50 protein-coding genes (1 of these 50 cut by a window edge) are annotated in these 57,671 nt (G+C 67.1%); 17 read left to right on the top strand and 33 right to left on the bottom strand.

The window, feature by feature from the left end:
• Window positions 1-92: 92 nt before the first annotated feature.
• The 4 genes from QRN63_RS17470 to QRN63_RS17485 are packed head-to-tail and all read left to right on the top strand — an operon-like array spanning window position 93 to window position 5,442.
• On the top strand, window positions 93-1,934 hold the full coding sequence (locus QRN63_RS17470) for a dynamin family protein (protein WP_285032006.1): 1,842 nt from the start codon (window positions 93-95) through the stop codon (window positions 1,932-1,934).
• On the top strand, window positions 1,931-3,445 hold the full coding sequence (locus QRN63_RS17475) for a dynamin family protein (RefSeq protein WP_285032008.1): 1,515 nt from the start codon (window positions 1,931-1,933) through the stop codon (window positions 3,443-3,445). Before QRN63_RS17470 ends, QRN63_RS17475 begins: the two co-directional genes overlap by 4 nt.
• A 51-nt stretch (window positions 3,446-3,496) precedes the next feature.
• Window positions 3,497-4,201, top strand: coding sequence for an Abi-alpha family protein (locus QRN63_RS17480; RefSeq protein ID WP_285032009.1), 705 nt, complete (start codon window positions 3,497-3,499; stop codon window positions 4,199-4,201).
• Window positions 4,201-5,442, top strand: coding sequence for a DUF445 domain-containing protein (locus tag QRN63_RS17485; protein ID WP_285032011.1), 1,242 nt, complete (start codon window positions 4,201-4,203; stop codon window positions 5,440-5,442). Before QRN63_RS17480 ends, QRN63_RS17485 begins: the two co-directional genes overlap by 1 nt.
• On the opposite strand, the gene QRN63_RS17490 is transcribed toward QRN63_RS17485, so the two are convergent.
• Genes QRN63_RS17490 through QRN63_RS17500 form a run of 3 tightly spaced genes read right to left on the bottom strand, consistent with a single transcriptional unit; the run spans window position 5,439 to window position 7,307 of the window.
• Complete coding sequence (locus QRN63_RS17490; RefSeq protein WP_285032013.1) at window positions 5,439-5,828, bottom strand: hypothetical protein; 390 nt, start codon at window positions 5,826-5,828, stop codon at window positions 5,439-5,441. The two genes, QRN63_RS17485 and QRN63_RS17490, sit on opposite strands and share 4 nt — an antisense overlap.
• A 6-nt stretch (window positions 5,829-5,834) precedes the next feature.
• Window positions 5,835-6,764 carry an LLM class F420-dependent oxidoreductase gene (locus tag QRN63_RS17495; RefSeq protein WP_285032015.1) on the bottom strand — a complete coding sequence of 310 codons (930 nt, stop codon included), beginning with the start codon at window positions 6,762-6,764 and terminating at the stop codon, window positions 5,835-5,837.
• Between the two features lie 18 nt (window positions 6,765-6,782).
• Window positions 6,783-7,307 carry a hypothetical protein gene (locus QRN63_RS17500; RefSeq protein ID WP_285032017.1) on the bottom strand — a complete coding sequence of 175 codons (525 nt, stop codon included), beginning with the start codon at window positions 7,305-7,307 and terminating at the stop codon, window positions 6,783-6,785.
• Between the two features lie 122 nt (window positions 7,308-7,429).
• Here QRN63_RS17500 and QRN63_RS17505 point away from each other — a divergent pair, with 122 nt between their 5' ends.
• Together QRN63_RS17505 and QRN63_RS17510 are read left to right on the top strand one after the other, a co-directional pair.
• Window positions 7,430-8,479 (top strand): sulfate ABC transporter substrate-binding protein, encoded by a 1,050-nt coding sequence (locus QRN63_RS17505; protein WP_285032018.1) that lies wholly within the window; start codon window positions 7,430-7,432, stop codon window positions 8,477-8,479.
• Complete coding sequence (locus tag QRN63_RS17510; protein ID WP_285032020.1) at window positions 8,476-10,233, top strand: SulP family inorganic anion transporter; 1,758 nt, start codon at window positions 8,476-8,478, stop codon at window positions 10,231-10,233. The genes QRN63_RS17505 and QRN63_RS17510 overlap by 4 nt, the downstream gene beginning before the upstream one ends.
• A 5-nt stretch (window positions 10,234-10,238) precedes the next feature.
• Here the strand turns inward: QRN63_RS17510 and QRN63_RS17515 are convergent, their stop codons facing one another.
• From QRN63_RS17515 to QRN63_RS17535, 5 genes are read right to left on the bottom strand one after another with little or no spacing between them, the layout of a single operon-like run.
• Window positions 10,239-10,535, bottom strand: a complete 297-nt coding sequence (locus tag QRN63_RS17515) for a hypothetical protein (protein ID WP_020103971.1) — start codon at window positions 10,533-10,535, stop codon at window positions 10,239-10,241.
• Window positions 10,536-10,554: 19 nt separating this feature from the next.
• Window positions 10,555-10,821: a hypothetical protein gene (locus QRN63_RS17520; protein ID WP_267324565.1), complete on the bottom strand. Its 267-nt coding sequence runs from the start codon at window positions 10,819-10,821 to the stop codon at window positions 10,555-10,557.
• A 33-nt stretch (window positions 10,822-10,854) separates the two neighbouring features.
• Window positions 10,855-13,701, bottom strand: coding sequence for an AMP-binding protein (locus tag QRN63_RS17525; protein ID WP_285032025.1), 2,847 nt, complete (start codon window positions 13,699-13,701; stop codon window positions 10,855-10,857).
• Window positions 13,702-13,754: 53 nt separating this feature from the next.
• On the bottom strand, window positions 13,755-14,732 hold the full coding sequence (locus QRN63_RS17530; protein ID WP_285032027.1) for an alpha/beta hydrolase: 978 nt from the start codon (window positions 14,730-14,732) through the stop codon (window positions 13,755-13,757).
• A 14-nt stretch (window positions 14,733-14,746) separates the two neighbouring features.
• Window positions 14,747-16,222, bottom strand: a complete 1,476-nt coding sequence (locus tag QRN63_RS17535; protein ID WP_285032029.1) for a flavin-containing monooxygenase — start codon at window positions 16,220-16,222, stop codon at window positions 14,747-14,749.
• A 632-nt stretch (window positions 16,223-16,854) separates the two neighbouring features.
• On the opposite strand from QRN63_RS17535, the gene QRN63_RS17540 reads away from it, so the two are divergent.
• The 4 genes from QRN63_RS17540 to QRN63_RS17555 are packed head-to-tail and all read left to right on the top strand — an operon-like array spanning window position 16,855 to window position 19,429.
• Entirely contained in the window at window positions 16,855-17,568 is a 714-nt protein-coding gene (locus QRN63_RS17540; protein ID WP_285032030.1) for an AfsR/SARP family transcriptional regulator, read from the top strand.
• Window positions 17,569-17,586: 18 nt separating this feature from the next.
• Window positions 17,587-17,844 carry a hypothetical protein gene (locus tag QRN63_RS17545; RefSeq protein WP_267315950.1) on the top strand — a complete coding sequence of 86 codons (258 nt, stop codon included), beginning with the start codon at window positions 17,587-17,589 and terminating at the stop codon, window positions 17,842-17,844.
• The gene (locus tag QRN63_RS17550; protein WP_267315949.1) at window positions 17,837-18,214 is read left to right on the top strand and encodes a DUF4280 domain-containing protein; all 378 of its coding nucleotides are present in this window, start codon (window positions 17,837-17,839) and stop codon (window positions 18,212-18,214) included. Before QRN63_RS17545 ends, QRN63_RS17550 begins: the two co-directional genes overlap by 8 nt.
• A 15-nt stretch (window positions 18,215-18,229) precedes the next feature.
• Window positions 18,230-19,429: an eCIS core domain-containing protein gene (locus tag QRN63_RS17555; protein ID WP_285032033.1), complete on the top strand. Its 1,200-nt coding sequence runs from the start codon at window positions 18,230-18,232 to the stop codon at window positions 19,427-19,429.
• On the opposite strand, the gene QRN63_RS17560 is transcribed toward QRN63_RS17555, so the two are convergent.
• The 18 genes from QRN63_RS17560 to QRN63_RS17645 all read right to left on the bottom strand — a co-directional run bounded on the left by QRN63_RS17560 (window position 19,426) and on the right by QRN63_RS17645 (window position 43,731).
• Window positions 19,426-22,698, bottom strand: coding sequence for a DUF6519 domain-containing protein (locus tag QRN63_RS17560; protein ID WP_285032034.1), 3,273 nt, complete (start codon window positions 22,696-22,698; stop codon window positions 19,426-19,428). The two genes, QRN63_RS17555 and QRN63_RS17560, sit on opposite strands and share 4 nt — an antisense overlap.
• Before the next feature lie 36 nt (window positions 22,699-22,734).
• Complete coding sequence (locus QRN63_RS17565) at window positions 22,735-25,164, bottom strand: hypothetical protein (protein ID WP_285032035.1); 2,430 nt, start codon at window positions 25,162-25,164, stop codon at window positions 22,735-22,737.
• A complete protein-coding gene (locus QRN63_RS17570) occupies window positions 25,157-27,814 on the bottom strand; it encodes a baseplate J/gp47 family protein (protein ID WP_285032037.1) in 2,658 nt (885 codons plus the stop codon). The genes QRN63_RS17565 and QRN63_RS17570 overlap by 8 nt, the downstream gene beginning before the upstream one ends.
• Window positions 27,811-30,270 carry a baseplate J/gp47 family protein gene (locus tag QRN63_RS17575; protein WP_285032039.1) on the bottom strand — a complete coding sequence of 820 codons (2,460 nt, stop codon included), beginning with the start codon at window positions 30,268-30,270 and terminating at the stop codon, window positions 27,811-27,813. The genes QRN63_RS17570 and QRN63_RS17575 overlap by 4 nt, the downstream gene beginning before the upstream one ends.
• Window positions 30,267-30,671, bottom strand: a complete 405-nt coding sequence (locus tag QRN63_RS17580; protein WP_267315943.1) for a GPW/gp25 family protein — start codon at window positions 30,669-30,671, stop codon at window positions 30,267-30,269. Before QRN63_RS17580 ends, QRN63_RS17575 begins: the two co-directional genes overlap by 4 nt.
• Window positions 30,668-31,189: a phage baseplate assembly protein V gene (locus tag QRN63_RS17585; RefSeq protein WP_285032040.1), complete on the bottom strand. Its 522-nt coding sequence runs from the start codon at window positions 31,187-31,189 to the stop codon at window positions 30,668-30,670. Before QRN63_RS17585 ends, QRN63_RS17580 begins: the two co-directional genes overlap by 4 nt.
• Window positions 31,186-32,292, bottom strand: a complete 1,107-nt coding sequence (locus QRN63_RS17590; RefSeq protein ID WP_285032041.1) for a contractile injection system protein, VgrG/Pvc8 family — start codon at window positions 32,290-32,292, stop codon at window positions 31,186-31,188. The genes QRN63_RS17585 and QRN63_RS17590 overlap by 4 nt, the downstream gene beginning before the upstream one ends.
• Complete coding sequence (locus QRN63_RS17595) at window positions 32,289-32,576, bottom strand: hypothetical protein (protein WP_267315940.1); 288 nt, start codon at window positions 32,574-32,576, stop codon at window positions 32,289-32,291. Before QRN63_RS17595 ends, QRN63_RS17590 begins: the two co-directional genes overlap by 4 nt.
• Before the next feature lie 13 nt (window positions 32,577-32,589).
• Window positions 32,590-33,324, bottom strand: a complete 735-nt coding sequence (locus tag QRN63_RS17600) for a hypothetical protein (RefSeq protein ID WP_267315939.1) — start codon at window positions 33,322-33,324, stop codon at window positions 32,590-32,592.
• A complete protein-coding gene (locus tag QRN63_RS17605) occupies window positions 33,321-33,590 on the bottom strand; it encodes a hypothetical protein (RefSeq protein ID WP_285032043.1) in 270 nt (89 codons plus the stop codon). Before QRN63_RS17605 ends, QRN63_RS17600 begins: the two co-directional genes overlap by 4 nt.
• Entirely contained in the window at window positions 33,587-35,611 is a 2,025-nt protein-coding gene (locus QRN63_RS17610; protein ID WP_285032045.1) for an AAA family ATPase, read from the bottom strand. The genes QRN63_RS17605 and QRN63_RS17610 overlap by 4 nt, the downstream gene beginning before the upstream one ends.
• Window positions 35,608-36,795, bottom strand: a complete 1,188-nt coding sequence (locus QRN63_RS17615) for a Pvc16 family protein (RefSeq protein WP_285032047.1) — start codon at window positions 36,793-36,795, stop codon at window positions 35,608-35,610. The genes QRN63_RS17610 and QRN63_RS17615 overlap by 4 nt, the downstream gene beginning before the upstream one ends.
• Window positions 36,796-36,806: 11 nt before the next feature.
• Window positions 36,807-37,664 carry a hypothetical protein gene (locus tag QRN63_RS17620; protein WP_285032049.1) on the bottom strand — a complete coding sequence of 286 codons (858 nt, stop codon included), beginning with the start codon at window positions 37,662-37,664 and terminating at the stop codon, window positions 36,807-36,809.
• Window positions 37,661-38,434: a hypothetical protein gene (locus QRN63_RS17625; protein ID WP_285032050.1), complete on the bottom strand. Its 774-nt coding sequence runs from the start codon at window positions 38,432-38,434 to the stop codon at window positions 37,661-37,663. The genes QRN63_RS17620 and QRN63_RS17625 overlap by 4 nt, the downstream gene beginning before the upstream one ends.
• 3 nt (window positions 38,435-38,437) lie before the next feature.
• Complete coding sequence (locus QRN63_RS17630; protein ID WP_267315933.1) at window positions 38,438-38,959, bottom strand: phage tail protein; 522 nt, start codon at window positions 38,957-38,959, stop codon at window positions 38,438-38,440.
• An 11-nt stretch (window positions 38,960-38,970) separates the two neighbouring features.
• Complete coding sequence (locus QRN63_RS17635; RefSeq protein ID WP_285032051.1) at window positions 38,971-40,605, bottom strand: phage tail sheath family protein; 1,635 nt, start codon at window positions 40,603-40,605, stop codon at window positions 38,971-38,973.
• Between the two features lie 129 nt (window positions 40,606-40,734).
• Window positions 40,735-42,042: an eCIS core domain-containing protein gene (locus QRN63_RS17640; protein ID WP_285032052.1), complete on the bottom strand. Its 1,308-nt coding sequence runs from the start codon at window positions 42,040-42,042 to the stop codon at window positions 40,735-40,737.
• A 57-nt stretch (window positions 42,043-42,099) separates the two neighbouring features.
• Window positions 42,100-43,731: an eCIS core domain-containing protein gene (locus QRN63_RS17645; RefSeq protein WP_285032053.1), complete on the bottom strand. Its 1,632-nt coding sequence runs from the start codon at window positions 43,729-43,731 to the stop codon at window positions 42,100-42,102.
• A gap of 46 nt (window positions 43,732-43,777) precedes the next feature.
• Between QRN63_RS17645 and QRN63_RS17650 the strand changes: the two genes are divergently transcribed.
• Window positions 43,778-44,560: a glycosyltransferase family 2 protein gene (locus QRN63_RS17650; protein ID WP_285032054.1), complete on the top strand. Its 783-nt coding sequence runs from the start codon at window positions 43,778-43,780 to the stop codon at window positions 44,558-44,560.
• On the opposite strand, the gene QRN63_RS17655 is transcribed toward QRN63_RS17650, so the two are convergent.
• Window positions 44,514-45,956, bottom strand: a complete 1,443-nt coding sequence (locus QRN63_RS17655; RefSeq protein WP_285032055.1) for a glycosyltransferase family 2 protein — start codon at window positions 45,954-45,956, stop codon at window positions 44,514-44,516. The two genes, QRN63_RS17650 and QRN63_RS17655, sit on opposite strands and share 47 nt — an antisense overlap.
• 209 nt (window positions 45,957-46,165) lie before the next feature.
• Window positions 46,166-47,584, bottom strand: a complete 1,419-nt coding sequence (locus QRN63_RS17660; protein ID WP_285032056.1) for an aminotransferase-like domain-containing protein — start codon at window positions 47,582-47,584, stop codon at window positions 46,166-46,168.
• A 78-nt stretch (window positions 47,585-47,662) separates the two neighbouring features.
• On the opposite strand from QRN63_RS17660, the gene QRN63_RS17665 reads away from it, so the two are divergent.
• The 5 genes from QRN63_RS17665 to QRN63_RS17685 all read left to right on the top strand — a co-directional run bounded on the left by QRN63_RS17665 (window position 47,663) and on the right by QRN63_RS17685 (window position 52,601).
• Complete coding sequence (locus QRN63_RS17665; RefSeq protein WP_285032057.1) at window positions 47,663-48,310, top strand: pyridoxamine 5'-phosphate oxidase family protein; 648 nt, start codon at window positions 47,663-47,665, stop codon at window positions 48,308-48,310.
• 191 nt (window positions 48,311-48,501) lie between these two features.
• Window positions 48,502-50,364: a molecular chaperone DnaK gene (gene dnaK, locus QRN63_RS17670; RefSeq protein ID WP_267315926.1), complete on the top strand. Its 1,863-nt coding sequence runs from the start codon at window positions 48,502-48,504 to the stop codon at window positions 50,362-50,364.
• Complete coding sequence (gene grpE, locus QRN63_RS17675) at window positions 50,361-51,023, top strand: nucleotide exchange factor GrpE (protein ID WP_285032058.1); 663 nt, start codon at window positions 50,361-50,363, stop codon at window positions 51,021-51,023. Before dnaK ends, grpE begins: the two co-directional genes overlap by 4 nt.
• Window positions 51,024-51,051: 28 nt before the next feature.
• On the top strand, window positions 51,052-52,233 hold the full coding sequence (gene dnaJ, locus QRN63_RS17680; protein WP_267315924.1) for a molecular chaperone DnaJ: 1,182 nt from the start codon (window positions 51,052-51,054) through the stop codon (window positions 52,231-52,233).
• Window positions 52,230-52,601: a heat shock protein transcriptional repressor HspR gene (locus QRN63_RS17685; protein ID WP_267315923.1), complete on the top strand. Its 372-nt coding sequence runs from the start codon at window positions 52,230-52,232 to the stop codon at window positions 52,599-52,601. Before dnaJ ends, QRN63_RS17685 begins: the two co-directional genes overlap by 4 nt.
• 3 nt (window positions 52,602-52,604) lie before the next feature.
• On the opposite strand, the gene QRN63_RS17690 is transcribed toward QRN63_RS17685, so the two are convergent.
• The 5 genes from QRN63_RS17690 to QRN63_RS17710 are packed head-to-tail and all read right to left on the bottom strand — an operon-like array spanning window position 52,605 to window position 56,763.
• Window positions 52,605-53,330 (bottom strand): potassium channel family protein, encoded by a 726-nt coding sequence (locus QRN63_RS17690; RefSeq protein WP_285032059.1) that lies wholly within the window; start codon window positions 53,328-53,330, stop codon window positions 52,605-52,607.
• A 37-nt stretch (window positions 53,331-53,367) separates the two neighbouring features.
• Window positions 53,368-54,267: an aldose 1-epimerase gene (locus QRN63_RS17695; RefSeq protein WP_285032060.1), complete on the bottom strand. Its 900-nt coding sequence runs from the start codon at window positions 54,265-54,267 to the stop codon at window positions 53,368-53,370.
• 14 nt (window positions 54,268-54,281) lie between these two features.
• A complete protein-coding gene (locus tag QRN63_RS17700) occupies window positions 54,282-55,448 on the bottom strand; it encodes an FAD-binding oxidoreductase (RefSeq protein WP_285032061.1) in 1,167 nt (388 codons plus the stop codon).
• Entirely contained in the window at window positions 55,438-56,082 is a 645-nt protein-coding gene (locus tag QRN63_RS17705; protein ID WP_267315919.1) for a CYTH domain-containing protein, read from the bottom strand. The genes QRN63_RS17700 and QRN63_RS17705 overlap by 11 nt, the downstream gene beginning before the upstream one ends.
• 15 nt (window positions 56,083-56,097) lie before the next feature.
• Entirely contained in the window at window positions 56,098-56,763 is a 666-nt protein-coding gene (locus tag QRN63_RS17710) for a GAP family protein (protein WP_285032062.1), read from the bottom strand.
• 187 nt (window positions 56,764-56,950) lie between these two features.
• On the opposite strand from QRN63_RS17710, the gene clpB reads away from it, so the two are divergent.
• A protein-coding gene (gene clpB, locus QRN63_RS17715) for an ATP-dependent chaperone ClpB (RefSeq protein ID WP_267315917.1) crosses the window boundary here: on the top strand, window positions 56,951-57,671 show its beginning. 1,826 nt of this gene lie beyond the right edge of the window; 721 of the gene's 2,547 nt are visible here — the first part of the coding sequence; the start codon lies at window positions 56,951-56,953; its stop codon lies beyond the right edge, outside the window.

The raw sequence follows: 57,671 nt of genomic DNA on the forward strand, positions 1-57,671 counted from the left end.
TCGCGACAAACCGTCCGGCGGGGCCACCTACAGGCCCCGCCGGATGTTTGCGCATACCGTTAGACAGTGACGATGCAGTCGAGGAGAGCCCAGTGACGCAGCCGAACGAGGCGAACCCGCGCCCGGTCGCGGTGATCGTCGAGTTGATCGACCACACCAGCCGGATTGCGGGCCTCAACGACCGCGAAGACCTGGCGCAGCGGTTGCTGGCGGCCAAGACCCGGATCAGCGATCCGCAGATCCGGGTGGTGATCGCCGGACAGCTCAAGCAGGGCAAGAGTCAGTTGCTGAACTCGTTGCTGAACATGCCGGTCGCGCGCGTCGGCGATGACGAGAGCACCGTGCTCACCACCGTCGTCCACTACGGCGACGCGGCGGCCGCCGAACTCGTGCTGGCGCCGGCTCAGGAAGGGGGCGATCCCGCCGTCGTCGCCATCCCGCCCAACCAGCTGTCGGCCGATCTGCGCCACGCCCCACAGGCCCAGGGTCGCCAGGTGCTGCGCGTCGAGGTGGCGGCACCGAGCCCGATGCTCAAGGGCGGCCTCACCTTTGTCGACACTCCCGGCGTGGGCGGGCTCGGGCAGCCGCACCTGTCGGCCACGCTCGGCCTGTTGCCCGACGCCGATGCCCTCCTGATGGTCAGTGACACCAGCCAGGAGTTCACCGAACCCGAACTCACGTTCATTCGGCAGGCCGTCGAAATCTGCCCGGTGGCAACGATTGTCGCCACCAAGACCGACCTGTACCCGCACTGGCGCGAGATCGTCGCGGCCAACGCCGCGCATCTGCAGCGCGCGCGACTCAACGTCCCCGTGGTTCCTGCTTCTTCGGCGCTGCGCACCCACGCGCTGGCGCTGAACGACAAGGAACTCAACGACGAATCCAACTTCCCGGCGATCATCAAGTTCCTCACCGACAAGGTGCTCAGTCGCGAGAACGACCGCATCAAGGACCAGGTGGTCACCGAAATCCACGCGGCTGCAGAACACCTCACCCTGGCCGTCTCCACCGAGCTGGCGGCGATCAACGATCCCGAAAAGATCGAGCGCATCAAGGCCGAACTGGAGTACAAGAAGGAAGAAGCCCAGAATGCGTTGCAGCAGACCGCATTGTGGCAACAGGTGCTCAACGACGGCATCGCCGACCTGACCGCCGACGTCGACCACGACCTGCGGAACCGGTTCCGCAACATCACCGCGCACACCGAGCGCATCATCGACGGTTGCGACCCCACCCAGCACTGGGCCGAGATCGGCGCCGAGTTGGAGAACGTCGTCGCGACCGCCGTTGGCGACAACTTCGTCTGGGCGCATCAGCGCGCCCAGGCGCTCGCCGCCGAGGTGGCCCGCACGTTCGTCGAGGCTGGGCTGGATTCGGTCGAATTGGCCGAGGTCAGGGCCCGTGACTTCGGCGCAGGCCTGGGCGAGTTCAACCCTGTGGCGCGGCTGGAGTCCGAGCCGATCCGGGCCGGGCACAAGGTCATCACGGGGATGCGCGGCTCCTACGGCGGCGTGCTGATGTTCGGCATGCTGACCTCGTTCGCCGGGCTCGGCATGTTCAACCCGCTGTCGCTGGGCGCCGGACTCGTGCTGGGCCGCAAGGCCTACAAAGAGGACATGGAAAACCGCATGCTGCGGGTACGCGGCGAGGCGAAGATGAACGTCCGCCGGTTCGTCGACGACGTGTCGTTCGCCGTCGGCAAGGAATCGCGCGACCGGCTGCGAAACATCCAGCGCCACTTGCGTGATCACTATCGGGGCATCGCCAACCAGACCACCCGCTCGCTCAACGAATCGCTGCAGGCGACCCTCGCGGCGGCGCAGATCGAAGCCGGTGAGCGCGACAACCGCGTGCGCGAACTGGAGCGGCAGTTGAACATTCTGCGCCAGGTCATCGACAACGCAGTGAAACTGACGCCGGCCCTGGCGCAGTGAGCACCAGCGCACGCGTCCGCGCCATCCTGGGCGGCGTCATCTCGGCATATCGATCCGACCCCGTCTACCAGCACCGGCCGCAGGCCCTGGCCGAGCTGGACTGGATCGGCCGCCGGCTCGATCAGCCGATCCGCATCGCCCTCGCCGGCACCCTCAAGGCCGGCAAATCGACGCTGGTGAATGCGCTTGTGGGCGAAGAGATTGCGCCCACCGACGCCACCGAGGCCACCCGCCTGGTGACCTGGTTCCGGCACGGCATGACGCCCCGGGTCACCGCCAACCATCGGGACGGCCGCCGCACCGACGTGCCGATCACGCGCGCTGACGGCCTCACGTTCGACCTCGCGCGGTACTCCGGGCCCCAGGGCGGCGCCAACGTCGGAGACATCGTCGACCTCGATGTGCAGTGGCCCGCAGCCGAATTGGAACAGACGACCATCATCGACACCCCGGGCACGTCGTCGCTGTCGCGTGACGTCTCCGACCGGACGCTGCAGCTGCTGGTCCCGCGCGACGGCGTGCCGCGGGTGGACGCCGTCGTCTTTCTGCTGCGCACCCTCAATGCCCCAGACATCGCGCTGCTCAAGCAGATCGGCGAACTCGTCGGCAGCGGGTCGGGTGCCCTCGGCGTCATCGGGGTCGCGTCGCGCGCCGACGAGATCGGGGCCGGGCGGATCGACGCGATGATGTCGGCCCGCGAGGTGGCCACCCGGTTCACCGCCGAGCTGGACCGGACCGGCGTCTGCCAGGCCGTCGTCCCGGTGTCGGGGCTGCTGGCGCTGACCGCGCGCACCCTGCAGCAGAGCGAATTCGCGGCACTGCAGAAGCTGGCCGCCCTGGACGGCGACGGCGCCACCGCCCTGACCAAGGCCATGCTGTCGGCGGATCGTTTTGCCCGCCAGGATGATTCGTTGCCGGTGGACGTCGTCACCCGGGGCGCGCTGCTCGACCGGTTCGGCATGTTCGGCATCCGGATCGCAATCGCGGTGTTGCGCGCCGGCGTCACCGACTCCCAGGGGCTGGCCGACGAACTGCTGGACCGCAGCGGGTTGGTGGCGCTGCGGGACGTCATCGATCAGCAGTTCGCGCAGCGCGCCGACATGCTCAAGGCACACACCGCGTTGCGGTCGCTGCGGCGCTTCGTGGAGACCAATCCCATCTACGCGACGCCGTTCATCCTGGCGGACATCGATCCGCTGCTGGCCGATACGCACGCCTTCGAAGAATTGCGACTGCTCGGTCAATTACGTTCGCGGCCAACCACATTGAACGAGGACGAGATGGCCTCGCTGCGCCGCATCATCGGCGGCTCGGGTACCGACGCGGCGAGCCGGCTGGGCCTGAGCAACGACGCCCCGTACGACGGCCCGCGGGCGGCCTTCGCGGCGGTGCAGCGGTGGCGCCGCCGGGCCGATCACCCGCTCAACGATCCCTTCACCGCACGCGCCTGCCGGGCCGCCGTGCGCAGCGCCGAGGCCCTGGTCGCCGACTACGCGGCGCAGGGAAGGTGAGATATTCGAGATCGTTGGCAATTTTGTGCCCCACGCGGCTACCGTTTGCGGGTGGCTCAATCGTTTGATCCCTTCGGCCTGGTAGGACGCGCCGTGGACGCCGCTCGACTCGGCCTGGACGTCTACAGCTGGACCGAGCAGCAGATCGTCGGCGCCCTGCGCAAAGGCCTCAACGAACTGGAACCCGAAGACACCGACGACGACATCGTCGCGGCCGCAGATACCTCGGCACCGAGGTCCTCGAGCGCGAACTCGGCCGCCGGCGAAGAGTCGCTCAACTCCAAGATGAGCCAGCTGCTCAATCGAGCGCTCGACCAGAACACCGCCGGCAGCCAGACCGAGCTGTACCACCATCTGCTCGATCAGTTGGTGGCCGACGAGGCCCGCATCGTCGGCGCACTGTCCGACGGTTCGGTCTCACCCTTGGTCAACGTGTATGACCGGACCCGCAAGCCGGTGCTGGAGAACGCGGCACTGGTCGGCCGGACCGCGAACGTCGCGCTCCCGCAGATGACGCCGCAGTACATCGGGCATTTGCTGGCGCTGCGCCTCGTGGAGATCGGTCCGGAGGATTCTGCGCTGAAAACCGACTACGAGGTGTTGATGGCTGAGACCATCGTGCTCAACGCGATCAAGGCCGCGTCGAAGGGTCCGCTGCCTGCCAAGGTGGAGAAACTGACGTTGACGCTGTCGCCGCTGGGCCGATCGCTGTGGGCCGCCGCCACCGCGGAGGACGACCAGAACGGGTGGCGCTGATGTCCTTGACCGAGATCCTCCTCGACTTCCGCGCGCACTGGGTCATCTACTTCTCCATGCCGCTGGTGGCCGCCTTCGTCGGCTGGAGCACCAAGATCGTCGCGATGGAGATGATCTACCGGCCGCTGGAGTTCAAGGGCATCGGTCCCATCGGCTGGCAGGGCATCATCCCGCGCAGAGCCGGCAAGGTCGGCTCCACCACGATCGAACTGCTCACCGCGAATCTGCTCAAACCCGAGGAACTGCTGTCCCGGATCGACGCCAAAGAGGCCGTCGAGGTGCTGCGCGAACCGTTGTCGGCGTCGATCAACGACATCGCCCGCGACGTCGCGGAGGAGATCCGGCCGGGCCTGTGGGATTCGCTGCCCGAGGCCGGGCGCCAGGCCATCCTCAATCGCATCCACTCGCAGGCGCCGCGCATCACCGAGAAGATGCTGGGGGAGATGCAGTCGGACCTGAGCCGATTCGTCGACCTGCAGTTCCTCGCGGTCACCACGCTGGTGCGCAACAAAGAGAAGCTCAACAAACTGATGCGCGGGCTGTCCGACGACGCCATGGCGTTCGTGCGGCGCAGCGGCATCTACTTCGGGCTGATCATCGGTACCGCGCAGATGTTCGTCTGGGCCATCTTCAAACTGCCGTGGATCATGCCCGCGTTCGGTTTCGGCATCGGTCTGGTCAGCGACTACATCGCGCTCAACATGCTGTTCCGGCCCGTCAAGCCGACAAAGTACCTGGGCTTCATCAAGTTTCAGGGGCTGCTGCACGCCCAACGCGAGAAGATCACCGCGGACTACGCGCGCATCCTTTCCGAGGACCTGTTCGCGCCGGACATCCTGTACGACGGCATCCTCAAGGGCCCGGGTGCCGACAAGCTGTTCGCCATGATCGCGCGCGAGGTCGAGGCCGCCATCGACAGCGAGATCGGTGGGTGGACCGGCACCGTCGTGAAGTTCGCGGTCGGCACGTCGAAGTACAACGCGCTGAAGGACAGGATCGTCGACCTGGTGGTCGAGCGGCTACCGGCGACGCTGCTGGACGCGCAGGACTACGCCATGAGCAAGATCGACCTCGAACAAACGATCATCGACAAGATGAATCAGCTCTCCAACGAGGAGTACGAGTCGATTCTGCGGCCGGTGTTCAAGGACGACGAACCGTTGATGGTCGCCATCGGCGCCGTCCTCGGTGGCTGTGTCGGTGAGCTGCAGGTGCTGATGATCGAGTTCTTCACGCACTAGTGCTGGCGCGGTCCCGGCGGGTGCGTGCGCCGCGACTGGGTAACCGAGGTCGACGTCGTGGTGCGGCTGGTGGTCGTGCTGTCGCCCCTCGGGGCGGACGTCGCGGACGTGGTGTCCGTCGTCTCCGACGTGGGCGGCACGTCGATGTCGGTGGTCGACGGGGTGACCGAGGTGTAGCTGGTCGACGTCGAGGTGGTCGTCGTCGTTGTTGTCGACGCCGGGCGGCTCGAGTCATCCACGATGACGGGCATCGGCGGCGGCTGCGGCTGGTTGTAGTGCCGCGTCAGCCACGCCCCTGCGAAATACAGCAACGCGATGGCCGCGAGCGCGGCGATGCTGGCACCCACGAGATGAGGGGTGCGTTCATGCCACGGCCGCTCGGTCATGGCCGGTCAGCGTAGCTGGGGGATGACCTCCGTGCTGAAGAACTCGATGTGGTCCAGGTCGGCCATGTCCAGCACCTGCAGGTAGATCCGCTCGACCCCGGCCGCGACGAACGGCGCCAGCTTGTCGACGATCTCGGCCGGCGTGCCGACCGTGGGGGAGTTGCCGCGCATCTCATCGACCGCACGGCCGATGGCGGCGGCCCGGCGGGCGATCTCCGCCTCGTCTTTGCCCGCGCACAGCACGAAAGCCGCCGAGTACGTGATGCTTTCGGGCGCCCGGCCGGCCGCTTCCACGGCCGCCCGCACCCGGCCGAACTGAGTGGTCAAGGTGTCGATGTCGACGAACGGGATGTTGAACTCGGAGGCGAACCGGGCGGCCAGCGCCGGGGTCCGCTTGGCGCCGCCGCCACCGATGATCACCGGCGGGTGGGCCTGCGCCGGTTTGGGTAGCGCCGGGGAGTTCTTGACGGTGTAGTGCTTGCCGGCGAAGTCGAAGAGCTCGCCGACCGGGGTGTCCCAGAAGCCCATGATGATCTGCAGTTGTTCTTCCAGCCGGTCGAAGCGTTCACCCAGGCCCGGGAACGGGATGGCGTAGGCCTCGTGCTCTTCGGCGAACCATCCGGCGCCGAGGCCCAATTCCACACGGCCACCGCTCATTTCGTCGACCTGCGCGACGGCGATGGCGAGCGGTCCGGGGTACCGGAATGTCGCCGAGGTGACCATGGTGCCGAGCCGGATGGTGCTGGTCTCGCGGGCGATGCCGCCGAGCGTCACCCACGAGTCGGTGGGCCCGGGCAGTCCGTCGCCGGCCATGGCCAGGTAGTGGTCGGACCGGAAAAACGCTGAGTAGCCGAGCCTTTCGGCGGCCTGCGCGACGGCGAGCTGGTCGGCGTAGGTGGCACCCTGCTGCGGTTCGACGAATACGCGGAAGTCCATACCGCCCACCCTAGTGAATCAGAACGACTTCACGCCCGCGGTCGAGACGAACATCCCGTGGCCGGTGCCGGCATTGGTGAAGCGTGTGCCTTCGGCCCCGGCGAGGATGGTCCACCCCACCGCCGAGTACGTCTGGTAGTCCAGCGTCACGGTCGGGATGGCGCCGAGATTGCCCAGGCCCCAAGACAATTTGCCAGCAGCGGTGACCCGGACGCCGCGCGCGGTCTCCCCGTTGATCTGCGGCGCGTTGGCGAAGTTCGACTCGCAGTCGACGGCGGCCGCGTTGAGCTGGCACCGGGTCTGGCCGGACTTGGTCGCGACGAAGACGTAGCCGTTCTGCGGAGCGAGGGCCTGCGCGGTCGGTGGCACGGCGCTCGGTGCGGGAATGGGGCTCACCGGAACCGGGCGGATCGCCTTCTCGCTCGGTGTCGGTGTGCTCGTGGCAGACGTCTGGCCGCTGGGCAGCGCTGACTCAGGGCTCCCGGGGGTGGTGCTGTCGCAGCCGGCGAGCAGCACGGCCGCGAGCGCAGCGGTGGCAGACATGGTGAGCCGAGTGTGGTTCATCGGCCATCAGGCTACGGGAGATCCGATCGCGCTGATCCAGACCGCTGCCCCGGCGCGTCCTACTGCCTAACGTCGAACCTCCGTAGTGAACAGAGGTGGCGATGAGCAGAAAACACATATCCCCGCTCGGTGTGGTCGGCGTCGTCGCCATCGCGGTCGCCGGAGTTCTGATCGGGTTCAAGAACATTCACGGTTCGTCACCGGATGCACTGCTGAACGTGTCGTACGACCCGACCCGCGAGCTGTATGCCGCGCTGGATCCGCAGTTCGTCGCGCAGTACCGCAAGCAGACCGGCGTCACCGTCGACATCAGTCAGTCGCACGGCGGGTCCGGCCGGCAGGCGCGCAATGTCATCGACGGTACGTCGAAGGCCGGTGTGGTCTCGCTGGCTCTGGTCAGTGACGTCGACAAGCTGGCCAAGCGCGGGCTGCTCGCCAAGGACTGGCAGCACCGGCTGCCCAACAACTCGGTGCCGTACACCTCGACCATCGTGTTCGTGGTCCGCAAGGACAACCCGAAGAACATCCATGACTGGCCCGACCTGGTCAAGGGTGATGTCTCGGTGGTAACCCCGGACCCGCGGACGTCGGGCAACGGCAAGCTCAGCGTGCTGGCCGGGTGGGGGTCGGTGACGACCCGCGGCGGCTCCGAGGCCGCGGCCCACGACTACCTGGCGGCGCTGTTCAAGCACGTCGCCGTCGCCGACGAGGGCGCGCGCGGCGCGGCCACCAGCTTCGCCGTGCAGAAGATCGGCGATGTGCACCTGACATGGGAGAACGAAGCCATCCGGGAGGTGGCTGCGGCGCCGGGCGAGCTGCAGATCGTGTATCCGCCGGTGAGCATCAAGGCCGAACCCGCGGTGGCCTGGGTCGATGCGAACGTGGCCGGCAAGAAGACCGAGGCCTATGCGAAGGCCTACCTGAACTACCTGTTCACCGACCCTGCCCAAGACGTCATTGCGCAGCACGGTTACCGCTCGATCAACCCGCAGATCCAGGCCAAGTACCGGGCCCAGTTGCCGGACCTCTCGCTGTTCCCGGTGTCCGCGATCGCCAAGGACTGGGACGACGCCGCCGAGAAGTTCTTCGGCGACAACGGAATCGTCGACACCATTCATATTCCTGCGCAGCGAACGGTGGTGGGATCGTGAGCCTGCTTACGAACCTCAAACTCAGCTACGACCGCACCCTCGCCCGGCGCGATCTGATCGCCGGCCTCACGGTGGCCGCCATCGCGCTGCCGCAGGGCATGGCCTACGCCCTGATCGCCGGCGTCGACCCCAAATACGGTGTCTTCTCGGCCATCGTGGTGACGCTCATCGCGTCGGTATTCGGTTCGTCGTCACACCTGATCAACGGACCCACCAGCGCCATCTCACTGTTGGTTTTCAGCTCGTTGGCGTTCATCGATCCGGAGAACCGCACCGAACTGTTCGAGGCGCTGTTCCTGCTCGCGGTGCTGGTGGGCACCATTCAGATCCTGATCTCGGTGTTCAAGCTGGGTGACCTGACCCGCTACATCTCCGAGTCGGTGATCGTCGGGTTCATGGCGGCAGCCGCGTTCCTACTTGCCTTGGGCCAGTTGGGAAATGCGCTCGGTGTCAAGGACCGGGGCAACGGCAAAATGCAGGTGCTGTACCGCACCTACCTCACGCTGTTCCACGGCGACGCGATCAACTACCGAGCCGTGGTACTGAGTGTCACAGCCGTCGTCGCGGCCGTGGTGCTCCGAAAGTTGGTGCAGCGCTACGGCTGGCCGCAGATCGACATGCTTGCCGTGTTGGTCATCGCGGCGCTGATCGCCTACTTCTCGGGCTGGTCGACGCCCGGCCACGGGGGCAAGACCGCGGTGTCGATCACCGGGAAGATTCCCGCCAGCCTGCCCGACTTCCACATTCCGGTGGTGCACTGGGAGTGGTTGCCGCACCTGTCGGAGGGCGCGTTGGCGGTCGCTTTCATCGGCCTGATCGAGGCGCTGTCGATCGCGAAAGCCATTGCGCACCAGACGCAACAGAAGATCGACTACAACCGGCAGATTCTGGCGGAAGGGCTGGCCAACCTGACCGGCGGCTTCTTCCAGAGCCTGCCCGGTTCGGGTTCGCTGTCGCGGTCTGCGATCAACTTCCAGGCCGGCGCGGCCACCAGGTTCTCCGGCGTCATCGCGTCGGTGGCGGTGGCCGGCGCCCTGCTGTTGTTCGCGCCGCTGCTCAGCTACATCCCGAAGGCGGCGCTGGCCGGCCTGCTGCTGGTGACCGCGGTTCGCCTGGTTGATTTCCACCGGCTGGTGCACACGGTCAGGGCATCGCGGTACGACGCCGGCTTGGTCATCGTCACGGCGATCACCGGCGTGGTCATCGATCTGGACAAGGCGGTGCTGCTCGGCGTGGCGCTGTCGATCCTGTTGTTCGTCCCGCGGGCCTCCAAGCTCAAGATCGCCGAGCTGGTGGTCACGCCCGAACGCGTGGTCCGGGAACGGGTCGGCGACGAGCCGGACAATCCGGCGGTCCTGATCTACGACATCGAAGGAGAGTTGTTCTTCGGTGCCGCACCGGAAATCGAGCACGCATTGGACGCGCTCACCGAACGGGTCAAGGCCGAAGGCACGCAGTTCGTGGTGCTCCGTCTCAAACGGGCCCGCAACCCTGATGCGGTCGGCATCGAGCGTGTCGAGCGGTTCCTGCACGACCTGACCGAGCTGGGTGTCACGGTCCTGTTGGCCGGCGTCCGGCCCGACACTCTGGACGTCCTGAGCAACGTCGGGCTGCGCGACTGGTTCCCGGACGAGCGCATCTTCCCCGAAGAGGAGAAGGAGTTCTCGGCAACGATCAAAGCGGTCCGCTACGCGGAGTCGCGGCTGGTGCCCAGTGGCGTCAGCAACGGCGAGGAGCTGTACTACCTCGTCTGACGTGACTACTGCGGCAGCAGCGGTGGCCGGCAGATGTTGTTGATCGGGTCCCACCACGCGCCGTCACGGCAGTCGAGCGGCGTCGTCGACACCGGTGGCCGGCAGCTGTTGATGTTCGGGTCCCACCAGCCGCCGGGACAGTTCTGCACCAGCGGGGCCTGGCACCGGTTCTGCACCGGGTCCCACCAGGTGCCGTTGTCGCAGTCCGCGTTGCTGACGGCCGGCGCGATCGCGGCGGTGATGGCCATGGGCGCCAAGGCGGCCGCGGCGATGACGGCGGCACGCTGCAGTGACTTGTGCATGCCTTCACCCTAAAGCCGTTCAGTTACAAGGCAAGTCACCTGGTGTGTAGTAGGGCACCCCGGCGGGTGTGTAGCACGGCGGCCGGCCGGCGGCGGCCTGCGCGGCCGCGTCCTCCGGAGCCGCCGCGGCCACCGCCGCGTCACCGGCGATGTTGGTGCAGCCACCGGCACTGACATGGCGACCGCCGACGCTGCCGCACACATCGGCGTGTGCGGCCGGGGCGCCGACGGCCGGTACGGCCGCGGACGCCAGCAGGAACAGCACTGCAGCAACGGATTTCTTCATGGGAAGAGTATTGACGACATCGTCAGTCCGCCGTCAGCTTTCCTTGTAACTGCCGTCATCTGTCCGGGTGAAGTAGCGGCCGGGTGGGGGCAGTGGGTCGCGGCGCAGCGGCCCGGCGACCGGGCGGTGCCACGGCGTCATCGGCACCTCGTCGACGACGCGGACGAATGCGGGCCGTTGTCCGGCAGGCAGGCACGACAGCGCCTCGTCCAGGTCGGCGGCGGAGATGTCCTGGCCGTCCACCAGCGACAGTGCCGCGACCGCCACTTCGGCGTCGTCGGAGGCGACTCCGTAGGTGTGCACCAGGTCTACGGCCGGCAGCTTGCCGATGGCCGCGGTGATCGGCAGGGACGCCACCACGCCGTCGGCGGTGCGGATCTGGGTGTCGACCGAGTCGATCAGCCAGTAGTCGCCGTCGGCATCCCGGTTGACCAGGCTGCCGCTGGAGAACCAGGCGTCGCCGGCCTCGAACAGATTGCGTAACGGCGGCGCCGACGCGGTGGTGGCGGAACTGATCTTCACCAGCAGCAGGCCGGTTTCGTCGTCGGCGCAGCGGATGGCGTAACCGTCGGCGCCTGAAACGACCTGCTGCGCATCGGGATCCCAGCGCACGACCTCGACGGTCGCGCTGCCGGGCAGCGGCCGGCCGAGCGACCCGGGCTTGGCCGGGTTGACGTTGGCCAGGATGGCCTCGCCCTCGCTGGTGGACCAGAAGTCGAGGACGCCCGCCGGGGCGAACCGGTCCAGCACCCGGCGCCACAGTCCGCGCGGCATACCGGAGCCGACGAACAGCCGCACCGAGTGATTGCGCTCGGCGGGCTGCGGGGCGGCGTTCACCAGCGGCCGCAGCTGCGCCCACGTGTAGCAGACGATGGTCACGCCGTACCGGCGCACTTCAGTCCAGAACGTCGTCGGGTCCAGGTCTGTGGCCATCGCCAGCCGGCTGCCACCCGCGACGGCACCGCCGATGCCCGTCAGCAGGCCGGAGGTGTGGTAGATCGGGTTGATGCAGTAGACGGTGTCGGAGTTGTTGAGCGTCGCCGACGTCGCGGTGCCGTAGGCCGACAATCCGAAGCGGCCGTTGGTGACCCGGATGGGGCGGGGGTCGTCGTCCGGGCCGCCGAAGAAGATGAACGCGAGCTCACCGGCACGGCCCGGGTTCGGGCGGTACCAGTCCGGGATGCGCACGGCGTTGGTCTCGCCGATCTCCAGGGCCGTCAGGGTGCGGTCCCGATTGAGATAGGGCGTGTCCAACAGGAACGTGTGTAACGGACGGCCGGCGAAGTCGGCCTCGGAATGTTCGGGGTCGGCGATGACGCGGTTGACCTTGCCGAGCTCGACCTCGCGCGCGGTGTCGGCGCCGGGGCGCAGCATCACGGCGACCGCACCGATGCGGTTGAGCGCCGTCACCACCGCCAGCGCCGAAGGGCGCGTGCCCATCAACACACCGACATGCTCACCGGCGCGCACACCCGCGGCGAGCAGTCCGCGCACCACTGCGTCGATGCGGACCTTGTTCTCGCCATAGGTGTAGCTGCGGTCCTCGTACATGAAGCTGACGTCGTTGGGCGCCTGCTGCGCCTGCTCATCGAACAAGAGCGCCAACGAGATTCGGGTGTTCGCGTCCAATTTCCGGATGCGCGCCAACCGGGGCAGCTGGCGCGACACCGTGCCGAACATGCCGCGGACGTCCCCGACCGACCGTGCGACGGAGCCCGCGACCATCCGGCCCGCGTCGATCAGGGTCTGGACCCCCTCGCCCTGTCCCGCCGGCGCCGGTTCGGCGGCGGCGGTCGTGGTGTCGACCTTGGTGACATGCTCGGGCTGCGGGGCCTTGCCCTCGGCATACCGCATCCAGTCGGCGACCAGCGGCCAAGTGTGCGACGTCGCGGTACTGCCCACGACCAACCCGAAATGCCCGGCGTGCAAAGTGCTTTCGTAGATCTCCGCGCGCGGCGCCGCGCCCAGGATCCCGCGCACCGAGGCCGGCGGGGCGATCTCGTCGACATCGCCGACGAACGCCAGAATCGGCGACGTGATGTCGGCGAGCGTCACCGGCCGTCCGGCGATGCTGAAGCCGCCCCGCAACATCCGGTTGTGCACCAGGAACTGCTGCAGGAACTCCGCGAGTGCCGGGCCGGGCCACGCCACCCAGCCGTCGTTCATCAAATAGCGGCGCTGCCCTTCGCGGGGCAGCAGGGCATCGCGGTCGTGCAGCGCGGCCAGGAACTGCAGCTGGCCGGTCACCGCTTTCACCGGGTCGAGCAGCTGGAAACCGAGCCGGGTCGCCCAGCCCGGCACCGACCGGCCCCGCAGCACGTTCTCCATGACGAAGCCCATGCCGGGGATGGCAATTTCTGCGGGCACACCCATCGGCGCGGTTTTGCTGAGATCGACCGGGCTGCCGAAGGTGATGACGCTGGCGATACCGACGCTCCGCCGGTACGCCGAGGTCTGGTAGCAGAACATGCCGCCCTGCGAGTAGCCGGCGAGGTGGACGTCACGGCCGGTCAATGTCCGCATCTCGTCGATGGCGGCATCGACCGCCAGCACATGATCACCCAGGTTGCGCTCCAGGCCGCCGGCTTCCTTCTCCGGCGAGCCGAAGTCGATGACCCACGGATCGATGCCGTTCTCGATCAGGGTGCGGACCCCGCTGGCCTGCGGCGATACGTCGAACACGTCGGCGGTCAGCATCAGCGGCGGCACCAGCAGCACCTGGGGGCGACCCGCCTCACCGGTGGTGCGGTAGCGCCGCAGCTTGTGGATGCGGCCCTGGGCGACGACGTCGTACGGCGCTGGCTCTTCGCCCGTCTCCAGCCCGCCGTAGCGGGCAACTTCCAGCCAGTTGCGCGTCGTCGCCACAACCCTGTCGAACATTCAGTCCGCCCTTTCGCTCAACACTCGGTGCAGATCATGCCAAGCGGATGGGTTCACCACGGCAGTTTGACCGCCAGGCGCGGTGCCGGCGGGTTCGTCGACCGCAAATGCACATCGGTCGAGCGGATCGGATCGAGGACGCGGGTCAGGAAGGTGAGCTCATCGGCGAGGGCCGCCTCGTGACACGGTCCCGAGTAGAAGTCGAAATGGTCGGCCGGGTACTCGACCAGATGGGCGAGGTATCCCGCCTTCTTCGCGGCGCGGCGGGCGGCATCCGGCGGCGCGATCGAGTCGTTGGTGCCGATCTGCATCAACAGCGGACACTCCAGCTCGCTGGCGTGCACCGTCGGCCGGTTGAGCGCCATCTCCAGCACAGTGCGGGCGGCGAACTCGTTGCGCCAGGTGGGCCCGGCGAGGGCGGTGTAGGCCTCCTGGGACCCGGGAGTGGTGAGCGCCGCGGTGGCGCCGGGTTGTCCGACGACCGGCAGATAGTGCGGCCGGCGGCCGAGTCGGGCTCCCGCGGCATCGAACAGTCCGTGCGCGAGCACGCGGGCCAGCGGCCCGGCGCCGGCCGCCCGGAAGCCCTGCACCAGGGCGGCGATCCCGTCGGTGGCCGGACACAGCGACACCACCGCGGCCACCCGCTGGTCCTCGGCGGCGACGGCGATGACGTGCCCGCCGGAATACGACGTGCCCCACAGCGCGATGCGGTCGCGGTCGACGCCGGGCAGGTTTCTGGCGGCGTCGACGGCGGCGTGGTAGTCCTGCCGCTGCCTCTTGACCGAAATATCCTGGCGCGGTTCGCCTTCGGAATCGCCGAAGCCCCGGTAGTCGAACAGCACGACATCCATACCGGCGGCGGCGAAGGGCCCGGCGAACGCCATCAAGCTGGAGTCGCGGGTCCCGCCGAAGCCGTGGGCCATGACCACACACGGCCGCCCGGTCCGGCCGGCCAGCGCGTCGCTCTCGGCAGTCAGATGCGTAGCGGCACAACGCTCGCCGTGACTGAGGAAAAAGAAGTCGGTTTGCATGATCGCTCCTTCGGTCAGACCACGGACAGCGGTGCGGCGGCGGGCGTGAAGACGAGGGCGGGATCTTCGATGGGTCCGTCGCGCAGCCGCTCCTGGTCCATTTCGTAGGCATGCTTGAATGCCCACGGGCCGTAGGTGCCGCCGCGTGGGAACTTCGCGACGGCCCGCTGGACATAGCCGGAGGTCATGTCCAACAACGGAACTCGTTCCATGGTCCCGTCTTCCAGGATCGGGACCACCTTGCCGTAACCGTGCTCGTCCATGTAGTCGAGCATCCGGCAGAAGTGCTCGCACACCAGGTCGACCTTCAACGTCCAGGCGATGTTGGTGTAGCCGACCGCGAACGCGAAATTGGGCACCCCGGACAGCATCATGGCCTTGTAGACCGTGAGGTCCGGGAGGTGCAGCAGGTGCCCGTCGACGCTCAGCTCGATCTTGCCGAACGGGATCATGTTCAGTCCGGTCGCCGAGATGATGATGTCGGCGGCCAGCTCCTGCCCGGACTTGAGCAGGATGCCGTGCTTGGTGAACCGCTCGATGTGGTCGGTGACGATCGAGGCCTTGCCCGACGAGACCATCTTGAACAGGTCGCCGTCGGGCACCATGGCCAGGCGCTGCTGCCAGGGGTTGTACTTGGGGGTGAAGTGTGTGTCGATATCGAAATTCCTGGGTAGCTGTCGAGCGACGTTGGCGATCAACAGCTTTCGCATGAGCTTCGGGTAGCGCATACACATCTTGAACAGTCCGCGATTGAGCGAGATGTTCTTGCGCCGCACGATCTTGTACGCCCGCTCATGGCCGAGCACCTTGTTGAGCACGTTGGCGATCGGGTCGGACGCCGGTATCGAGAACACGTAGCTGGGGGACCGCTGCAGCATGGTCACGTGTGCGGCTTTGTCGGCCATGTTCGGGATCAGCGTGACGGCGGTGGCGCCGCTGCCGATGACCACGACGTTCTTACCGGTGTAGTCCAGATCCTTCGGCCACAGTTGGGGATGGATAACCGGACCCTCGAAATCCCCGAGGCCGGGGAAGTCGGGGATGTACGGGTTCTCGTAGTCGTAGTAGCCGGTGCCCAGGAACAGGAAGCGAGAGGTGAAGGTTTCGGGGTGCCCGTCATGGGTGGTGGTGACGGTCCAAAGTCCTTGCCGGGAATCGAAATTTGCCGAATCAACGTGGTAGCCGAACCGGATGTGGCCGGCCAGGTCGTTCTCCTCGACGGTTTGCTGCAGGTAATCGAGGATGATGTGTCCGTCGGCGATGGACTTGCGGTGCGTCCATGGCTTGAAGCCGAAGCCGAAGGTCGGCATGTCCGAGTCGGACCGGATGCCCGGGTATTGGTGCAGGCTCCACGTGCCACCGATCGCGTCTCGTCCCTCCAGCACCACGAACGACGTGCCCGGCCGAAAAGTCTTGAGGTGATACGCCATTCCGATGCCGGAAATCCCGGCGCCGACGACCAGGACGTCGATGGGAGCGGTGGTTGTCATGGGCACTCCTTTGCCGGTCCGGCGGGTGTACCTGACTCTAATTCCGGGGCGCGTCGTCCATGTCGGGTTTCGCCGGCCCGGGCTACCTGGTGGCGGCGGTTTGAGTCCCCGCTCGCCCGGTATCAGCCCTGTCGACCGGCGACCGGAATTGTGGCCCGAGCGGCTGATGCCTGCGGGTGCTGTCGTGGTTACGCGATTGCTTGCCATGGCGGCATCAGCCGGGAACTTTCGCCGCTGGGGACAGGCTCCGATATGGGTAGGTGCTGGATCCATCGCTCGGATCGGTGGCGTGTCAGATTTCGCTGAAATCCCGTGAGCGTGCGTCGCGACCGACGACGATCGATTTTTGACGCGATTGACGCAAAATCTCGAGTAGTCGACTACTCGGGATTTACAAACGACTGCCCCATACGTTCGTATCCTGGATCCGATTCGACTACCGGGGCGTGCCAAATGATGCTGTGCTCGAAGACCTTTCACGTCAGCGGCGATCATTGCGTACGGCGACATCCGCGGTATCCCGGTGACGCTGCGGTGACGGAGCCGTGATGGATCAGCGGCAGGATCCTTACCCGATCCCGATAGCGATGACGAATAGCCTTATTGAGCGCAAGGGGAGCTCAGAAGCAGCAGTGCCGGTCCCGGTTCGGGCGGTCAGGCTCGGTCTGCTGCAGGGGTTCCAGTTGGAATGTGGCGAGTGCGAAGTCGACCTGCCGCTGAGTTCGCAGCGAGTGCTGGCTTTCCTGGCATTGCAGCTGCGGGCGCAGAGCAGGTCCTATGTGGCGTCCACGTTGTGGATGAACTTCAACGAGGAACGTGCCGGGGCCAGCCTCCGTTCGGCATTGTGGCGGATCAACCGCAGTGGCCATCCGCTGGTGGCGGCCGATTCCCGGTCGTTGCGGTTGATGCCGGACGTCGTCGTCGACCTGCGGGAGAGCGAACGCAGCGCTCGGGAGGTGCTGCGTGGGGAGATCTGCGGTGGCGATGTGCGGGTCGACGATCTGGCGGCCGGTGACCTGCTGCCCGGTTGGTACGACGACTGGGTGGTGAACGAGCGGGAGCATTTCCGGCAGTTGCGGCTGCATGCGCTGGAAAAGCTGTGCGAGCAGCTCACCGACGAAGGACGCTTCGGTCCGGCCGTCGAGGCGGGCCTGGCGGCGGTGTCCAGCGAACCGCTCCGCGAAAGCGCCCACCGCGCACTGATCCGCGCTTACCTGTCGGAGGGCAACCGCGGCGAGGCGATACGCCAGTACGAGGCATGCCGGACGGTACTCCGTCGTGAGCTGAACATCGACCCGTCGCCGCTGACTCAGGCGTTGCTGGATTCGCGCCAACGCGTTCTGTGACGAATCGGAGACGCCGTGGTGGCGCAGTGGTTGGAAGCTGACCATGTGGCCGCGGATCCCCTTGCCGAAGATTGGGTGATCGTCGTGCGCCTGTGGTGGGAGCAGACCGATGCCGACGACGTGGCCATGCGTGCGCGGGTCACGAGTACCGCCAACGGCGCCATCGTCGGCAGGCAGAGCGCTGCCAGCACGGTCGAGGGCGTCCTGGCCGCCGTGCGGGTGACGGTCGAGAATTTCCTGGAGAACCAGCCACCCATGGGCATCGCCCATGGGTAGCCAGGTTGTCACAGGTGCGGCTCTGCAGTGCTCGATGGGCACCACGCCGTCGACTTTCGCCGCTTCCGGCGCGCAGGTTTCGGCGACCACGCCGTCGGGCGTCACCACCGACATCGCGGCCAGCAACGTGCCGCCGTTCGGGCTGTGCCAGTCGCCGGCCAACCCGCAGGTCGCGGCCGCGACGAGTGCCGCAGGAGGCACCCTCACCCCTCAGCCGTGTCAGCCGGTGCTGACCCCGTGGACGCCGGGCGCCGCGAAGGTCACCATTGGTGGGGTGCCCGCACTCGACGACGCATCGCAGTGCAACTGCGCGTGGGCCGGAACGGTCTCGGTCACCGACGCGGGGCAGACGTCGACCTCTGTCCAGTAGCGAGAGGGAGGGCACGTGAGCACACACGCCGGGCCGAATCGGGCCTCTGCGGACCGGGCCACCGCGGACACCGGTGCGCGCGGAAGCAGTCGGCGCGCGGCCGAGAAGACGGGTCTGCGTCCCTCCCAGTGGCCGGTGATCCAGCGCTGCGGCACCGACACGTCGTGTGGCTGCACCCAGCGCGAGCAAGCGGAAGGTGCCTCAGGCCACGTGCAACGTGCGACGTCAACACCCGGTGCGCCGCTTCCGACCGCCGCGAAAAGCAAAATGCAGCAGGCCTTTTCGTTCAATTTCGATGCCGTGCGCGTCCACACCGATGCGGCGGCCAACGCCACCGCCACAGCCCTGGGTGCCCGGGCGATGACGACCGGGGCCGACATCGTCTTCGCGGCCGGCGAGTACGCCCCGGGCACCGCCGGCGGTGACCACCTGCTGGCCCACGAACTCGCGCACGTGGTGCAACAGTCGCAGGGGCTGGTCAGCAAGTCGATCGACGGCGGTCCCAACGACCATCTGGAACGCGCCGCACACCAGGCCGCCGACCGGGCCACTCCAGCGGCCGAGCACGAGGCCGACGGCGCGGCGCGGACCGTGGCGACGGGCGGGGCGGTGCCGAAGCTGTCGCGTCAGCCCTTGGCAATCGCGCGGCAGCCCACCACACCGGCAGCACCGGCCGCGACCACCGTCCCCATCACGTCGACGGCCGATGCCGTTGCGGTGCGGCAGAATGCCCAGGATTTCGTCAACAACATTGCGGCGAAGTACGGGACCGACAGCGGGCATACGCAACTGAAGGGCTCGCTGTCGTGGACCCCCGCCAATGGGAGGATCGCGAGCATCACCTCAACCTGGTCGGTCGCCGAGAATTACCCCTCGCCGTTCACTGGGCCGGGTAGCAGCATCTCGGCAACAGAAATGGCCGCCTGCCGCGCCCTCTCAGACCGCATCAAGCAGCATGAGGACAGGCACGCTGCGATAGAGAAGACGCAACGCGAGAGATTCCTATCGACGTTTGTCGGGTCGGCGGAGGCCGGTGCCGACGCTCGGGTCGACACCTTGGACTGTCAGGTCGGGCAGGCCCAACGGGCGCACGACTGCGCTGAAGGCAAGATCACCCTCGACGCCAACAACAAGTTGTCGGTCTCGGGCGTCGACCATCCCGAGTACATCGGGACCAACTGCGCGGCGCAGTTCAGGACCGGCGGGTGTCCTTAGACCATCACCGAGTTGAACGGCAGCCAGTGGTTCAGCGGCGGGCTCGGTAGCAGGATCGGCGTCGACACCAACACATTGCCCACGATCGTGACCGGCAGGTTGATCACGCGGGCGTCTCCGGACGTCGACTGCGTCTCGATGCAGAACAGGCTGCACGTCGTACTGGCTGCCGCCCGGTCCGCAGACTTGGCCGCCTCGTTGGCGATGATGTTGCCGTTGATCGCCACCGCGTCTTCCCGGGTATGGATCACCGCGGCCTGACCGTTGGGGAAGCGGTTGCTGATCCGGTTGCCCGTGCACAGCACCGATCCGAACGTCGCCGTCATGTCGACCACCAGCAATCCGGGGGCCGAGTAGGAGTGGCCGACAACCGCGTCGATCTCATTGCCGGTCAAGGCCAGCCGCAGTACGGGCTGGATGCCGGTGTCGGTGGCCTGCGGCACCTGCGGCGCCGCGGCTCCCGCGTTGGCCAAGATGTTGTCGAATGCGGGCAGCAGCCTGCTGACCAGATCCGAAACCGGGGCTGCGGCAGCGGCTTCCGCCGCCGGGGTCGTCGTCGCACGCGGCATCGCGACCGTCTTCGCCGCGTCCGCCACATCCGGGCTCGGTGTGGTGGCGACGGTCGGCTGCTGACGGGCGAACATCTTGTTCACGTCGGCGACGACATTGCCGAGCAGCTTGGTCGCCGGGGGCGGGGTACCCGTCCCGATCGGGGCCGCTGCGGCGGCCGCCGGTGCGAGCGTGGTCAGCGACTGGTTGAGCATCCCGCGCAGGCTCTGGGCCACCGAGGACAGGACGGCCGAATCAAGTTGGGGGAGCCGTGGTCCGGTTGCGTGGTCCGCGGTCGGTGCCGTGGTAGGCAGCACCCGGGCCATGGTCAGCGCCAGTACCACGATGCCATCGGCCAGCACGCTGAGTCCCGTGGCGGCGAGCTCCTTGTTACTGGCCACATCGCCCGTCGGTACCAGCTCCAACGCGGCCGCCTGCGTCAGGTTGGCAAGCGAGAACAACCAGAAGCCGGCGAAGCAGTTCTGCACGGTGTTGTTGTTCAGCCGGATGGTGCTCAACTGGCCGATGACCAACGCCGGCACCGTGATTCCGACGAAGCGACAACCTTCGATGGCGGCGTCGTGCAGTGCGCCGAGGGCGGCCACGGACTCGGCGGTCTGCGTGCGTTCCCAGGTGGCCGTCGGCACCTGCAGATATCCGAACGTCAGCCGGTACGGCGGCATCGGCCTGGCATCGGTGGTGGTGTCGGAGACGGCCAGGTCGTAGAACGGCACCTTGTCGGGCACGGGGGCGGTGTCGAAAACGCAGTCGGTGACCGTGGTCTCCGACAGTGACCCGTTGGCCAGGATGCCTGCGGCGAAAATGCTTGCGGCGAAGCGCAATCCCGTGAAATCGAAGCTGAAGTGGCAGTCCTCGATCACCAGTCCGGAGGCATTACGGGCTGAAATGCCTACTGCGACTCTCAGATTGGCGGAGAACTGCTCCAGCAGTACCCGGCTGCCCACACCGAGTGCCCGCGACAGCGCTGTGAAGGCATCCCTCGATGCGAACGAGACCAACGGCGTCACCAGGTCAAGCCCGCGGATCGTCACCCGGTTGGCGCCCTGCAGAACGATGAGCCCCAGCAGGAAAGGCGCCCCGGGCTGCTCGGGCGCCTGCAGTCGAACCGGACCACCACAGCCTTCAAACGTGATGTCGGAGAAGCTTTTATCGAAGATCACCGGTTCGGTCAACGTGTAGACACCCGGGCTGAAGCACACCTTGATCGGTCCGCGGCCGGCGTAGCGCGCCAGCAGTCTGTTGAGCGACGTTCCGGCCAGGGACTGGGGCGTGACGCGCAGCGTGCAGCACCCGGAGCCGCGGCCCGTCAGCTCGACGAGGTTGTCGAACGGCGGAATGCAGGAGCTGACGCTCGCGGCGCCCTGTGCGGGCCGCGTCACCATGGCGACCGGGCACGCCAGTACCCGCGCGCCTTCCGGCGGCTGCGGCGCGTCGCCGTACCGGGCGGGGTAGATCAGGCTGGGCACACTGGGCCGCAGTGCGAAGCACCAGAAGTCGCCGCGATGGAACACCCCGTTGGTGGAACTGAGCGTCACCGTCACGCCGGTGTTGGCGCCGGCCCCGGACAGCGTCACGGCGGTGCCGGCCGGCGCACGCATCGTGCCCTGCCAGACCCGCAGGTACAGCTGGTTGGCGTTCTGGTATCCGGCCGGCAGATTCCCGCTGATCGCGACCGTGCCCGTCGAGGTGTCGTAACCCTGGCTCAGCGTGAACACGGATCCCGCTGCGGCAGCGATGTATCCGCTGTGCGCGCTGGGGTCGTCGGGCGTCAGGCTCGCGGCGTCGCGCAGCAATTCCACCGCCTGCCCGGCGACCGGGTTGTGGTAGCTGTCCACCGGAGCGTTGGTCAGCGTCAGGATCACGTGGCCACTGTTGTCGGGTGCGGTCCGACTCAAGGTGTAGAGGAACGTGGCATCGTCGTATCCCCAGACGATGGTCGGTACCCCGTTGGCGTCGACACTGGCGATCTGCACCCGGATCAGCTGATTCTCGGCACCCAGGTAGCCACCGGTGGCCACCGGCTGGCACGGGCTGGGTGGCACGGCGTCGGTGACGAAGCCGACGCGCAGTCGCGCACTGGATTTCAGCCGCATCGTCGCCGGGTTGAGATTCAGCCCGGTCTTGTCCCAGGCCGCCTGGACTTCACTCCAGGCCTGGCTGCACGTGGCCGACGTGGTGGGCCAGCGCACGAAGCGCTGCAGCACGCGAAGCCGCTGCATGGTGTCCGGTCCACCGAGGGCGACGTCGGCCAGGGCCGGGTCCTCGCGGGCCGAGACCTCCTGCTCGACGGCCAGCAGGTAGACCAGCTCGTTGACGGCTGTGGGCGGGCTCTGCTGGGCGGGCTCGGGCGCCACCCACAGCGTGCCGCTCACGGGGTCCAGCCAGTCGGCCTGGTCGTCGACATCGACGTCTGCCTGCAGGTCAAGGCGCTCCCCACCCAGGTAGAGAGTGCCCTTGCCGACGGTCAGATCGGCCGTCGAAGTGGGCGGGCTCGACGGTTGGCCGACCTTGACCAGATAGCCGCCGTCGGGGCTGCCGACGGGCCCGACCACGTCGCGGGTGACGGCCCGGTCCCGGGCGGCGTCGATGGTCGCTGCCTCGTTCCAGTCCGCTTCGACGGTGACCCGGCCCTGTTGGGCTACCAATCCACGCCACTTACGGGTGGGGTCGTAGCTGATGCGTGCACGGTCGCTGGCCATCAGAGTTGCCCTCCTTCGCCCGGATTCGGGCTGCGTTTACGTGACATGGATGACCACCGGTGTCAGGCCGAGCGGCATGTATTCGGCGTATTTGGTCAGTAGGCCGTGTTCTCTGATCGGCGCCAGACACGCGCAGAACGCGCCCATCTCGGAGCCACGGTCCGAGCCGGCGGAAATGCTCGAGCCGGTTCCGCCGGTGACCGCCTGGTCGACGGCCTCGAGCAGTTGGGCGTAGCCCGGGTCGCCGTAGTCGGTGGACGTGAACAGCGACGCGTGCGTGCCGGTCGTCAGCGACTCGTACTGCCGCGGCACCCGGCTGCCGCCGACGTACGCGCTGAACCGGACGCAGCCGTTCTGGGTGTCATCGACGTCGGCGAAGCCGGTGATGACGCTGTCGCTGGCGTAGAGGCGGTGCACCGCGATCCGGCCCAACACCGTGACCCGCGTGAGCGTCACCGTGGCGTCGCTGACCGCGACGGCGGCCGGTCCGAGCGCGCCGGGGAACGCGGCGTCGAGCAGACCCCGGTTGACGTCCGGTGTCACCGTGGGCGACGGCGGCTGCGCCACAAGCGCTTTCAGGTCCGGATCGAGCGGCACGGCGGCGAAGCTGACGGCGTCCCACTGCGACGCGCCCGCGACCAGAGCGTTCAGGCCGTCGACGACGGCCTGCGGTACGGGGTCCGGCGCGGTGTAGGCGTCCAGCGCCGACTGTGCTGCAGTTGGCAAGGCGCCCAACAGTTTCTGCGCCAGCGGGTCGGTGGCCCGGTAACTGGCGGCGAGCAGTGCGGGATCGTAGACGTCGGCCGGCGAGTACTGCGGGCCGACCGTGGTGGGGATGGCCTGGATGATGCTGTCGGTGATGGTCAGGGCCTCTACGGCGCCGCCGTAGCGGGTGCGGATCGGGCCGACGATGCTGTGGTCGATCACCAGCTGCCGAATGGCGCCGTCGCCGGCGCCCCGTTCGATCCAGATGGTCGTCGGCCGCAGCAGTGCACCGTCGACCGCCGACGCCAGTGGGGTGGCAGCCGGTGGCGACGTCGGCTCCCCGCGGTTCAGCGTCCCCGGGTCCAGGGTGCAGGCGGTGATCCGGACGGTGTCGAACGTGCCCCGCAGCACGACGTCGCAGCCGCTGATCAGCAGGCCGTCGAGGGTCAGTTGGGCACCGGCGCTGCCGGTGAAGACCCACTCCGGCGGATCGACTGCGGCCGGCCGCAGTACTGGGCGTTGCTCGTTCGAGGCCTGCACCAGCACGGCGGTGATCGGCGTGCTGGTGCCCAGATCCGGCAGGACATCGGCGTAGGTCAGCGAGTCGTCGACGACCAGAGTCGAAGTGGACGCCAGCGCGCCCAGCGCGGCCGCGAGCCCGGTGCCGCCGCTGACCGTGGTGACCGGGCCGGTCTGCGCGGGCGGGTCATCGATGGACAGCCGGTCGTAGGGGCCGGCGCCGACGTACAGCGTGCCCGCGGCCGCCGAGAAGGCGTACTGATAGCCGACGGTGAGCGGCCCCGGGTTGGCGGGGGACACCTTGAAGCGCCCCAGTTCCGGCCACACCGTGTCGATGTCAGCGCCCGTGACGGTGTAGCCGAACGGGGCGCCCCGTTCCAAGCCGGAGGTGATCGGCCCGGGTACCTGCGCCTCGGTCGATGCCGTCCAGTTGTCGGCGTAGTCGCCGGGGTGCGCGGGCTGCGGGAGGAACAGCGGAATCTCCCGGCCCGTCGGATCGAAGACGAACTGGCCCGGGCAGCCGGCAACAGCGACCGGGGTACCGGCGGTGATCGGGAACGACGTCAGCCGCCACAGGAACACCAACAGCTTCGGAATTCCGAAGTGGCCCAAAGCCCCTCGGCCCCTGCGTACGTCGACGGAATGGCAGAATTCGTCGAAGGCCGAGTCGGTGAGGGTCGCGCCGTGGACGTTGCGCAGGTCGGCCAGCCCGCCGGCCGGGGTGCCGGTCAGCGTGCCCACCAGGCCTTCCTTTTGCAGCAGCGCGGTTACCTGCGTGTCGGCGAGATTGGGGAACGCGGCCGCTCCGACCATGGGGTCCAGGCCGTGGCGGGTGCGGCTCAGGCGCCGGAAGGACTCGACCAGCTGCGTCGGCCACCCCGTCACGTCGTGCGCCAGCTCTTCGAGCACCGCGAGCGTGCCTTTGCGGCGCCGATAGTAGATGGTCTTGGCGACATCGAGGCGCTGGCCGCGGGCATCCAGTCCATTGATCAGGTTGGTGCCCAACAGATCCCCGATGTACGGAATCACCCAGTCGTCACACGTCTCGATCGACTGGTCGGCCCACAGCCGGTCGAGGCTGCGCCGTACCACCGCAGCCTGGGCACCCACCCGGTTCAGCAGTTCCTGCAGTGGCCCGGCCGCGCCCGAGGCGTCGGTGTCGTCGGTGCGGTACACCTCGGGCAGCAGCGCCCAGAGGCGTTGGGCGTAGTAGTCGGCGTAGCCGTCGTCGAAGTCAGGCATCGGGCACTCCGCTCAACGTCAGGTTGGTTGCGGGCAGCGAAAAGAAGGAACCTTCCCCGGGGTCGGCCATTTCGTCGAGGATGCTGAGCTGGTTCAGCGCCGGCCGGTGCCAGGTCACCCGCAGCTGATGGACGGCGACGACGCCGGGCACGCTCAGCGCCGCGTCGACGTGACTGCGGTACAGCCACTGGCCGATGCCCATGGCGGCGGGGCTGAAGGCGCCGGTGTCCGGGTCGGCGAAGGCCGCGGTGGCCGCGGCCACGACGTCGTCGACGATGCGGTCGGCGGACACCACCAACCGGGCCGATATAGACACCTCGATCTGGGTGGCTGCGGCGACGGCCACCGGGCGGTTGGGGTCATCGGAACCGGCAAGTGCTCGGCTGGCGCTGGTCACTCCGCCGGCGTCGTCGTTGACGTAGATCTTGACCAGCGTGCGTTGTGCGGCAGCGTCGAATGTCCAGTAGGCCTTGACCCGGGAGACGCCCGCTGCCTGGGCGGCGACCACTTCGTAGTCGACGGCCGAGATCGCCCGGCCGAACGTGAACACACTGGCCGGTGCGTCGGTCTTGACGTTGGCCGGCGACTGCGGGTCCTTACCGCCGTTCACCGGCACCGGGTTGTGGACGGCCGCCAGGTTGGGTTGGCGCGACAGCATGGTGGTCAGTCGGCCGGCCGGCGGGCTGGCCGCGCCCGATCCGTACCGGTAGGTGGCCACGACGTTGCCGCTACCGGACGGCAGCCGTGACCCGTTCAGCCCGTCGCCGAAGCGGACGGTGGCGCTCTGATCGGGTGCCCGCTCCACGACGTAGACCTGAGCGTTGTGAGCCTGGCGGTACAGCGTGGGTACTTCTGTCCATTTGATCCCGTCGACGTAGACCGAGAGGGCCGCCGTCCACCCGGCGCCGTTGGCCAGGTAGGTCAGCGGGGACTTCTTCAACGTGAACCGCTGATTCACCACCGCCGCGTTGCCGCTGCCGAGTACTTCGTTGTTGACCGTGGTGCCACGGGACACCGACACCACGTCGAACAGCAGTCGCAGCGGCAGCTGCAGCGGCGGGTCGAAGGTCTCCTGCGCCGGCGGCAGACCGGTCAGCACCAGCTGCGTGGAGCCGTCGGACGTCGGGTTCGGCGCCACCTGCACGAGGGTCCCAGCGCCGTTGGCGTCTTCCAGCAGCGCCTGCGACACCCCGGGCCGCAGGGAGAAGCCGCCGTGCACCTTCACCGCAACGGGCAGGGCCGACAGTGGCGCCGGCGGGTTGGGCAGCACGGATCCGACGTCGCGGAAGGCGTGCCGCACGGTCACCGGGGAAGAGGTTGTGTAACCGCCCAGGGTCGCCGGGTCGGATGTCCGGACAGTGAGCCTGGTGTACGGGACGACGATGGAAGTGTCTGTCTTTCCGGGAAAGTCGGTCTTGCCCATCTTGTCGCTGGTGCCTGTGACATGGCCCAGCACCGATGAGGCGGCGGTTCCACCGTCGAAGAACACCAGGTCGCCTGGCCGGATCGATCGGACCGTCGCTGACAGGCTCACGACCACCGGATTGGTGGTGTTCTTGACCGGCGCCGGGTCCGTGCTGGTCAGGTTCCACAGCGACGCATCGGCCGTGGACTTGATCAGGCGGTAGCTGTGGGTCAGCCGGGGTCCGGTCGGGGCCGATGGTCCCGACGGCTGAACTGTGCCGATCGAACCCAACGACCCTAACGCCCCCCGTAGCCCCGACAACCCCGGGGCCGTTTGCAGCAGGCCCTGCTTCCATACGTTGGACATATCGAAAAGTGAAGTGTTCGAGAGGATTTGAAACTTCGACGAGCCTGACGCGGAGGGCGACAGCACCACCTGGCCGAGGATTCCCGGGTCGATTCCGACGAATGACGACTCCTTCACGGTGCCCCAGATCGCGGCGGAGGTGAACGCGACCCGGGTGTTGACGGCCCCGCTGTCGGGGTCGGTCTCCGGGTCCACCGAGGCGACAGTGACGGCCGCCCAGTTGTCATTGCGTCCGGCCCAACCCTTTTCGACCAGCAACAGGTCGTCGCCGGCTTTCACGCCACTGACCTTCCCGGCCAGCAATACCGACGCCGGCCCGACGTCCTGGCCGGAGTCGTTGGTGCGCACATCCAGCAGGCGGTTGTGGAGCAGGGCGGCAGCGACATCGGATGGCCCGGGGAAACGGGCCGCGGCAGCTTCGAAGGTCTGGGGCGGTACCCCGGGGGTCGGGGTGCTGGACAGTTGCATCCCGTTGGGGATGATCACGGGTTCGGCCGGATGCTTGGTGGTACGGACCGCACCGACCACGCCGGTGGCCGCCAGCCCGGGGGCGGGGACATAACCGAGCAGTGCCACCAGGCCCGCGATGCTCTCCGGGAATTGTGCGGTACGCAAGTAGGATTCGTTCGCGATGCGTTCGTTGTAGAACGTCAGCACGTCGCCGATGTAGGCCCACCATTCCAGATACTGCAAGCCGAGATCACCGACGGCCGGCCGCCACGGGCCCAAGGCACGCTCCCCGGTCAGCGGGCGCAGCAGCGCGCGGCGGAAGCCGGTGAAATCATCGACCCGGTCGCTGATCGCTGCCAGCCCCGGTTGGTTGCTGACCACCTGCGGGTCCTGGGGGTTGCTGCACGGGCAGGGTGATGGGCTGGTCATGCTTTGCCCCCCTTCACAATTACCTTGAGCGACCCGGCTTCCGGCCGGCTCGGGTCGTCGTCGATGCGCAGGATCTGATCGGCGCCGACAGTCAGTGTGTCCGGCAGCGCCGCCCAGGTGGTCTGCACGCCGCGCTGGCGGAATTGCACCTGGCTCACCCCGGCGACGCCGACGCAGTCCTGCACGGCCGTCAGCAGAGCCGAAGATTCAAGTGGCGCGCCGAAGCCCCAGCGGCTGTGGTCGAAGAACCCGACCGTGCCGCCGGGTTGCTTACCGGGACGCAGCGCGGCGAGCACGGCGGTCTCGACGTCGGCGGCGAAGTAATCCGGCTTCGCGCACAACGTGATCCGCAAGTCGGCCGAAACATAGCGTGGGGCAAAGACATAGCTCTCGTAGCCGGCCAGCCGCCGCCGGTTGAGCAGATCGGTGAGCTCGCCGACCTCGTCGGGTGTCGGCTGTTCGGTGTCGATCGGGTCGGCGGCATTCATCACCGTGAGCCAGCTGCCCGTCCAGCGGAACGTCGAACCGGCCTGCTGCACCCAGGACAGCGACTCGGCGGCGGTCACATAGTCGGCGGGGCGCACGACGCGCAGCGGGTTGGCCGCGAACGCCTGCGGGGCCCGGTCCCGAATCTGCTGCGGGGTCTCGGCATCGGTGCCGCCCGCGGCCGGGAAGGGGTTGGTGCAGCTGAGCACACCGCCGGCGACGGGCCCGGACACCACGATGGTGATCGCGTCGGCCGCCACGTTGCCGATGGTCCCGCCGCCCACCCGGTACAGCGCCTCGAACGTCTGTCCGGGCGTCGGCAGGGTGCCGAACGTGCCGTTGCCGAAGCGGATGGTGGTGCCGTTGCCGCCGTCGTAGTCGAACCAGGTGCGCCGCGACGTGGCCCGGGTCGGGACGTCGTACCGGGCCGCGGTCAGCACCGGTGAGTACTGTTCGGGGCTCAATGTGAACGCGTGGGCCCCCGCGTCGGCGTCGAGCAGCCAGCGCACCCATGTCCAGGTATTGTCCTGTTGGGTGACAACGATTTCCGGTGCGGCGGGTAGAGCGGTATCGGCGTCGGATCCGGTGCCGGCAATCCAGGCCAGCGGGCCGTTGCGCAGACTGTGGAAATAGTCGGGTGTCGGGTCTTCGGGTGTCCAGTTGGCGCCGAGGCGCACGAGCGCGGTCTGGGGTGTGGCAGCGGCTGCGGGGATGGTAAATGTCTCTGTGGTGCGCAGGCCCTGGGTGGCCGGCACCAGGTTGCCGGCATAGATGGTGCGGGTCAGGTCGTGGTTCTGGGTGGTGGGCGCCGTCGGCCAGACCCGGGTGAGACCGACGTTGAAGACGGGGTCGGACAGCTCGCGGGGATCCTTTGCAACGGTGACGATTTCGCGGACCGGGGGATCGGCGCTGGTCGGCCCGGCGGTGTCGATCACCAGCTGCTGGCCGGGGACGAACCCGAAACCCTGGCCGACGATGTCGAAGAAGGTGGACCCGGCCGGCAGGCATTTCTGCGATTCGTCCCACCAGTACGGCTGCAGGTTGGCAGTGCCGTTGGGCAGGTACCGGTTCCACGTCGGGCTCACCTGGTAGTTGATGGCCTCCTGCTCGCCGGTGACCGGGTCCGCCAGGCCGTGCCCGACCTCGAAGTCGATCAGCCCGCCCTCCGCGCTGGTGGCTTGGCAGTGCACTGGCGTGGTGATCGCGGTGGTGGCCGGGGCGACGTCGACTTGAAGCAGCACCGAAGCCGTTGTGGCAGGGGCAGGTTCGTAGTCGACGAGCCGGGCCGCGTGCAGCAATGACCGCGGCTGCGTCGCCGTCCCCAGTGTCGATTCACCCGCGATGCGGTCCTGGAAGTAGCTCAGCTCGTCGCCGATGGCCGCCAGCAGCTCCATGACCACCATGCCGACGTCGGCTTCGCAGCGCTCGAGCCAGGCCGGGTAGCGCAGCGTCGAGAACTCCGACAGCGCCTGCACAAAGCTGCTGAAGTCTTTCGCCAGGTAGTCGATCGGCACGTCCAGCGTGTCCGCGGGCGGACAGTGGGTCACGGGCGGCTGGCAGTCGAAGTCGCTGGGACAGTTGGCTTTGAACGAGAACGGCACCTTCGTGAAGAAGGGGTCCAGGTCGTCGCTGTCGACGGTCAGCTGGTAAGTGGAGAAGTCGCCAGGCGCATTCACCCGGACCGTGAGCACGGGGCGGGCCTGCTCGTCGACGCTCCAGTCGGTCGTCTCATCGATCGGCAGCACCGCCACCGAGGTGATCACCTCACCGCCGGTGATGGTGACCGCCGGGTTGGTGGGCGACGGCGGTGAACCGTTGGCCCCCAACCTGACCGGCACTTCGTTGAGGAAGTGCACCCGTAGTGTCGTCTGGTCCGGCGAGGCCACCTCGACGTAATCGATTCCGTTCCACGTGTCCAGCAGGCCCAGCAGGTGCTGGCGCCGGTCCACGTTCTCGCCGCCGGTTGTCATGGCAGCACCACCGTCGTCGCGGTCGCCGACTGCGTCTCCACCACGGTGTAGGTGAGGCTGACGCGCAGCGTCCCCGGTTCCAGGGAAGCGTCGTCGTTGCTGGTGACCACGGCCACCTGGGCGGCCGTGACGATGCCCGCCAGCCACTTGTTGACCGCCTGCAGGACCCGCAGTTGCACCGTTGCGGACAACGCGTCGGACATCGGGGCGAACACCAAAGCCCTTAGTCCACAACCGAAGTGTGGCAGGTCGACCCGTTCGCCGGGTGTCGTGAGCAGCAGTTGACGCACCATCTGCTGAACGTGCGCCAGGTAGGCGGCCTGGGCGGTGTGCTGCGAGCTGCTGTCGACGCGGATCGGGTAGGCGAAGTCCTGCCGCGGCGGGAGCAGAGGGGCGCTCATGCCTGCACCTCCAGAGCGGAATCATTGACCGAGACACTGGCGTCGCTGACCACCACGGTGCAGCCGCCGCGGCTCAGCGTGATGCCTGAACCGTCCATCGTGACGGTGTTGCCGTTCGGGTCGGACATGGTCAGCGAGCCGGCGTCGTCGTCCAACTTCAACTCGATGGGTGCGACGGTGGCGATCACCTTGACGGCCGCACCGACGTCGGCAGGAACTTCGCCTTCCCGCCAGTAGCCGCCCACCCAGATCGGGTAAGACACGTCGCCGCCCTCGAATTCGATCCATACCCCGCTGCCGACCTCGGGCAGAAAGGCGATCCCGACGTTCGGGCCGGCGTAGGGCACACACGGTAGGCACCAGCCCGTCACGGCAGCGCCCAGAACGGCGGGAACCGTGGCTTTGATGCGGCAGGTCGTCGGTTCGACGTCGACCACTATGCCGCGGTACTTGCCGTAGAAGCGCCCGCGCAATCGCTCGAGCAGGTCCTCGAGCGCCTTGTCGTCGACGGCGGTCACGGTGCACCCCCCGGCGCGGCGCCAACCCCGTTGCGTACCAAGGTGAACTGCATCTTGAGGGCGTTGAGTGAGAACTTGTGCCGCACCGTCCATACCAGCCAGTTGCCCGAGTGGATTGCCCCGGCACCTTCGATGGTGACCACGTCGCCGGCGCGCAACACCGCGCCGAGCCGGTCTGCATCGGCCGTGCCGGTGCAGCGGGTGAAGAAGCCGGACTCGGTCAGTGTCGCGCTGCCGCGCTGGGCCAATTCGGTCACGTCGCCCGGCGTGGTCAGCAACAGGGTCGACGAGCGGCCGGCGTAGGTGGACAGATCGCGTTCGGCCAGGGGGGTCAAGCCGCTGGTGGCGGTATCGGCTTCGGTGCCCTCGTCGGACGCTTGGGTCAGGTCGACCTGGCTGGCGTCAATCTGGCTGGGGCGCATCACATCCCAGTCGAAGTCCAACGTGTCGACCGTCCACTTGTCCGGGTCGACGAGGGAGATGGTGGCGGTGGGCTGCGCGTCGACCGATGGCCGGACGAAGTAGCCGGTGCGTTCGCCCGGGGTGTCGGTGCAGGCGACTCGGCAGATCTTGCCGGCGCGGCGGGCCAGACCCTGCAGGAACTGCAGATCGGTCGCACGCTGGAACAGGCTGTGGCCGTCCGGATCGTGTGGCGGCGAATCATTTTCGGTGTTGCCGTCAGCATGGGCGAACCCGTAGGTATCGAAAATCTCGTTGGCCACCTGGCCGTCGGTGAGGCCGGGCCACTCCTTGGCGGTGTCATCGATGTTCATCAGCCAGGACGCGTCCTGCGCCGCCACATCGAGCGTCGACGATGTGGTGGTCCGGTCCAGGTGCAGCTGCCAGGACAGCACGTAGCCGTCGAAGACGCACTGGGCGGTCTGATCTGACTGAGTGGCCGTCATGCTGATGCCGGTGTAGGGCTCGAACGTGCCATCGCCCACGTACTGCAGGTCGCCCTCCGCGGTGCGGTTGACGGGCACCCGGAGCGCCAACAGGTCTGGGCCGTCACAGCTTTCCTCGACCTCCAGGCTCTCGATCGCCGAGTAGAACGTGTCAGGTACCGGGACGCTGTTGAGCGCCAGTTGAACGGTGACGGTCATGTGGCCAACCCCGGCGCGTTGACAGGGATGCCGATCAGATTGCGGGCACCGAGGGCACTGGCCAGCGGCACGTTGTTGGCGTCGCACAACCGCCAGAACCCGTTGGGGGCGTTGAGGAATCGCGTGGCCACCAGATCGAGCCGCTCGCTGTCCGGGCGTGGGTAGTAGCCGGCGAGGGCCGCGCTGCGCGGCTTGGGGATCTTGACGGCCGCGGTCACCCGGCCACCCGGGAGGGTGACGGTATAGGTGGCGGCGCTGGCGTAGCGGCTGTCGGCGGCGAACATGATTCTCCTGGCGTTAGTGGGGGATCATCCCGATGATCGATTCGGCGGCATTGGCCAAGTTCGCCAAGGCCAGCGCCTCGCGCAGGGCCTGCGTGTAGGTGTAGGCCATACTGGCCAGCGTGGCCATCGGGTCCTCGCTCTTGCCGGCCCAGGCGAGTTCGGTCGGGGTCAGCACGCGCAGTGCGAGTTGGGCTTCGGCGTGCGTGGGGCTGAGCGTGCCGTTGTAGAGCTTTTCGTTGATGGTGAGGCCGGTGACCCGCACCGGAACGATGCGTCCGGGACCCCAGATGAACAGCACCACAGGCATTGTCGAGGCCGGCACCTGGGTGGTCGGACCTGATGACGCATCGCTCGTCAGGCTGGCCGCCGCGGCGGACACCGCACCCAACAGACCTCCGCCGCTGGGCGCCGTCGGGTACAGCAACATCTCGATGGCGGCCAGGCGGCTGTACACGCCGCTGACTTCGGCGATGGCCGCGGTGGGGGCACTGCCATCGGCGATCTCGTCGTTGGCGTCGACGGCGACGGTGAACGAGAACGACTCGCCGGGCATCCCCTGTACTGCCAGCGGGTTGTTGGTGCTGGGGGCCTGGGTTCCGGACGACGCGGCGGCTGGGGCGGCCTCCGGCTGGGTCCAGGTGTGGGTCATGGTCTCCGGGTTGTATTGGAAGATAATGATATTGGGTATCGGGATGGGCAGGAACGTCGGACTGAACGAGACCAGTGCGCCCTTGAGCAGCACGTTCACGGGGCCACCTCCTCGCTGGCCAGCGCCCTGCTGATGGCGTCGATGATGCGGCGCGACAACGCTTCTGGGTTCTCTCCGGGCTGCGCCGGCACTTCTATCCGGAGGGTGTCGATGGCAGCGCTGCCGGTGGTCAGCTGCAGCGACGGAGCCAGCCCCTGACCCACCAGCGTGGCCAGCCGCCGGGCGGCGCCTTCGTCGAGCCCGTTGGCGCGCAGCCGAAGCCGGTCGACGGTCAGCTTGGTACCGGGGTCGGCGGGCTGTGTCATGAGGCCACCCTCCGTCCGGGGCGCATGATCTCGCCCTGCTTCTCCAGTTCGCGACGCGTGGCGGCGAGTATGTGGCGCATCTCGATCGGCGACGCGTCGGTGCGGGCCAGGAACGCAGCGGCCAGGGCGGCCGATTTGATGCCGGCGCCGGTCAGGTCGAACTCGTGGGCCAGTGCCCGCCAGTCGACCGTGCCCAGCACTTCCGTGCCCTCAAGAGCCAACCGCCACAGCCGTTCTCGCTCGTCTGCGTCAGGGGCGGCGAAGTCGACGATGAAGGCGATGCGCCGGACGAACGCCGAGTCCAGATCGCCCTTACGGTTCGTCGACAGCACTGCTACGCCGTTGAACGCCTCCATGCGCTGCAGCACGTAGTCGACCTCGATGTTCGCGTAGCGGTCGTGGGCGTCCTTGACTTCGGTGCGCTTGCCGAACAGGGCATCGGCCTCGTCGAACAGCAGCAGGACAGGTGCGCGCTCGCACGCGTCGAACACGACCTTGAGGTGTTTCTCGGTCTCGCCGATGTACTTGCTGACCATGCCGGCCAAATCAACGCGGTACAGGTCCAGCCCCAGCGAGCGCGCCAGCACCTGGGCAGCCATGGTCTTGCCGGTTCCGCTCGGCCCGGCGAACAGCGCGGTGAGCCCGGAACCCATTGAGGTCAAACGCCGCAACCCCCACTCGTCGAGCACCTCGCCGCGGTTTCGGGCCTGTTGGTCAACTTCCTGGAGGTGTAGGTAGGTGCGCCGGGAGACCACCAGATCGTCCCAGCTGTGCGGCAGTGGCAGGTGAGTCAGCAGCTCCGGTGTCCCCGCGAGTAACAGCCGGCGACAGACGTCCGTCACGGCGTTCTCGCCTGCGGGCGTCACCTGGCTGGCGACCGCGACCTCGGCTGGGCGCAGGGTCCATTCCGTGATGGGTGGCGGTGCCGGTTCCTCCGACAGCGACGACCACAGTTCTACTCGTTCAACCCGGGTGATCGGTTGCAGCCGAAAGGATCTCCGAATTGCCGTCGAGGGCGAGGGCAACGGCTCGTCGGTGGACAGGAACGTCAGTGGGCTGAGCGGCAGCGCAGCCAAGGCGGCGGCAGGCAGGGCCTCGGCATACTGCCATTCCACCGCGCAGCCCTCCAAGATGGCGCGACGGACCTCGCGGACGGCGGGCGCCGACGGATCCGCGGCGCCGGCCGGTGTGCGGGCATCGACACTGATCAAACCCAGACCGAGCCGGGACGCCACGGTCGCCGCCAGGCACGTCCGTCCGGATCCGGGCGGACCTACCAGCTCGATCTCGATGGGCCGGCCAGCGAGCGCTCCGGCGAAGTCGACGATGGCGTCGCAGACGTCCGGGCGCAGCAGCGGCGGGTGGGGTGCAGCGATGCACCGGCCGGTGGTGCCACCGGCCCAGCCCGCAGGCGGCTCTGTCAACAGTCCGGGCAAGAGCAGCGCGTCGGCGTCCCAGCTCGTCGACGTCGTGTAGGGGTCGCGGCCGTCGTCCAACGGGCGAGCGACGTGCCAGCGGACCAGGTTTGAGTCCGGGGCGGGGAACCAGAAAGGCGGATGGTCGAACAGTTGCGCCGCCAAGCCAGGGGTCGGCCCCGCCGGCTCCTGGAGGTCCAGCAGGTATCCGAACACGCGGCGCAGTGCGGGATCTACTGCCGCGGCGAGGCCCAACGCGGCCAGGTGCGCCTCGGGTGCGGTCAGCTGCAGCGTGGTGGTCAGACGTTCCCAGCGGGGGTCCGGTGGTGCGGAGTTCAGGCTGTGGATGGCCTCGGACAGTTCCGCAGCCTGCGGGTCGTCGCGGTAGAACCCGTGTTCGGCGGCCCGCAATTCGCCCCACGGCAGCAGGGCCCGGTCGACCTCGCTGTGGCTGATCGCCAACAGATGCTCGCCTTCGTAGCGGTGGCTGGTCCAGAGGTGCCGCAGCCAGCGCACCCGCCGGGCCGCGCGCAACCGAATCTCTTTGAGCCACAGCGGTTCGATGATGGTCTGGGTGTCTTCGGCCAGCGCCGTGGGACAGGTCATAGCGTCACCCACAACGCCGGGTCGGATTCGACGCCCTGAACGCGGACGATGAGCGGTTCCACCGTCCCGGCAGTCCCCGCCGGGGTGGGGAAACTGAGCGACGTGCCGCCCGCACCGACCACGATCTGGTTGGCCGGCACCGTGTTCGCCCCCACCACGATCTCCGTCGCACCGGCCACGAAGCCGGCACCGTTGATGCCGACCGAGGCCGAGTGCGGCAGGACCGGTCCGCCGACCGCGTCGACGGCTGCGGCCACGCCGAGTGGTGCTGTGGTATCGCCGATTTGCACCTGGTAGCGCCCGGTCGCGGGTGTCGCAGCGCCAGTGGGGACCTGCAGCACGACGCGGGTCGGGGTCGAATCAGCGGCGACGACCCAACCCGAGATGTCGGTGGTGACGGCGGCTTCGGAGATCAGCGAAATGGTTTCGCCGGTGAGATTCTCGCCCACCAGCCAGACCTGCTGTCCCGCGGCGACGGTGGCCGGCGCCTGGGTGAACGAGACTGGCCCGCTTGGTGATTGGTAGCTGGCCCGGCGGAACGTGCCGAAGAGTTCGGTGGCAAGTGACGGGCCGCCGCTGCTCTGCTCGACGATGACGTTGATGGAGGTGTTCCGGGCGGCGCCGGACGGCATGGTGTCGGGATCGAGGAACACCACCGCGGCCCGGTAGACCACCGACATCCGCAGCGGTGCGGTGGTGGCCTGCCACAGCTGGCTCATCTCGTCATACGAGCGGTGCTCCATGGTGAGCGTCAGTTCCCACGGCGGCGAACCGGTGGGGTTTCGAATGATGGGGTTGGCGTGGAATATGCGCAGCGCCACGCTCATGGCCTGTTGCTCTTGGTGATAGTTGTCTTCCGAGAACGCTGACATCAGGTAGTACAGGTTCAGTGCGAACGGCAGGAACCGCACCGGCTGGCCGGTCCCGGACGCACCCTGCGGGGCCCAGAACATCGACTCCACAGCGTTGTTGGTCTCGACGTGGTACAGGAACAGGCTCAGCTGCGCGCCGGCTTCGGTCTCCAGTACGTCGGGTGCCAGCCCACTGATGTTCGGGGTGAACGTCGGGGTCGGCGGCCCCGGCGGGCTGCCGGCTTCCAGTTCGGCCCACAGTGGTGCGCTGCCCCACGAGTCCTTGACGAGCTGGATCAGTGTGTCGGTGATGGCCGAGAGGTCGAAGGACATGGTGCACCGGCTCAGCTCTGGCCTGCGCCGAACCAGCGTCGGGCCTGACGCCGGGCAACGTCGGTGCCGGCCCGTCCGCTATGGGTGGGCAGCGCGGCGTGCGCAGGCTGGTGCAGGTTCGGCACCGGAGCTTGCGGGGGCGGGGTGACGAGGACCTCGATGGTGCCGATGCTGACCTGCGGTGCGGTGGGAGCCGTGGCAGCACTCGACTGAGGTCGGTCAGGTTCTGAGCGCACGGGCACCAACTGGGCTACTGCGGCTGGTGGGTCGAACTCTGCTGGATCAGAGCGTGATTCGGGACGCTCGTCGGGTGCCGGCGCACGCTTGTCGGGCTGTGTGGGCAATGGCGGCGCCTGCGTCGGCAGTGCTGAAGGTGCCGGTGGGCGAGCCTGCGGTGCCGAGTCCATCGTGTGGGGTGCCACGACGCGCTCGACGGTTGGGGAGGTCACCGGGGCTGCGGGAGCACGGCGCAGCGGCGGGGAAGCCGGGTCGATCCCCGAGCTGGGCCTGACGGCGTCGGGATACGGAGGCCGAGGCGCCGCGATTGGGGCGGGTGGTTGTGAAAGTGGTTGTGCAACAGGAAAGCCGGCGACCTTCACCTCACGCCGGGAGCTGGTCGGTACCGGACGGGCAGGTTCGCTCGGCGGGTCTGCCCGGGTTAGCGGAGGTGGATCCTGCTTGGCGCCAGAAGAAGTCGTGGTCGTCCAGCTGGCCGCCGCACCGACCGGTCCGGTCGGGTCCGGGCCGAGCAGGTCACCGACGGTGGGTCCGAACAGCGGACGCAGCGGGCGTAGTTGCGGGCTACGGGCTGCCGTCGTCCCTGTCAGCCGGGACAGGTAGGCCGGTATCGCGGTCTTGGCCGCCCTCACCAGACGGCCCTCCGCGGTGCGGACCGGCTCTCGAAGATCAACTCGGCGTAACGACGACGACGGCTGCGCGGCTGGCCCAGGATGGTCTCCTCCGGCCAGCCGTACGCCGACGCCAAAGCGTGCGCCTCGCGGTAGATTCCGGCGAAGGAGTCCTTGAGCTCCAGCACGGTATAGGTCAACGGGTCGAATCGCATCGTGACGTCCGTACCGCAGGCCGGGCACTGCCCGCCGATCAGACCTTCCAAGCTGGGCGCCAGCACCGCGAGCGCCCTGTCGACAGCCCGCGCCGTCCGCGTCGGCAGCTGTGCCGGTTCCAGACAACGGGCCGCCAGCGTGGCAGTCGGTTCGCCACTGGCTCCGGCTGCCAGCAGGTCGGCCACGCTCGGGATGCGGAAACGCACTGGGGCAGAGGCAAGCTGGAACCAGCCGTCGTCGCCGACCCGGAGGTTGCGCGGCCGGCCCGGCCGGTAGTGGGCAAGGTAGGTCAGGCCGCTGAAGCTGACGTCAACCCGCTCACCGCACCCGGGGGCAGGACAGAATCCCTCGCTGAGCACACGGTCACCGATCCAGGCTCGCCGGACGGCTAGTGCGACAGCACCCAATTGCGTTGCGGCCACCTGTTGCCAGTCGAGTGGGTGACCGTGAACGGTCGCCACCCGGTCGCAGAGTGCGGCCAGGGCGGCGGCCGGCGGGAGTCGGGTCTCGAGAAGCAGCAGTTCGTCCAGCCCGGTCGGTTCCCGCACTTCGATCGCCGGGCCATGCGCGAGCATGGATTACTTCTGGGTTGGTTCGGTCAGGGTGAGGTCGCGCTCCCAGCCTTCGTTCTCGAGCTTGATGTGCTCGATCGCCACAGCATTGGCGCCCGCGTCCAGGTCCGAGATGGCCTGGTATTCGGATACCCAGCAGCGGTGCAGAACCCAGCGCAGGACAGCTTGCGCCTCTTCGTTGAGGAGCGTGATCGTGACCTCGCGACGCAGGTTGGCCAGAGAAGTGCTGGCCGCGCCGTGGTCGAGGACCTGCGCGGCGTTGGCCCATGTCTCGAAGTCGTGGTCTTGCGTGACACCCCGCTCCATGGTCACCGGCTCGTACTTGGTCCGGCCCAGACCTTTCAGGATGACCGCGTTACCCGCTTCCTTGTACTCGATCACATCCGAAGATCGTTTCAGGCCGGTCACTTTCGACATGGCGGCGACCGGGATGGTGCTGGTGCCGAAGAACACCAGGAAGCGGTAGGTCTTGTATGGGTCGTAGCGGCTGATGTTGGCGGGGAACACGGGTTTCGACGGTGCGGTCATTGAGATTCTCCTTAGCTGCTGCCCTGCCCGGCGAGCTGAGCGATCTGCACGATGACGAACTCCGCGGGCTTGAGTGGAGCGAAGCCAACGAGGACATTGACGACGCCGTTGTTGATGTCGGTTTGTGTGGTGGTGGTGCTGTCACACACGACCAGGAACGCCTCACTCGGTTTGGTACCGGCGAAGGCACCCTGCCGGAACAGGCTGAGCATGAAGGCGCTGACGGTCTGGGTCAGTGCATGCCACAGCGGCGTGTCGTTCGGCTCGAACACGGCCCACGTGAGGTTGTTGTACAGCGATTGTTCCAAGAACAGCGCCATCCGCCTGACAGCGATGTAGCCCCACTGGTCGCGTTGAGACACGTTGTTGTGGGCCAGGGTTCGCGCGCCGTAGACCACCGGGGTCAGGGGCGGGAACACTCGCAGACAGTTGATCGCGTTGTCGTTCAGATTGCCCTGCTGGTTGTCGGTCATCACTCCGGTCTCGACGACGCCGAGGGTGCCGTTGAGTGTGGTCTCCAGCCCGGCCGGCGACTTCCACACGCCGCGCGCCGAGTCCTCCGCCGCATAGACACCGGCGACGAAACCACTTGGTGGCGAGGCAATTTTGGCGTTGGTGATGGGATCGGAGGTCTGTAGCCACGGATAGTAGATAGCGGCGTTGGTGCTGGTGGGCACGTTCTGGTTGGACAGGCCGTCGACTGGATTGTTCGGCGTGGTGTCCGAGGCCAGTGCCGCGGGCGGATTGCCGGTGGACGGGATGTCCACTTCCCAGTTGGCCGGCGAATCCATGATGTAGAACGCGCGCTTGCGTTCCGAGTACGCGACGCCCTCGGCGAGCACCGCGGCGTCGGTAACCCCTGGAACCACAAGCAGATTGAAGATCGGCACCTTGTCCAGCGGGAAGTTGTCGGTGAACACCTTGACGATGGCGTCGGAGCTGTACTTCGGGTCGATCGCTGTGGCGTAACTGAATTCGAATGGTGCGGGCGCAGCCGGAGGCGATCCCGAGAGCGGATACGCGCTGGGCGGATTGAACGGCGTATCGACGGTCACCAAGGCGGAAACCGGTTTGGCGACGGTGCCGAGGCGGGCCGCCATATCCCCGATGACCACCTTGCGGTACGTCTCCACGTGACTGCCGTAGGTGATGACGATGTCGGCGGTGTCATTGTCAGCAGTCGTCTTCTGCAGGTTGCTGATGGCCAGCTGCATGGAGATGCCCTTGAAGGCGGGCGGTGAGCCCATCGCGGTGCCGACGGGCTCTCGTGCCGTCAGCGTGATGTCGTTCGCACCCGGTGGTGACGTCCCGATGGTCACCGTCGCCGCGGTGTAGTCGGGGTCCGTAAGCCCGACTACGTAGGCGGTGGCACCGCCGTTGAGGAAGAACTGGTAGATCGCCGGACCCATGTAGTCGGTGGTCCATGGGCTGTTGAAGAACCCGCCGAAGTGGTTCTGATAGTCGGCGAAGCTGAACACTTGGATGGCCGGCGCCGGAGGAGTCGGAGTGGCGCTGGACTGCGGCGTCTTCAGTGGATGGGTATAGCCAACGAAGGCGGCGATGGATGTAGGCGCCGGGCTGATGGTGTGCGAGCTGCTCGGGAGCTCTTGGATATAGACGCCCGGATAGGTTGGTGTGGTTGGCATTTGGCCTCCTCAAGGGCCTGACCTCTGCTGCCAGCCCGATTCGGGCCGTAGGAGCCCCAACGTAGGAGGTGGCTGTCACCTGACCGTGTGGCAGTCGTTGCGGGGCCGTCACGGCGCCGTCACGCCCACTCAGAGAAGCGGCGCCAGGATGGGTAGCGCACGCGCGGTCGCTGGGATACTGGCTCCTCGTGTCACAATCGCGGCGACGATGACGGCGGCGATGAGGGCCTCGATGGTCAAGACCTTGAGATAGCAGTCGAGATCGGCTTCCACGCAGATCTCATAGACCAGCAGGCCGGCCGCACTGCGTCTCGGCGCGAGGGTGACGATCGGAAGTCCGCACGCAAGCGCCGGAACTGCGGTTGTGGCGCCACCGATCAGCGTCAGGGCGGTCATGAGTGCCGCCGAACTGAGCGGGATCGGTATCGATGGCGTCGGGGTGTATGACGTGCCGCGAGCGTAGGGCAGTTTGTTGAATGACATGAAGGCGTCGATCGCGGACAGCTTCGCCCGTCCTGCGATTCGACCATCTGGCGAATCCGGTTTCACATCATAGAATTCGGATGTCCGGGTATCCAGGATGTCTGGTACCAGGACACCGCCCGACAAGCTGACCTGAAGTGCCAGCCGAGTCTTGTCGATGCTTGGGTGGTGGACGGCAAGGAACGCGATGTAGGCCATGGGTCCCAGCGGATTGTCCAAGAAAACATCGCCAAACGGGATGCCGCCCGTCTGAGTTATGTAGTCAGCCTCGATCAAGGTCTCGGCGACCGTGCCGAATGCCGATGCGGTTGCGACGTCGACAACGAGGCTAGGGGCGAGGCATCCCTTTTTCATGGCGCGTTGAACCGTCGGGGTAGTGAACCGCTGGACCGGAGAAGGGGCGCGGGCGGTCGGAGCTCCCTGCTGCACAACATGAGTCAATTCATGAGCCAGGACAGGCCTGGTGCCTGGGTCGGATGGGGCATGGCCTGAACCCAGCACGATGTGGTTGCCGACCGTATACGCCTCTGCGCCGATCGCATCGGCTGACCGGGCGGCACGTGTATCGGCATGCAACCGAACATCAGAGAAATCGGCTCCGAAGCGGGGCTCGAAGAAGGCCCGAGTATCGGCGGCCAGGGGTTGGCCGCCTGATTTGATCGCTTCTCCGACGATAGGCGAGTAGTCGTTCGCAACTTTCGATATGGGCGTTGTCGAGGCGGAAGCCCTGCGCACGTGCCGGCCCGCGCTGACGACGTTGCCGGTACGAAGTACGCGCTGAGCCACCCGATCCGCTTCATGCTCGAACGGATCGTTGGAGACGCCGGCGGGAATGACACTGGGGCGTGCAGATGGCTTCGGCGTGATATCGGCTGTCGCGGGTGGACGGACATGGGGGCGCGGCGACCGCACGATGGCCGGTACCAGATGCGCGGGCACCTTGACTGAGCCCATTGGGCGATTCTCCGAAACGTGCGTCACTGATTCGTCACGCACGGAGGGTCCACGGCGTCATTTCGGCTTGACGTCGCGCAGCTTCTCCTTGTCCTTCTTGCTCTCCTCGTCAGCGCCTTCACTCACCGGCCAGTCGGGTTCATGGCAGACCGGCAGGGTGTGCTTACCAGGCTGGCTGAGGCCGATGCTCTTGGTATGGCCGGAAACGTCGCAACGCCAGAACTGCGACGAGGCCTTGGCGAACTTCTCGCCTTCCTCGCCTTGGAAGGCCTGACAGGAGCGGTAGTAGACGGTCGAGTCCGAGTCGCAGATGGTCCGGCGCACCAGCATCAACCGGCGCTGGAAGGTAGTGAGTTTGTTCTCCCATTCCTCGTAGCCGGGCTGACTGCGGTCATCGCCGTATTTCTCGATGCCCGGAATGTTGAGGCTGTCAGCCGTGATCTCGTCTGTGCCACCTTTTTTCGTGCTGGAGATCCATGCGCCGTTGCCTCGGCTTCCGTGGCTCCAGAACTGGATTTCGTCGGTGCAGTCGCAATCCTTGTCGGCGTATGTGCTGAGCAGGGTGCCCAGCAGCTCTTCCATGCTGTCGCCCGACGGGATGACGTACGTCGCCGGCCGCGCCGCAGCATCGGCGAACGCGGCGGTCTTCCAAAGGGTTCCCAGCGCGCCTCCCAACGTGCTGTCGTAGGTGAAGAACTTGCACTTCTTGCCAGAACCGCTGGGGGGCAGAGGCTTACATACGGGCGGCGGCTCGTCGTTCTTCTTCGGCGGCGTGGCTGGGACAGACGGTGTAGGCGCGGCAGGCTTGGGACGCAAGTCCCAATCTGGAGCGACCTTGCGCAGCACTGGTTGCACGATGTCCGCGTACGCGTCGCGGGCGGCGCCTTGGAAGTAGGCCATTTCGCTGACGATCTTGGCGCGCGCCTCCTTGGACAGCAGGCCGTGGGTGTGGATACGGTCGGTCATCACCTTGCCGCGGTACCGGGCGGCGGTGACGTCGTTGATCCAGCGGCGATCGACTTCGCGCTGGACCGCCTGTGCGCGGGCGCCCCGCTGCTGTACCACGTGGGCCAACTCGTGCGCCATGAGCCGTTGTCCGCTATGGGTGGACGGTTCGAAACTGTTGGTGGCAAAGACGATATGCGCTCCGACGGTGTAAGCGCGGGCGCCGACAGCGTGCGCTGACTCCGCGGCACCGTGGTCGGTGTGTACGCGCACCCCGGAGAAATCGGCGCCGAAGCGCGGTTCGAAGAAGCTACGTGTTGCCGCGGCGAGTGGCTGGCCCGGCTGGCGCAGAACGTCTTCCACGATGGGTGGCGCCTCATCGGCGGGTTCGGCGGCACTGACGGGCATCATCTGAAGCTTCTGCTCTTCGGCGCAGGATTCGCACTTGTGGTCCGAGTTCTCTTCGCATGATGAGCAGGTTCGGCTGATCTGCCGAGGCCCTGCCGCGATGGGTGGGTCCGCGGCGGGCACGCGCATCACCCGGTCGGCAATACGATCCGCCTCGTACTCCAGTGGGTCGTTCACGGCTGCGGTCGTCAGCTTGAACTGAATGGTGTTGGGCAGCGGTACCTGGGACGGCCGGAGTGGAGCGCCGCGGGCAACGGGGCGCGGGCCGACAGCGGGGCGGCGGGTGCTCTGCTGCTGGCTCGGCGCGCGCTCCATTGACGCGTGGGTCGCCACCATTGTGTTGTTCTATGCCCGAAGCGTCACCACAGCGTCATTGAGTGACGTGACCGTGACGGTCGCGTCACGCCGGTGGCCGACGCTTGGCGGCATGGACGCCCAGCCGCTGGTGTCATGCATCATGCCGACCTACAACCGGCGGCGCTTCGTGCCCGGGGCCATCCGGTATTTCCTGAAGCAGGGCTATCCCAACCGCGAACTGGTCATCGTCGATGATGGTCCGGATTGCGTGGCCGACCTGGTGCCTGACGACCCCATGATTCGCTATGTCCAGCTTCCCGGTCGCCACACCATCGGGGCCAAACGGAACATCGCTTGTGAGCACGCCACTGGCGAGCTGATCGCGCACTGGGATGACGACGACTGGTCGGCGCCGTGGCGGCTCACCTATCAGGTCAAGATGTTCGGCGGCCTGGACACCGATGTGTGCGGGCTGAGTGCTCTGTACTTCAGTGATCCGGATGGCGGCCGGGCCTGGCTTTACAAGTATCCGAGCGGTCGTCGACCGTGGGTTGCCGGCGGTACGTTCTGCTACCGGCGTCGACTCTGGGCGCAGGCGCCGTTCCCCGACACGAGCTATGCCGAAGACAACGGCTATCTGTGGCACGGCAAGACCAAAAGCGTTGGAGTTCTGGATGACTCTTCGTTCTATGTGGCACGTGTACACGGGGGTAACACGTGTCAGAAGGATGTCCGTGACTCCTGGTGGCATCCTCTGCGCGTGGCGGAAGTTGCCGCGGTGATGGGATCGGACTGGGCGGACTGGGCCGTAGCGGCGCCGCTCATTTGTGCTTCCACCAGGAGTGGCTGTTCCGCTCGTTTGCCCTGAACAGGGTCACGACCGTGGGGCCCGTACAGACGCGGTCAGCCCATTTCGATTGGTACAGAAGGTAGTTGAAGCTGCCCATCTCGTAGTCGATCTGGCAGTAGGCGCGGGCCAGCTCACGGACCATGTCTTGGAGGAATTCCAGGACTGTCACGTAGTCGCCGCCGACGACGCCGCAGTTGAGCAGCTGTAGATTGCGGTGCTCGGCAATCCAATCGGCGTAGTACCGATGGTGGTGCGTCAGCCAAGGATTGGCGAGCGAGTCGGGTTCGTATCCGACGTACAGCATGCCGGGGGCCATCTCATCCCACGGCGGACGCAGCATTTCCACGTCCGTGCCGTCGGTGAGCCACACCCAGTTCGCCGGGTTTTCGCGCAGGTACCGTAGCGATACGAGCCAGCGCTGGAGATACGGGTTCGTCCAGCCTTTCTCAGCGAGGACGAATTCAATCGCCGGGCTCGGCTCGATGCCGGGTGGCATCTCATCGACCAGGACGACAGCATCACCGCCTTCGATGGACTGCGACCATCGGCGGACGAGTTCGGGATCGGGCCGCAGCTTGACAGCGCGTTGGGGATCGACCGCGGAGGTGAGCAGTTGCGTCACAACAAGATTCGGTAGCTCCCGGTACTCGACGTAAGCGGCACTGTCTTTGCGTGCCTCGGCCAGCGGACGATTGCGCTTCAACAGTTCCGCACGCGTGGTGAGGGGAATGGTCCCGGTGCCTGCCCGGGCCCGGTCGATCGAGTACCAAATATGCTCACTACCAACGACATCTTGGAAGGCAAAGGTGGTGAGGCCGGCGTTGTTGATGCGGCGGCTGTACTCCAGGTGCTCCTCCATGCCGAGTCCGAAGGCCGGGTCGAATCCGCCGACCTTTTCCACCGCGGCCCGCGTCAGATACATCGCGCAGCCGCGCGAGTGGCTGAACGCGCGCACGCGACCGTCGTTGTAAATCTCATCGCAGTCGCCGACGGCTCCGCCGCTCTCCCAATGCGTGAAGATGTAGCTGTAGTGCTGTTCGGTACCGCAAATATATGGGGTCCACCAGTTTTCGATAATCGGGTAACAGTCGTCATCCAGGAGGAAGAAGTGGTCGGCTGTCGTCTGCATGCACAGCTCGATGCATTTGTTCTTGGCCCGCGGAATGCCGACGTTCTTGTCGAACCTGAACCAGCCGTGCTTGTGCCGGTCGGACAGTTGGTCGGCGACCGGTGGATCGCTCCCATCGTCCACGATGAAAACCGGTACGGCGTCCGGTGTCACCAGCTCGATCTGCTTGAGCGTTTGGGCCAGGACCTGATGCCTGTTGCGGGTGGTGATCGCAACAGCGATATCCACACCTGGCGTGAGTTCATCGCCGCGCACGTACTCGACGCCGTCGATCTGCACCCTCATGGCGCTTGCCGGTCGCCCATAGGGTCAAGCGTTGGCCGGTGCCGTGTCAGTGGCGTCACCATGTCGTCACGTGCAGGCCTACTTCTGGTCGGCCTCCAGCCGATCAGTATCGGACTTCCCGGCCGCGGCATGTTCGAAATGCTGGAGCTGATAACCCAACGCACCGAGTTGACGCTTCCGATCGGCACGTGCGGTCATGTAGGCGACAGCTAGGCCCGCGACTGGAGAGCCGCGGCAGTGCATTCGGCGAAACGCCGGGCGCTCGAGCGGTTGATGTGCGCGAAATTGACTGCGATGCCGTTGATCTCAGATCCGGGCTGCTGGGGAAAGGTCGACAGCGGCGTGACGATGAGGCCGCCGGCCGCAAGCTTGTCGGCCACGTCGCGGTCGGGGCATTCGGCAGGCAGCACGATGGCGACGTGCAGCCCCGCCTGGACACCGAGCACTTCGAGGTCGGGACAGCGTTCCTGGAGTTCAGTGATGAGAATGTCTCGGCGGCAACGGTATTCGCGGCTGGACCGCGCCAGATGCCGTTGCAGTTCGCCGGTGGTGATCAGCTCGGTGAGCGCGATGCGCGTGATGGGGGAGACCGCGATGCGGTGGTCGCGAAGGTAGGTCTGGACCGCGTCGCGCAGGGGCAGCGGCGGCACCAACCACGCGGCGCCCACGCTCGGCGCCAACATCTTGGACGCGGTGCCGACGTAGGCGACGTGCTCTCCCGCGCCCGGAATCGACCGGATGGCGGGCAATGGTGCGACGCCATAGCGGAATTCGCCGTCGTAGTCGTCCTCGATGACGATCGACCCGGTCCGCTTGGCCCACGCAACGAGCTCTGCCCGCCGATTCACCGAGAGTCGGTGCCCGAGCGGGTATTGGTGAGCCGGCGTGGTGTACACGATGCCGGCCTCGTCGCCGAGCCTGTCGACGCACAACCCGTCGTGGTCGGTGGGGACGAAAACCAGATCCAGCCCGGCGCGGCTGAATTCGTGAGCCGCGGCGGGGTAGCACGGCGACTCGAGATAACAGCGAGTGAGGCCACTTACGGCCGCCAGTGTCTGAAAGGCCGCGGTCGATCCGGGAATGTCGAAGACCGTGTCGGTGTCGATACCCCGATTGGTGCGCAGGTGGCGGGACATGGCGGCGGTGAAGGTGTCGTCGGTGACCTCCCACGGCGAGAGCGTCGTCGGTCGGTACGACGCCGCGGCCCGCCACGCGCGGGTCCAGGCCCGCATGTCGATGAGCGCGGTGTCGGGGGTGCCCGGGCGCAGATCGACTGCATCGGTTCGGTGCGGCGCGGCATGCGCTGCCTGCGCAGCGTTCGTCTTCTCCAGGCGGGGTGTGCGGCTGGACAGTCCGGCGCGGGCCGCTGCAGTGGCGCCGACGGTCGTTCGGGTTCCGGCTCCGGGCACGCCTTCGAGAAATCCAGCCGCGACCAATTCGTCGTAGGCGGCCGCGACCATGGTTCGGGAGGCGCCGACCTCGTGCGCGAGTGCGCGGGTCGACGGCAGCCAGTCGCCGTCGCCGACCTGCCCGGCGGCGATCAACGCCACCAACTGGCTCGCGATCGCCCTCGCGCTGAGGTTGGTGGTGTCGAGAGGCAGATGTACCGCCCGAGTGTGCCGCGCCACCAGGCCAGAATACTGGTCTGCTAAAACTACATATTTCTGGCCATTTTGATAAGGCCGCAATCATGGTGATCTGGACTCATGGAAAAGGTCACCCGCAAGTACGGTCGTCAGTCCACGGCACGCGCTGCCCTCGAGGAGTTTCTGGATGGGCAGTGGTGGGGCGTGCTCAGCATCGGCGACGTGGCCCGTCCGAACGGCAAGGTCCGGCCTCTTGCCGTGCCAACGCTGTACGTCCGGCACGGCGACCGCATCCTCATCCACGGTTCGACCGGCGCGGGCGCGCTGGGTACCAAGGGTGCGGGAGCTCAGGTCGCCTTCTGCGTGACGTCCATGGATGCACTTGTGGTGGCGCACAGCACTTTTGACTCATCGGTCCACTACCGCTCGGCGGTGCTGTACGGCGAGGTGGAACCCGCGCGCCGTGAGGATCGGGCGGCGTTGCTCGAGCGTTTCAGTGAGCTGCTGATTCCCGGCCGTACCGCCGAGGTGCGCGCGATGCTGTCGAAGGAGATCGCGGCGACCAACGTCATCTCCCTGCCGATCGTCGACGGCGACTGGGTGTACAAGGTCAACGGCGGACCGGTGGCTGAGCCGGACGAGGAAACCGAGGCCTGGGCGGGCATCGTGCCGTTCTCCGTCACGTACGGAGAGCCCCAGCGGGCGGAGTGGTCGACGGCCGAATTGCCGGATTCGGTGCGGGCGATGGTTGCCGTGGGAGGGGCCTGACCAGCGCAGGTGAAGCCGGATAGACATTTTTGGCGAATCGGGAATAGATCGCGAACTGCCCAGGTTGGACTCACCGACAACAAGTTGAGTGCACTAGGCTCAAGTTCGGCTTGACAGACGGCCTCGTCCGGTAGCAAGCTTGAGCGCAGTTCGCTCAGATCACCCAACAATGTCTATCAGGAGGCATCACTATGGCTCGTGCGGTCGGTATCGACCTCGGGACCACCAACTCTTGCGTCGCGGTGCTGGAGGGCGGCGACCCCGTCGTCGTTGCAAACTCTGAGGGCTCCCGGACCACCCCGTCGGTCGTCGCGTTCGCGCGTAACGGCGAGGTGCTGGTCGGCCAGCCCGCCAAGAACCAGGCAGTGACCAACGTCGACCGGACCATCCGTTCGGTCAAGCGGCACATCGGCACCGACTGGACCGTCGAGATCGACGGCAAGAACTACACCTCTCAGGAGATCAGCGCGCGCACGCTGCAGAAGCTGAAGCGCGACGCTGAGGCGTACCTCGGTGAGGACATCACCGACGCCGTGATCACCGTCCCGGCCTACTTCAACGACGCTCAGCGTCAGGCCACCAAGGAAGCCGGCCAGATCGCCGGCCTCAACGTGCTCCGCATCGTCAACGAGCCGACCGCGGCGGCCCTGGCCTACGGCCTGGACAAGGGCGAGAAGGAACAGACCATCCTCGTCTTCGACCTCGGTGGCGGCACCTTCGACGTCTCGCTGCTGGAAATCGGCGAGGGCGTCGTCGAGGTCAAGGCCACCTCCGGTGACAACCACCTCGGTGGTGACGACTGGGACCAGCGCATCGTCGACTGGCTGGTGGAGAAGTTCAAGGGCACCAGCGGCATCGACCTGACCAAGGACAAGATGGCGATGCAGCGTCTGCGCGAGGCTGCGGAGAAGGCGAAGATCGAACTGAGCTCGAGCCAGAGCACCTCGATCAACCTGCCGTACATCACCGTCGACGCCGACAAGAACCCCCTGTTCCTCGACGAGCAGCTGACCCGCTCGGAGTTCCAGCGCATCACCCAGGATCTGCTCGACCGGACCCGCAAGCCGTTCCAGCAGGTCATCAAGGACGCCGGTATCTCGGTCTCCGACATCGACCACGTGGTCCTCGTCGGTGGCTCGACCCGTATGCCTGCCGTCACCGAGCTCGTCAAGGAGCTGACCGGTGGCAAGGAGCCCAACAAGGGCGTCAACCCGGACGAGGTCGTGGCCGTCGGTGCCGCGCTGCAGGCCGGTGTGCTCAAGGGTGAGGTGAAAGACGTTCTGCTGCTTGACGTCACCCCGCTGTCCCTCGGTATCGAGACCAAGGGTGGCGTGATGACCAAGCTGATCGAGCGCAACACCACCATCCCGACCAAGCGGTCCGAGACCTTCACCACGGCCGACGACAACCAGCCGTCGGTGCAGATTCAGGTGTTCCAGGGTGAGCGCGAGATCGCGGCGCACAACAAGCTGCTCGGCAGCTTCGAGCTGACCGGCATCCCGCCGGCCCCGCGTGGCGTGCCGCAGATCGAGGTCACCTTCGACATCGACGTCAACGGCATCGTGCACGTGACCGCCAAGGACAAGGGCACGGGCAAGGAGAACACGATCAAGATCCAGGAAGGCTCCGGCCTGTCCCAGGAGGAGATCGACCGGATGATCAAGGACGCCGAGGCGCACGCCGAAGAGGACAAGAAGCGTCGCGAAGAGGCCGACGTCCGCAACCAGGCTGAGTCGCTCGTCTACCAGACGGAGAAGTTCGTCAAGGACCAGCGCGAAGCCGAGGGCGGCTCGAAGGTTCCCGAGGAGACGCTGACCAAGGTCGACGGCGCCATCGCCGAGGCCAAGACCGCGCTCGCCGGCACCGACATCGCCGCCATCAAGACGGCCATGGAGAAGCTGGGCGTCGAGAGCCAGGCCCTGGGCCAGGCGATCTACGAGGCCACTCAGGCCGAGCAGGCCGCCGGTGCGGGTGCGGGTGCCCCCGGTGCCGCCGCCGCTGACGACAACGTCGTGGACGCCGAGGTCGTCGAGGACGATCAGGAGCACAAGTGAGCCAGAACGATTCGCACGAGCCGGTGACCATCACCGACAAGCGGCGTATCGATCCGGAAACCGGCGAAAAGCGTGAGGGCGCTCCGGCGTCGGCCCCTGAGGGGTCGACGCCGGAGGCCCCGGCCACTGGTCAGGGTGGCGAGGCAGCTGACGCTCCGGTGTCCGACGAAGCCGCCGAGCTCAAGGCAGACCTGCAGCGGCTCAAGGCCGAGTACGACAACTACCGCAAGCGGGCGATCCGTCAGGAGCAGGCCGCGGCAGAACGGGCCAAAGGTCTTGTCGCGCAGCATCTGTTGCCGGTTCTCGACGATCTCGAGCGGGCGCGTGCCCACGGCGATCTCGAGTCCGGGCCGCTGAAGTCGGTGGCGGACAAGCTGTCTGCCGCACTCGGCAACATCGGTCTGACTGCGTTCGGCGCCGAGGGCGACGCGTTCGATCCTTCGCTCCACGAGGCTGTTCAGCACGAGGGTGACGGTTCGAACCCGGTGCTGGGAACCGTGATGCGCCAGGGCTACAAGCTCGGTGAGCAGGTGCTGCGCCACGCCATGGTCGGCGTGGTCGACGCGGTACCTACCGAGTTCGACGAGGCAACAGGTGCCTCCGACACGCCCGCCAATGCCACCGCTGCGACCGAACAGAAACCAGAATCAAACGAGTAACCGAGCGACGCTGAGGAGGTGACGCGACATGGCTCAACGTGAATGGGTCGAGAAGGACTTTTACAAGGAACTCGGCGTCACCTCTGACGCCACCAAGGATGAGATCAAGCGCGCCGCGCGCAAGGTGCTGGCCGACAACCATCCGGACCGCAATCCGAACAACCCCGCAGCCGAGGAACGCTACAAAGCGGCGACCGAGGCCAAGGAAATCCTGACCGACGACACCAAGCGTGCCGAATACGATGAAACCCGGCGGCTTTTCGCCAACGGTGGATTCGGCCGCCGGTTCAATGGCGGCGGTGGCGGCTTCGGAGGGTTCGGCGGCGACTCGGCGGAGTTCAACCTGGGCGACCTGTTCGACCAGGCGGGACAGACCGGCGGTGCCAACATCGGTGACCTGTTCGGCGGCCTGTTCGGCCGGGGTGCGCAGCAGCCGCGCCCCAGCCGTCCGCGCCGCGGCAACGACCTGGAAACCGAGACCGAGCTGAGCTTCCTCGAAGCGACCAAGGGCGTGGCCATGCCGCTGCGCCTGACCAGCCCGGCACCCTGCACCAACTGCCACGGCAGTGGTGCACGTCCGGGCACCAGCCCGAAGGTGTGCCCCAACTGCAACGGCGCCGGTGTCATCAACCGCAACCAGGGCGCGTTCGGCTTCTCGGAGCCGTGCACCGATTGCCGCGGGACCGGTTCGATCATCGAGCACCCCTGCGACGAGTGCAAAGGCACCGGCGTCTCCACCCGGACGCGCACCATCAACGTGCGTATCCCTCCGGGGGTGACCGACGGTCAGCGCATCCGGCTGGCCGGGCAAGGTGAAGCGGGCCTGCGCGGGGCGCCCTCGGGCGACCTGTACGTCACGGTGCACGTTCGTCCCGACAAGGTGTTCGGACGTGACGGCGACGATCTCACCGTCACCGTTCCGGTGAGCTTCCATGAATTGGCATTGGGGACAACGCTTTCCGTGCCGACGCTGGAGGGCAAGGTTGGCGTCAGGGTGCCGAAGGGCACGTCCGACGGCCGCATCCTGCGCGTGCGTGGGCGCGGTGTGCCCAAGCGCGGTACCGACGGTCATGGCGATCTGTTGGTCACCGTGAAGGTCGCGGTGCCGCCGAACCTCGAAGGTGAAGCGGCGGAGGCGCTGGAGGCATACGCAAAGGCAGAGCGGGCCAGTGGATTTGATCCGCGAGCGGGTTGGGCCGGGTCGCTATGAGCGCGCGGCGTAAATCCGAGGAAGCCCGTACCTTCCTGATTTCGGTGGCCGCCGAGCTGGCCGGTATGCACGCACAGACGTTGCGGACATACGACCGGCTCGGCCTGGTCAGCCCGCAACGCACCTCGGGCGGCGGTCGACGGTATTCGCAGCACGACGTCGACCTGCTGCGCGAGGTGCAGCGGCTCTCCCAGGATGAGGGCGTCAACCTGGCCGGCATCAAGCGCATCATCGAGCTGACCAATCAGGTCGAGGCGCTGCAGGCCAGGCTCGCCGAGGTCACCGCCGAACTCGAACGCGTCCGCAAGCCCAGCACCGCACTGGTGCTGTGGGAACCGCGGCGGCGGGGGAATCCGCAGCGCGGCTAGGCATCAATCAGCCACCTTGTCGCGCAACAACTCCCGCAGCTGGGCGATCTCGTCGCGAAGGTCTTCGATGTGCGCCGCCGTCACGGCGTCTTGCTGCTTGTCGTCGTCGGACACACTCTGCACGATCCACGACGCGATGGTTGCCGTGATCGAACCGACCAGGCTGATGCCGCCGATCATCATGAGACTGGCCATGACCCGGCCGGTGGTGGTGACTGGGTACATGTCGCCGTAGCCCACGGTGGTGATCGTGGTCATCGCCCACCACACGGCCAGCCCGAAGCTCGTGATGTGGGCGTCCGGCGCACCCCGTTCGGCTTCGTAGACCGCCAGCGCTCCGACATACACGAGCAGCACCGCACCCGAGATGGTGTAGATGATCACCTTGCCTCGGATGGCATTGCCGAGGGCTTTCTGCAACGCGCTGACCAGAACGACCAGCCGGATCAGGCGGAGCGGCCGCAGCAGCGGGAGCAGCACGATGGCGAGGTCGACCAGATGCCGCAAGAACCACTCCTTGCGGTCGGGGGCCAGGTAGAGCCGCGCCGCGTAATCGGCGGTGAACACCGCCCACGCCAACCAGGTCACCAGGGTCAGCAGCTGCGCGACAAGTCCGTGCGGCTGGGCGAGGACCTCGATGCTGTATGCGGCCAGGAACAGGGCGGCGACGGCCGCCAGTGGCCACTCCGCGCGATGTTCCCACCTGTCGAGGCGGTCTTGCGTATCCACGTCAGAAAGTGTGCGGCACCGGTCGCGATTTCGGAACTCAGTTGACCTTGATCGAGAACCGCGCTGTCGCTGGTCGGCCCGGGAAAGCGAGGCGGTAGCCGCCGCGACGCAGCGCGTCGGTGGGCGCGGCCATGGGCTCGATGGCCATCAGCGCGTCGCCGGGTGGGGCGAACAACTGCGCGGCGGGGTAGCCGGTCTCGAACGTCACCGTGATCCGGTGGTCACCGCCGCTCAGGATGAACTGCGCGCCGTCGGGGACCTGGTCGAAACCGTCGTCGTAGGCGGTGTCGCCGAGCGGTCCGGATAGGGGAGCCCAGGCCTCAGCAGCACCGGACGGCAAACCGCGCTCATCGGTAGGGAGGTGCCGCATCGCCGGCGTCTCCAGTACCCAGTCTTCCCGAGCGACACCGGGAATGGTCACGTACGGGTGATACCCGAAGCACAGCGGCACCGCGGCGGCCCCAGAGGGCCGAACAACAGTCTCGACGGTCAGGACCCGGCCTACCAACGTGACGCGCTGCGTCAGTACGTGCGGGAACGGAAAAGACGCCAACAGGCCGGGCCGGTTGAAATCGACTGCGGCGGTCAGCGAGTTCACAGACCGTTCGGTGATCAGCCAGCCCGGGTAGGCGGCGAGCGTGCCGTGCATGGGTGCGCCATGCGGGTCAACACGCACGCCACCGGCGCCGGGCGTCAAGGTGACCACTGCGCCGTCGACGTCATAGGTGTTTGCGCCCAACCGGTTCGCCCACGGATAGAGCAGCGGGATGCCCATGGTCTTGGCGTTGGCCAGATAGGCGTCCAGGCCGCGCCGCTGGCCGAGGAACTCCAAATCGCCATCGGCAAAAGAGGTCCCGATCATGCCGGCGCCGGGTACGAACGTTGCTGTCATCGCGGACTCGGGGTCGTGCAAGACGACGGTGTCGAGTTCGGCCATCGGTTCCTCCAGTGTCAGTAGGCCAACGGATCGTGCTGAATGCGTTCTGGCGGCGCACCTTTGGCGATCAGCGCGGCTTTGGTCGCGGCGACCATCTCGGGTCCGCCGCACAGCAGGATCTGCCGGTCGCCCCAACTGCCGTAACTGGTGACGACGTCGGGGAGCAGTCCGGTCTGCCGGACGTGCAGTCCGCGCGGTGGCGTCGGGTCGGGATAGTCGGCGGCCCACGGCGGGTCGGTGGAGTACTCGGACACCGGTGTGACGGACAGCCATGGATTGGTGGCGGCGATCTCCCAGAGGACGCGCAGATCGTACAGATCGCAGGGATAGCGCCCGCCGAAGAACAGGTGCACCCGCGGATTCTCGGCCTCGCGGCACAGATTCATCAGCAGAGCGCGCAGCGGCGCCAGTCCGGTGCTGCCGGCCACCATCAGCACGTCGCCGCCGGAACGTGAAACATGCATTCCGCCATGGGAATTGGACAGTCGCCAGCGATCGCCCGGTGCGGTCTGGTTTACGATCGCGGTGCTCACCATGCCGCCGCTGACGGAGCGGACGTGAAACTCGATGGCACCGCTGGCATCCGAGGGCATCGACGGACTCAGGTGCCGCCAGCGTCGCGGCCACTGCGGTACCTGCACCGCGACGTACTGACCGGCGTGGTAAGGCAGCGTCTGGTCGAGTTGCAGTCGCACCACCGAGACATCCCGGGTGACGCGCAGGTGCTCGACGACGGTGCCGTCGACGTAGGGCGCTGTCTGTTCGGCATCGGCGGCGCCGCGCATGACGCCGACGATCAGATCGACGGCGTGCGTGGTGGCCTCGGCGACCCGATCGTCCCAGCGGTCGCTGAGCTCATCGCGGAGGGTGGCCAGCAGCGCCTCTTGCAGTGCCGCGTAATGCTGATGTCCCACACCGTATTTGCGGTGATCGCGGCCGAGCTGCGCGAGGAATGCGACCGGCTCTTCCGCGCGCTGCTCGATGAATTCGCCGAGCACCCAGAACAGCGCCCGGCTGAAGGTGGTGCGTTGGGCGGCCAGGTCGGGCGGGAAGAGGTCGCGCGCCGACAGGTCGCCGGCGAACCACCGGGTGTAGAAGCGGCCGACCACGTCCTCCCCGCCGCGCGCAGGGTCGACCGCCGCCCGCACCGTCATCAGCGCTTCGCGGTCGTCAAGCCCCATCAGGCATCGGCGAGGTGGTGTCGAAGTGGTTCTGCCCCAACGTGCTGACGAAGGTGGGCCCCCGCAGATCGAGTTCGCGCCGGTGCGCGTCGGCCCACGCGCCGTACGGCTGATGGGCCAGGTATTCGTTGCGGAATCGGTCGTCCTCGGACACTTCGGTGACGCAGAACGCCGGGATGGCCAGATCGACGACGGGTCCGCCGCGCTCGACCTCGGCCAGCAGCAGCGGGGCGTTGCCATTCAGGAACCGGTCGATGATCCAGCCGTCCTCGCCCAGCCATACCGAGTACCGCACCTTGGTGACGACATGGTCGGCGCGACGGACGATTTCGCCGGCCACCAGCGGATCGAGTTCGCGCTCGGCCTCGTAGCGGGTGCCGCCCGCGGCCGGGCCCTTGGCGGTCATGGTGCCGATCGAGTCCTCGCTGATGGCCTCGATGAGGTCGATCGCCGCATTGCTCAGATCGGCGGGAGCGGGCCCCTGGACGCGCACCCGGACGGCATAGCCATCGGACGCGAAAAGGTAGGCCTGCACGATCAGGGCAGGGCTCGGGTCGGACGCTGTGACAGCGGGCAGGTCGCGGACGAGGAACTTTCGTTCGAACTCGAAATCGCCGAAGCCGGACTCGGACATGGTTAAACGGTAGTCCTAGAGGTGGCTCAGGCCCTTGTATGCCACGAGAAGTCCGATGACGATCAGGATTCCGGCGACCAGCACCGCGTGCTGGCGGTGCAGCCAGGCGCCGAGGCGGGCCATGGCGGGATCCAGTCGTTCGCCGGCGGCGACGTACGTCAGGACCGGGATGGCGACCGAACTGCCCGCCACCACCGTGAAGCACAGGACCGACGCCAGGGTCGCCGCGCGGGGGAGCTCGTCGGTGCTGATCGCCAGACCGGCGGCCACGCACATGACCAGCACCTTGGGGTTCACCACCGCGAGCACCGCGGCGGTCACGAATCCCCGGGCGGGGGTGACACTGGTGAGCTTCCGCATCCAGGCGGGTTCGGGAGCGTCGTGGTTGCGATTGGCCCAGCGGTAGATGCCGAAGACGACCAGCAGGACGCCGATTACGATGCGCACCCACGATGCTGTGGTCGACGGATGTCCGGCCTCGGGCATCAGGCCGGACAGCTGGACGAACAATCCGGTGAGTACCGCGATGGCGACCAGCCAGCCGGCGAGGAAGGTCAGACCGGTGATGCGGGCGTGGGGGGATTGCAGCACGAGCACCGCGGGAATGATCGACAGGGGAGAAAGGGCGATCACCAGGGCGAGGGGGATCAGCTCGGTCAGGACCGAAACCCAATCTGTCATTTCTGCACCCCTTCGTGGTCGCGACAAGTATGCCTTCCCCGGCAAAGGGCATTCGGACTGCGCGGAAAGGGACTTGTGACTGTATTGAAAATTGGTCGGAATTTTCTAGACTTGAGCGGAACAGACTCAACCTTGACTGCGTTGGACTCAGGGACAAGCATTTTTCTGTAGACGAAAGGGAGGTGTCGTGGACTCGTTCAACCCGACCACGAAGACTCAGGCGGCGCTGACCTCAGCGTTGCAGGCGGCGACTGCCGCCGGAAACCCGGAGATCCGTCCGGCGCACTTGTTGATGGCTCTGCTGACCCAGAATGACGGCATCGCCGCGCCTCTGTTGGAGGCCGTCGGTGTCGAGCCCGCTGCCATCCGGGCCGACGCCCAGCGGCTGATCGACCAGCTGCCGAGCGCCAGCGGCGCCAACTCGACGCCGCAACTGTCTCGTGAGTCGGTCGCGGCCCTGACCGCTGCCCAGCACCTGGCCACCGAGATGGACGACGAATACGTCTCCACCGAGCACCTGCTGTATGGCCTGGCCAGCGGCGACTCCGACGTCGCCAAGATTCTGGTCAACCACGGCGCCGCACCGCAGACCCTGCGCGAGGCGTTCGTGAAGGTCCGCGGCAGCGCCCGCGTCACCAGCCCCGACCCCGAGGGCAGCTACCAGGCGCTGGAGAAGTACTCCACCGACCTGACCGCCCGCGCCCGCGAGGGCAAGCTCGACCCGGTCATCGGCCGGGACAACGAGATTCGCCGCGTCGTGCAGGTGCTGAGCCGTCGTACCAAGAACAACCCGGTGTTGATCGGTGAGCCCGGTGTCGGCAAGACCGCGATCGTCGAGGGCCTGGCCCAGCGCATCGTCGCGGGCGACGTACCGGAGAGCCTGCGGGACAAGACCGTCGTCAGCCTGG

This window comes from Mycolicibacterium sp. lyk4-40-TYG-92 (genome assembly GCF_030209435.1).
Classification (GTDB): domain Bacteria; phylum Actinomycetota; class Actinomycetes; order Mycobacteriales; family Mycobacteriaceae; genus Mycobacterium.

What these genes read in the sequence shown, in the direction of transcription:
- QRN63_RS17485 (WP_285032011.1), top strand. Translation starts at nt 4,201, where the DNA reads ATGTCCTTGACCGAGATCCTCCTCGACTTCCGCGCGCACTGGGTCATC.
- QRN63_RS17490 (WP_285032013.1), bottom strand. Translation starts at nt 5,828, where the DNA reads ATGACCGAGCGGCCGTGGCATGAACGCACCCCTCATCTCGTGGGTGCC.
- QRN63_RS17495 (WP_285032015.1), bottom strand. Translation starts at nt 6,764, where the DNA reads ATGGACTTCCGCGTATTCGTCGAACCGCAGCAGGGTGCCACCTACGCC.
- QRN63_RS17500 (WP_285032017.1), bottom strand. Translation starts at nt 7,307, where the DNA reads ATGTCTGCCACCGCTGCGCTCGCGGCCGTGCTGCTCGCCGGCTGCGAC.
- QRN63_RS17505 (WP_285032018.1), top strand. Translation starts at nt 7,430, where the DNA reads ATGAGCAGAAAACACATATCCCCGCTCGGTGTGGTCGGCGTCGTCGCC.
- QRN63_RS17515 (WP_020103971.1), bottom strand. Translation starts at nt 10,535, where the DNA reads ATGCACAAGTCACTGCAGCGTGCCGCCGTCATCGCCGCGGCCGCCTTG.
- QRN63_RS17520 (WP_267324565.1), bottom strand. Translation starts at nt 10,821, where the DNA reads ATGAAGAAATCCGTTGCTGCAGTGCTGTTCCTGCTGGCGTCCGCGGCC.
- QRN63_RS17525 (WP_285032025.1), bottom strand. Translation starts at nt 13,701, where the DNA reads ATGTTCGACAGGGTTGTGGCGACGACGCGCAACTGGCTGGAAGTTGCC.
- QRN63_RS17530 (WP_285032027.1), bottom strand. Translation starts at nt 14,732, where the DNA reads ATGCAAACCGACTTCTTTTTCCTCAGTCACGGCGAGCGTTGTGCCGCT.
- QRN63_RS17535 (WP_285032029.1), bottom strand. Translation starts at nt 16,222, where the DNA reads ATGACAACCACCGCTCCCATCGACGTCCTGGTCGTCGGCGCCGGGATT.
- QRN63_RS17550 (WP_267315949.1), top strand. Translation starts at nt 17,837, where the DNA reads ATGGGTAGCCAGGTTGTCACAGGTGCGGCTCTGCAGTGCTCGATGGGC.
- QRN63_RS17560 (WP_285032034.1), bottom strand. Translation starts at nt 22,698, where the DNA reads ATGGCCAGCGACCGTGCACGCATCAGCTACGACCCCACCCGTAAGTGG.
- QRN63_RS17565 (WP_285032035.1), bottom strand. Translation starts at nt 25,164, where the DNA reads ATGCCTGACTTCGACGACGGCTACGCCGACTACTACGCCCAACGCCTC.
- QRN63_RS17570 (WP_285032037.1), bottom strand. Translation starts at nt 27,814, where the DNA reads ATGACCAGCCCATCACCCTGCCCGTGCAGCAACCCCCAGGACCCGCAG.
- QRN63_RS17575 (WP_285032039.1), bottom strand. Translation starts at nt 30,270, where the DNA reads ATGACAACCGGCGGCGAGAACGTGGACCGGCGCCAGCACCTGCTGGGC.
- QRN63_RS17580 (WP_267315943.1), bottom strand. Translation starts at nt 30,671, where the DNA reads ATGAGCGCCCCTCTGCTCCCGCCGCGGCAGGACTTCGCCTACCCGATC.
- QRN63_RS17590 (WP_285032041.1), bottom strand. Translation starts at nt 32,292, where the DNA reads ATGACCGTCACCGTTCAACTGGCGCTCAACAGCGTCCCGGTACCTGAC.
- QRN63_RS17595 (WP_267315940.1), bottom strand. Translation starts at nt 32,576, where the DNA reads ATGTTCGCCGCCGACAGCCGCTACGCCAGCGCCGCCACCTATACCGTC.
- QRN63_RS17605 (WP_285032043.1), bottom strand. Translation starts at nt 33,590, where the DNA reads ATGACACAGCCCGCCGACCCCGGTACCAAGCTGACCGTCGACCGGCTT.
- QRN63_RS17610 (WP_285032045.1), bottom strand. Translation starts at nt 35,611, where the DNA reads ATGACCTGTCCCACGGCGCTGGCCGAAGACACCCAGACCATCATCGAA.
- QRN63_RS17615 (WP_285032047.1), bottom strand. Translation starts at nt 36,795, where the DNA reads ATGTCCTTCGACCTCTCGGCCATCACCGACACACTGATCCAGCTCGTC.
- QRN63_RS17625 (WP_285032050.1), bottom strand. Translation starts at nt 38,434, where the DNA reads ATGCTCGCGCATGGCCCGGCGATCGAAGTGCGGGAACCGACCGGGCTG.
- QRN63_RS17630 (WP_267315933.1), bottom strand. Translation starts at nt 38,959, where the DNA reads ATGACCGCACCGTCGAAACCCGTGTTCCCCGCCAACATCAGCCGCTAC.
- QRN63_RS17635 (WP_285032051.1), bottom strand. Translation starts at nt 40,605, where the DNA reads ATGCCAACCACACCAACCTATCCGGGCGTCTATATCCAAGAGCTCCCG.
- QRN63_RS17640 (WP_285032052.1), bottom strand. Translation starts at nt 42,042, where the DNA reads ATGGGCTCAGTCAAGGTGCCCGCGCATCTGGTACCGGCCATCGTGCGG.
- QRN63_RS17645 (WP_285032053.1), bottom strand. Translation starts at nt 43,731, where the DNA reads ATGGTGGCGACCCACGCGTCAATGGAGCGCGCGCCGAGCCAGCAGCAG.
- QRN63_RS17655 (WP_285032055.1), bottom strand. Translation starts at nt 45,956, where the DNA reads ATGAGGGTGCAGATCGACGGCGTCGAGTACGTGCGCGGCGATGAACTC.
- QRN63_RS17665 (WP_285032057.1), top strand. Translation starts at nt 47,663, where the DNA reads ATGGAAAAGGTCACCCGCAAGTACGGTCGTCAGTCCACGGCACGCGCT.
- dnaK (WP_267315926.1), top strand. Translation starts at nt 48,502, where the DNA reads ATGGCTCGTGCGGTCGGTATCGACCTCGGGACCACCAACTCTTGCGTC.
- dnaJ (WP_267315924.1), top strand. Translation starts at nt 51,052, where the DNA reads ATGGCTCAACGTGAATGGGTCGAGAAGGACTTTTACAAGGAACTCGGC.
- QRN63_RS17685 (WP_267315923.1), top strand. Translation starts at nt 52,230, where the DNA reads ATGAGCGCGCGGCGTAAATCCGAGGAAGCCCGTACCTTCCTGATTTCG.
- QRN63_RS17695 (WP_285032060.1), bottom strand. Translation starts at nt 54,267, where the DNA reads ATGGCCGAACTCGACACCGTCGTCTTGCACGACCCCGAGTCCGCGATG.
- QRN63_RS17700 (WP_285032061.1), bottom strand. Translation starts at nt 55,448, where the DNA reads ATGGGGCTTGACGACCGCGAAGCGCTGATGACGGTGCGGGCGGCGGTC.
- QRN63_RS17705 (WP_267315919.1), bottom strand. Translation starts at nt 56,082, where the DNA reads ATGTCCGAGTCCGGCTTCGGCGATTTCGAGTTCGAACGAAAGTTCCTC.
- QRN63_RS17710 (WP_285032062.1), bottom strand. Translation starts at nt 56,763, where the DNA reads ATGACAGATTGGGTTTCGGTCCTGACCGAGCTGATCCCCCTCGCCCTG.